Below are 57671 nucleotides of genomic sequence, written 5' to 3' on the forward strand. Positions count from 1 at the left end.
TGGTCGGTACTCATATAGTCGAGCAGGCTGGACACGGTCTTAAGGCCAATGGTCGTGATGGTCTTGGTAAAGGTCTCGTTGACCTGACTCTGGACGGCGCTCGAACCCTTTTCAGTCACGATCTGTGCGATGGCGTTGGCCTTCTGATTCTCATAGAACTCGATATCGGCGTGCTTCACCTCGGTCGAGAAAAGCGTCATCATGTCGGCGCTAAACGTTTTAGGGATAACGACGGCAGCGTAGTACGCGCCCGACTTAACGCCCTCAATCGCCTTATCACGGTCGTTGAGGACGACCCAGTCGAAGTTCTCGTTGCCGCGCAGGGTGGCGGTTACGTTTTCGCCCACGTTGACCTCGACGGGAATCAGATCGCTCTCGTAACCCTCATCGGTGTTGACCACTGCAATCTTAAGGTTGCCGGTATTGCCGTAGGGATCCCAGCTTCCGGCGATGTTAAACCATGCATAGAGACATGGCACGATGATCAGGCCCATCACGACGACCATGCCGATCACGGAGCGAGACACGTTTTGGACATCGCGCTTAAACAGGTGCAGGATGTTTTTCATTTATGCCTCACCTCCTTTAGAGTGCTTGCCAAGCGAGGTGGTGTCCCCGTCGTTTACGTTTACGTTGTCAGCGCCGTCGGCATCTTGAGCCTTACGATGCGCACCGATATGCGACAGACGGCTCGTAGGCTGTTCGCCTCCCTTGGCGCCACGCTCGCTGGCGTTGAGACCAAACATGCGACGGGCGGCAGGGATGGCAGCCGTGTGCTCGCGCATCTCGCGGCGAAGGTCCTCGTCCGAAAGCGCCGAGATACGCATCTGGGTATTGAGGCTCGCACGGATGTATTCGATGTTGATGAGCCAGCCGCAGATGGCGATAACCGAAATGATCCAGATAACGAGCAGGATGATCTTGCCGTTATTGTCGATATCGAGCACCGTCGAAAGCACAAAGAGCAGAACCTGCACGCCTACCACGGCGGCAAAACCGCCCTTGATGTAGTACGGGTAGCGATGCTCAAACGCCACGGCATGATCGAGCAGCTCGCGACGGTACGAATCCGAATCGAGCATGACGCGCATGGCCGTGCGCAGCGAATAGCGCTGGCGCGGCAGGTCGTTGGACTCGCAGATCATGAGGCCCGTCGTGGAAAGCTGCTTGTCAAAGAGCAGGTTGAGGTTGAGCAGCAGCGGACGCAGCTGCAAGCCAATAAAGAGTGCGATGGCAAGGAACACGCCCAGGATGCACAGGTTGAACAGGTAGTTGAACGAATACATGCCACCGACGGTCTCGCGCAGCAGGTTGATGCCATAGGTGAAGGGCAGCAGCGGATGCAGCCATTGGAAGAAGCCGGGCATCATCTCGATGGGATACATGCCCGACGAGCCGGGGATCTGCACAATGACGAGGATGACGCCAATGGCTTTACCGATATGCTTAAACGTGGTGGACAGCGCATAGATGATGTTGACGTAGGTGAACGAAATAGCGATGCCGCCCAGTACAAAGAGCAGCGGATTGACGCACTGAACGCCAATGACCAGATCTCCCACCGTAACGATGATGGCCTGCAACGCACCCAGGATCACCAGCAGCAGCCAGCGGCCAAAGTAGCCCTGACGCGCCGTAAAGCTACCGATGCCCTCGCGGTCGACCTCGAGTTTATAGATAGCGATGAGCACATAGCCGCCTACCCACAGCGCCAGATTGGTGTAGAAGGGCGCGATGCCCGAGCCAAAGCTCTTGACCGGATAGATTGACTTGGACGTCAGCTCAACCGGAGATGCCATGAAATCTGCCACGTCATTGACGTCGACGTCCATGAGGTCGGCTAACTCGCCCATAGACTCAGAGGTCTGCAGCGCCGCAATGTCATTGGCGGCGGTCACGAGCTTGTCCTGAACCTTGGCAAGGGAGGCGTCGGTTTGGGACAGCGTGGTCTTTGCCTGCTTGAGCGTGGCGTCGAGCTGCGCCAGCGTGCCGCGCGCGCTCGCTATCGTGGGGGTCATACCCGACACAATGCCGGTCAAATCGCCCGAAACGGCGGCAAAGGAGTCAAGCGCGCTCGAAGCCTTCGGAAGTGCGCTCTGACCCAGATCGGTCTGAGCCTGACCGAGGTTAGCCGTACCGGTCTGAATTGCCGCGTTGAGTGCGTTGCTCGCGTTCGAGATTGCCGTAGCGTCGTTTGCCATGGCGCTCGATTGTGCAGAAAGGCCATCCTTGATGCTCTGCAGCTTCTGGTTTTGCTCGCGAAGCGAATCGATGGTCGATACAATGCGCGCGTCAATTTCCTCGGAACCTGTCGACGTGTCATTAACGAGAATCTCCAAGTGCCCGATAACGGCCTTATTGTGATCGATCGTCGCCTGGAGAGACTCGAGCGAGTTGTCGATGCGGGTGGTCGTAGATGTGACCGTACCCGTTAGCTTGCCAATCGCAGCGTTCGCGGAGGCTGACGTCTTGGTGAGTGCAAGGCTACCTTCCGAGAGTGCCTTGGAGAGCGAGGTGATAGAGTTGCCCGCCGTGGCGCGAGCCTCGCCCAGCAGGTCGTTGCCCTGGGAGATTGCCTGCGTCAGCGACGGTGCCTGACCTTGCAAGCCGGCAAGCGCCGCATCAGCCGAGGCGATAGCGCCACTCGTCTTATCGATGGCGGCATTCATATCGCCAATCGAATCGCGCACCTCACCAAAGGTGTCGGATGCCTCGGACACCGAACTTGTCAGCGAGTCCTGAGTCTGGGTTGCCTTGTCCTTTAAATCGACACCGGCATCCTTGGCGATACTGGCAACAGTCTCGCCCACCGTGGAGACAAACTCCGAGTTGATCTGCTCCTCGATGGTGTTGGCACCGGTATCGGTGACCTTGGGCGCAATGGCGCTCTTCTTCTCATTGACGTAATAGGTGAGCTTCGGCTGATGGTAATTGCCATCGAGCATCGAGACAAGATTGTCGGAGAAGTTCTTGGGGATTACGATCGCCGCGTAGTATTCCCCGCTCTCGACGCCCTCTTTGGCATCGGCAGCCGAGTCGACGAAGGTCCAGCCCAGCTGATCGTTTTCCTTGAGCTGGTCGACCACCTTATCGCCTGCATTGAGCTCGCCCACCAAGTCATTCTGGGTGCCCTGATCGTTGTTGGCGATGGCGATTTTAATGCCCTGGGTATTTCCGTACGGATCCCAGTTGGCAACGATGTTGTACCAGGCATACAGCGAGGGAATGACGCACACGCCCAAGGTAACCACCAGGGCGACGGGGTTCATAAGCAGTCGCTTAATGTCGCGCTTAAATATCGCAAAGGAGACCTTTGCGTTGGATAGTTTGCTGCCGAGACTCACGCTTGGACCATCCATCCTGTCGTTGAATCAAATCGTACTATCAAAAACCATTGTACGTAGGCGCTTTAGCGTCTCGAAGCACAATGGTATTGAGTTTTGCGGGTAGCAATATACTACGAAGATTAGTTAACGTACAGTTGTACAGTATCTCAAATTTCAGCAGGTCACAAAACCACAACCCGCACAAATTAGCAATCCGAATAGTCATCGGGGGCGTTCTTAAACGACTACTCAAACAAGAACGTCCCCGATGACTACTTAGGGCCACGAAAGCGTCGCAGGTTGAGCATAAGTCAGCGAAAACGCCCCTAAGCGAGCAAGGTGACGTGAAAGAGGAGGGAAGCGTACTTTGGTACGCGGCCGACGATTGAACGTCAGATTGCCGCTTAGGGGCGTTTGCAGCGTCGAGTAGTTACGCGGTTCGTAGAACCGCGTAACTACCCAATTACATAAGCTCGCAGACAGCTGCTGCGAAGGCAACGGGGTCCTCAGGGAGGATGCCCTCGACCAGCAGGGCCTGATCGTAGAGCAGGCCGGAGTACTGCTTGATCTTGTCGGCGTCGCCGGCCTTCTGGGCAGCGACGAGCTTGGCGAAGACCGGGTGTTTGGCGTTGAGCTCGAGCACGCGCTGGCTCTTGGGCATACCGTCGGGCGCGCCCTCAGGACCCTTCTGAAGCACCTTCTCCATCTCGAGCGAAAGCGGACCCTCGGTGGTGATGCAAGCGGGGGCATCGGTCAGGCGCGCGGAGACGGCAACTTTCTCGACCTTGTCACCGAGCGCCTCCTTCATAGCGCTAAAGAGGTCCTCGTTCTCCTTGGTGGCGTCCTCGGCCTCCTTCTTCTCGTCCTCGGTCGCCAGATCAAGATCGCCAGTCGCGACGTTCTTGAGCTCCAGGTGACGATCCTCGACCTCGGGCTCGGCACCGTCGGCAACGGCCTTCTCGACAGCCTCGCGGGCGGCGTCGTCTTCGTAGATCTTAGGCATATCGGCGGCAACGTACTCACGCATAGCCTGGAACGTAAACTCATCCACATCCTGCGTCAGCAACAGCACGTCATAGCCGCGCTCGAGCACGCCCTTTACCACGGGCATCTTGGCCAAGCGCTCACGCGAGTCGCCGGCGGCGTAGTAGATGGCCTTCTGATCCTCGGGCATGCCCTTGGCATACTCGGCCAGGGTAATCATCTTCTGCTCCTTGGCAGACCAGAACAGTAGCAGGTCGGCGAGCTCATCGGCCTTCATGCCATAGCTCGAGTAGATGCCGTACTTAAGGCCGCGGCCAAAGTTCTCAAAGAACTTCTCGTAGGCCTCGCGGTCGTTGTCGCGCATGTCCTCAAGATCGGCAGTGATCTTCTTCTCGACACGCTTGGCAATGGCCTTGAGCTGACGGTTCTGTTGCAGCGTCTCACGCGAAATATTGAGCGTCACGTCGGCAGAGTCCACGACACCGCGCACAAAGTTGTAGTAGTCGGGCAGCAAGTCGTCGCACTTCTCCATAATCAGCACGTTGGAACTGTAGAGCGCCAGGCCCTTCTCGTAGTCCTTGCTGTACAGATCGAACGGGGCGCGACCCGGCACAAACAGCAGCGCATCGTACTCAAGCGTACCCTCGGCATGGAAGCTGATAGTGCGCGCGGGATCGTCAAAGTCGTGGAACGTGGACTTGTAGAACTCGTTGTAATCCTTCTGCTCAACGTCGGAGCTGCGCTTTTTCCAAATCGGCGTCATGGAGTTGATGGTCTCGAGCTCCTGGTAGTCCTCGTACTCGGGCTTGTAGTCGTCGCCGGCGTCCTCGGGCTTGGGTTTCTGGCGGCTCTTGCTCACCATCATCTGAATCGGGTAGCGCACATAGTTGCTGTACTGCTGAATCAGGCTCTTGAGGCCCCACTCGGTCAGGAAGCGATCGTAGGTCTCGGCCTCGCCGTCGGCGTCGAGCTTCTCGTTCTCGCGCAGCGTCAGGATGACATCGGTACCGTGCTCAGCACGCTCGCCATCCTCGATGGTGTAGCCCTCAAGACCGTCGGACTCCCAAACGTGGGCGGTGTCCTCGCCATAGGCGCGGCTGACAACCTTTACGTGGCTGGCAACCATAAAGGCAGAGTAGAAGCCCACGCCAAACTGACCGATGATGTCGACATCGGAACCCTGCTGCTCGGCGTTCTCAGTCTTAAACTCCTCGGAGCCGGAATGGGCGATGGTGCCCAGATTGCGCTCGAGCTCCTCGGCGGTCATGCCGATACCGTTATCCGAAATGGTGATGGTACGGGCATCTTTATCAAAGGAAACACGGATGGCCAGGTCGCCCTGGTCGAGCTTGACACTCGGATCCTGCAGGCTCTTAAAGTTGAGCTTGTCGACGGCATCGCTCGCGTTGGAGATAAGCTCGCGCAGGAAGATTTCCTTATTGGTGTAGATGGAGTTGATCATGAGGTCGAGCAGTTTTTTGCTCTCGGTCTTAAATTGACGCATGTGCAGTCCTTTCGCGCTACCCCCGTCCGCAAAAACGGCCCGGTTGCCCGAGCCGCATTGCAGACCTGCTATGTTCAGACTTAGATTTTATAACCCATTAGCGCGCATATATACATACGGAATCGAAAAACTGTATGTCCAAACGCTCTGATGCACCAATTGCCAAGGAGTGTCCCCGACTGCCGGCAGGAAAGGAACGTCCCTATCTGCCATCTACGCGCTTGGCCATCCAAACATGGGGCTGGCCCTCGTCTTCGTAGTCCACCGGGGCAATCTGCGTGTAACCCGCCTTGGCATAGAGTGGTAGCACGTATTCCTGCGCGTGCAGCTTAATGAGCTTGGAGCCGGCATCACGCGCGCACGTATCACTGGCCTCGACAATCTTGCTCGCCAGACCGCGGCGACGCATTGGGGATAGCACCGCAACGCGGCCCATAATATAGGTCTCCCCCGCCGCGACGCCTTCGTCCATATCGCACGCCGGCGAAACCGGGGCCTCTGCATCTGCCGCGCGCTCCAGTTCCTCGGGAAACACGCGCGAGCAGCCGGCAAGCTCGCCGTCTACATAGAGTGTCACATGAATGCAGTTCGGATCCTCGTCGATAGCGTCGAACTCATTCTCGTAGCCCTGCTCGTCCATAAAAACGACGCGGCGCACCAACGCCGCGTCGTCAAAGCATCCCGTCTTAAGTTGGATATCCATAGCTGCCCTTTCATTCAACGCGAACGTTAGGGACAGATTTTAGCGAAAATGAGCTCCGCGCACGCTAAACTTCGCGCGAGCCTTCGCCAGACAGTCGTAATGACCCACGTTATGGGCATCGCTCGCGATGAAGCTGTACAGGTTCTGATCGAACAGGCGCTGTGCCGGCTTTTTCTCGCGACCAAAGCGACCGCCGGCAATAAAGTCCGCCGAAGCCTGCAGCTTGCAGCCCATATCGACCAGGCGCTCCGCCACGCTTACATCCTTTTGAACCGCACGATAGCGCTCAGGATGAGCGATGATCACCTGATAGCCACGGCACTGCAAATCGTAAATCGTGTTCTCGTACTCTCTAAACGCATACGCATCGGCATGCGTCGAAAGCTCGAGCAGAAACTCGTTGGTCCCATCGAAATGCAAGTGATCCGCGGCATCGATACCAAGCTCAACGAGCTTTCGATGGTTGACCTCGAAGCCCATCTGGAGCGGAAAACCGTCAGCGTTATCGCGCAGCAGCTCAAAGGCATCCCACATCTTGTCGTAATCAAAATAGGGATCACGGCAGTGAGGAGTGCAAACGATTCTGGTTACACCGGCCCGCTTGGCAGCCTCGAGCATCGCCAAGCTCTCTTCGAGATCGGCGGCGCCGTCGTCTACACCCGGCAAGATATGGCAATGAATGTCACGCATAGGTCAGCCTTAATCAACTAAACGTTTGCTCGGTTGGTGAAGATGCCCTTTTTGGAAGTGCCCTGATCGTCGGAGCCCTTCTTAACCTTCTTACCGTCCTTGGTGTAGTAAGAATAGTAGTACTCGCTGGTCTCGGTCTCACAGTAATTCATGACGGTACCGATGAGCTTGACCTTCTCGGACTTCTTAAGCTGGGCGATAGCGTTGAGCGCCTCTTCGCGCTTGGTAAAGTCCTCGCGCACCACGAACAGCGCGCCGTCGGTCAAGCTGGCAATCTCGGCAGCATCGATGAAGGTGCCGACCGGAGGAGCATCGAAGATGACGTACTGGAACTTGGCGGACAGTGCCTTTACCAGCTTGGCAAAGCGATGGGAGACGATGATGTCGGCAGGATTGGGAATGTGCGGCTCGGCATCGAGGAAGTAGAAGTTCTTCTGACCCGTCTCGACAATTGCCTGGTCAATGGAGATCTGCTCGGAAAGGACCGCATAGAGTCCGCCGCGCGAACGAACGCCGAGCATATCGGAAAGGGACCTGCGGCGCATATCGGCCTCGACCAGGAGCACGGACTTGCCGCTCGTGGCGATTGCCTGAGCAAGGTTAACGGAAACCGTAGACTTGCCCTCGTTGGGAATCGAGGAGGTAACGGTGATGGTGCGAATGGGGTCATCCACGCTCGCAAAGCGGATGTTGGCCAGAAGGGTCTTGGCGGCATTCTGTACAACGAGCTTATCGGTGTTCTTTGCCTTAGCCATGCCTATTTACCACCTTTCATAGCCGGAATTCGGCCAACAACGGGAATACCCAGGAGCTCTTCTGCCTCTTCGGCACCGCGGATGCGGGTATTGAGCATGTCTGCCAAAACGACATAGGCAACTGCGATAAAGATACCGGCGAGGAACGCGACGGCAATATACAGCGTGCGCTTGGGGCCGCTGGGGGCTTCGGGGGTCTTAGCCTCGTCGATAACGTTGATGCTCTGGGCAGCGCCGACGTTCTGAGCGACCGTACTCACCGAGCTGGCAATGGCCTTTGCGACCTCAGCCGTCTCCTTGGCATCGGTGCCGGTAACCGAAAGCGTAATGACACGCGTGGTGGTCTCGGAGGAAACAGACACCTTGTAGTCATCCAAATCGGTGAGGCCCAGTTCTTTGGCGGCGCCGCTCTTAACGCTATCGCTATCCAGCAGCGTGGCGATATCGTTGGAAAGCATCTGGCTCGCCGAGAGATCGTTGTAGCTCATCTGACCGCTATCGTCGGTCTTGGCGAGAATGTACATGCTCGTCGTCGCGGTATAGGTGTTGTCCATCGCAACGAAGGACACGATGCCCATAGCGATCGCGCAGACCACCGGAAGGGTGATGACCAGCTTGAGGTGCTTCTTCAGCAGCTGGAACAGTTCGAGAAGGGTCATGCAGCTTGCCTTTCATTTCCCCAGTTCGGATTGACAAAACTGTCCGTATGTTATCGCATCTTTTTACCGAGACCAAACTCTATACATAAGAAACAGGCTCTCCTGTAAAAATGTCGGAAGCAATCGTAAAATTGCACAACAACGCCGCACCCGAAAGTCAAATGCGGCGTCTACATCAATATCTGTGTTGTATCGCTATGCGAATGGCTCGTCCTGCTGTATGGGAAACGTCACCGTAATGGTGGTTCCCACGCCCAACTCGCTCGACAGATCAAGCGTGGCGTGATGATACAGGGCCGCATGCTTGACAATGGCAAGCCCCAGGCCGGTTCCGCCGCGTGCCTTGGACCTACTCTTGTCCACGCGATAGAACCGCTCAAATACCTTGCCCTGTTCTTCAGGCGCGATACCGATTCCCGTGTCGGCGACAGCGAGGAACGGATGGCCTTCGTCGTTGGTGCCGCACTGCAGCGTAACCGTACCGCCGGGCCGATTGTAGCGGATGGCGTTGCTTGCCAGATTATAGATGAGCTCGTCGACCAAGCGCGACACGCCTTCGATGACCACAGGCTTGGTCTCATGACTTATCGTCACATTCGCTTGACGGGCGACCTGTTCAAGACGCTGCTCAACCGCGTAGATCGCACGCGAGAGCTCAATAGGCTCCGTGGACCCAATGGGCACTGCCTCGCCTTCAGTTGCACGTTCGGCCTCGTCCAAGTTAGACAGCGTAAGGATGTCGTTGACAAGCGCTGCCAAGCGGCCCGCCTCACGATAGATGCGACCGCCAAAGTTGCGCAGGTCGTCCTCGCCCTCGACCATGCCATTTGCGATGAGCTCGGCATAGCCCGAAATCGCCGTAAGCGGCGTCTTGAGCTCATGGGTGATATTCGCCGTGAACTCGCGGCGCATACGGTCGTTGTCCGCTAGCACCGCCATTTGGCGCTTGAGTTCCTGGCGCTGCGACTCGATGCGCTCAAGCATGGGGACCATCTCGGCATAGGCGTGCTCATAGCTACGGCGTGGGTGATCCAAATCCACCTCTTGCAACGGCGCGATGATGGCACGGGACTCACGGCGCGCCATAAAAAACGAGAGTACTGCACCCGCTGCTGCGATAAGTAGCATCGGCGCCAGCATCGACAGCAAAATCGCCGCAACGCCAGGCTGGGCCTGCGCCAAGCGAACGACCTGGCCGTTATCAAGGGTGACGGCGCGATACAGCATAATCTCGTCGAGTGTAGAGCTTGCGCGCTCCGCGGAACCCGAACCACTCTCAAAGGCCTCGATGACCTCGGGGCGATCGCCATGGTTGGGCAGTGTGGAAGGCGACGCCTCGTTGTCGTAGGCAACAGATCCGTCCTTATTGATCAGCGTGATACGAAGATCCTCGCGATCGAGGCTTCGCAAGAACGGAATGGGCTCCTGCTGCTCGTCGAGGGCGGCAGCAATGAGCTCGGTTTCCTGCGCCAGATTGGCACTCGTGGCATCCGCCAAAGTGTTTTGCACAAAGAACGCACCCAGCACCGTAAACGCCACGATAACCGCCATGGCGCAGACAAAGATCGTCACAAAAACGCGGTGCGACAGCGTATGTTTTCCCTGGGGGGCGAAGACCACGGGTTACTCCTCCGATGCGGTGGCCGCGGTGTCGTCGCCTTCGGCACCATCACCGGCAGAAGGCTCGGCCAGGCGATAACCCACGCCGCGCACGGTCTCGATGGCGCTGGCATGCTCGCCCAGTTTTTGGCGAAGCGTCTGCACGTGCACGTCAACGGTGCGCGAACCGCCGTCGAAGTCCCAGCCCCACACGCTCTGCAGCAACGACTCGCGGGTAAAGACCACGCCGGGCTTGCGCATGAGGTACTCGAGCAGGTCGAACTCGCGCAGGGTGAGCTTAAGCGGCTCGCCGGCAACGGTCACCTCGCGATGGCTAGGCGAAAGCACGATGTCGCCCACGCTGAGCACATCGCTCGCCTGCTTGACCATGCCGCCGCGACGCAGCAGTGCGCGGCAGCGGCTCGCAAGCTCCATGAGCGAAAACGGCTTAGTCAGGTAATCGTCGGCACCGCCATCGAGCGCCATCACCTTGTCGAGTTCGGTGTCCTTGGCGGTAAGCATCATGATGGGCACCGTCGCCGTCAGGTGATCGGCACGCAGGCGACGCATAATCGCCAAGCCATCGGTGTCGGGCAGCATGATATCGAGCAGCACAGCATCGGGCACCCGTCGCGCCACGGCAGCTTTAAACTCGCCATCACACGAAAAGCCCTCGGCCTCGATTCCCTGCTTGCGCAGCGCGTAGACTGTCAAATCCCTGATGTTGTCATTGTCCTCGACGTAATAGATCATGTTGAACCCCTTTGCGGCCGATATGACCGCATCTTAACCCTAAAGGCACCTGTAAAAGACAGCGTCAGCCAAAACGCCCCGTCAAATAATCCGCGGTGCGCGGATCGGACGGATTCTTGAAGAGTTGCGCGGTGGGCGCGTGCTCCACCAGCTCACCCAGCAAAAAGAACGCAACCGAATCGGAAATACGCGCGGCCTGCTGCATGTTGTGCGTCACGACCACCAGCGTGCAGATCTCCTTGAGCTCGCAGGCCAGCTGCTCCACCACCAACGTCGACACAGGGTCGAGTGCCGAGGTCGGCTCGTCCATCAGCAGAATGTCGGGCTGCACGGCAAGTGCGCGGGCGATGCACAGGCGCTGCTGCTGTCCACCCGAAAGACCCAGGCCCGACTCTTTGAGCTTGTCCTTGACCTCGTCCCACAGGGCAGCGCGACGCAGGGAGTCCTCGACCAGCTCATCGAGCACGGCGCGGTCGCGCACACCCATACCGCGAGGACCGTAGGCGACGTTGTCGTAGATGCTCATGGGAAATGGGTTGGGGCGTTGGAACACCATACCCACGCGCTGGCGCAAACGGCAGATGTCGCAATCGCCCAGGATATCTTGACCATCGAGCGCAATCTTGCCCTCGATGCGGCAATCCTTGATGCCGTCGTTCATGCGGTTAAAGCAGCGCAGCAACGTGGACTTTCCGCAGCCCGAAGGCCCGATGAACGAGGTGATCTGCTTGTCGCGGATCTTGATATTCACGTCCTTGAGCGCATGGTGGTCGCCATAGAACAGGTCGAGGCCCTCGACGTCGATGCGCGTCGGTGAGGCGGCAAGATCCTCTGCCGTGGGGCGAGTCGCATCCCCAACCTCGCGCTCATGCGCGGCCTCGGCCTGCGCTTCCATGAGTTCTTCAAGCTCCGTGGGCTCCACAGCCGCAGCAGCCGTCATACCGCACACCTCCATATCGATATCAATTCAGCAGTATCGATAGTAGGAATCGCGGCTCATACGCACGTGAGCACATTGTCAAGTGTTTGTAAGGGCACGCTGGCTATGCGGCGGACAGCTCGATGGTGAATATCGTGTGTTCGGGCGTCGATTCACATGCAACGGTACCGCCGTGTGCCGCGATGATCTCCTTGGCAATAGCAAGGCCCAGGCCGGCACCACCGCGATTGGTCGCACGCGCCGCATCCAGGCGATAGAACTTCTCAAAGATCACCTTGAGCTTAGCCGCAGGGATAGGATCGCCCTGATTGATAAAGCGCACGCGCACGCCGCCGTCGTCCCGGCGTCTGGCCTCAATCGTGATAGTCGAGCCCTCATAGCTATAGGCGACGGCGTTTTTCATGATGTTGTTGAACACGCGAGCCATCTTGTCGCCATCCACGAGCACCGTCAGGTCCTCGCGAATATCAACTTGGGCTTCCTTATGCTGCTCATTGAGGATGGGGTAGAACTCGTCAGCTACCTGAGCCAGCAGCAACCCCAGATCAACATAGCCGCGCGTGAGCACGATATCGTGGAAGTCAAAGCGCGTGATATCGAAGAACTCTTCGATGAGCGCATCGAGCCGGTGCGCCTTGTCGAGCGCCACGCCCGTAAAGTGCGCACGTTGCTCAACCGGCAGCTCAGGAGCCTCTTGCAGCAGCGAAAGATAGCCCACCACACTGGCAAGCGGGGTGCGTAGGTCATGTGCCAAGTACGTGACCAGATCGTCCTTGCGATGCGACTCGTCACGCAGAGATTGCCGCACCTTGCGCTCACGGTCACGCACGCGGTTAAGGGCGCCCTCGACCTCCAAGAAGTCGCCGTCAATGTTGTCCCAGGTGTTGGGGTGATCGATCAGGCGATCTTGAATACGAGCGGCCAGCACACAATCGGCATGCTGCTCGCCCCGCTCGTAGCCCTGGTAGTACAGAGCACGGCCGCAAAAGAACAGCACGCACACGGCAAGCGCCAGCACAAAGCCAAGCATGTTGAATACAAAGCCGGCATCGAACAGCACCGGCCCTTCGATGCCGCCGAGCGCCATGGCGCCAATCGCCAACGTCATGGCCCACGCGGCACCGCCAATCACCACGCAACGGCGCACGATTTCGAATCGATCGATCAGCAAAAAGCCGACAAGCAGCACCGCTAAGATTCCGGCGATGTTGTCGATGCCAATCAGCAGCAGGCTCAGCAAAAAGAGCAGCACCGTCGCAAGCGCGCGGTTGTCGACGACTGCCCGTACGTATTCAAAGAGTCGATCGGGCACCTCGAATGCCTGCCTATCGTCTTTTGTCATATCCACTTCCCCACCATCAAAGGCGCTATTCGATTATGTAGCCGACGCCCCAGACGTTTTTGATAAAGCGCGGCTTTTGAGCGTCGTCGCCAATCTTTTCGCGCAGGTGGCGAATGTGCACCATCACCGTATTGTTGGAGCCGGGCATAAAATCCTCGTTCCACACCGCGCGGAACAGATCCTCCACGGCTACCACGCTGCCGCGATGCTCAACCAGATACAGCAAGATGGAATACTCGATGGGCGTGAGGCGCACCGGTGCACCGTCTACCGTTACGGAACGAGCATCGCGGTTGATCTCCAGGCCGTCGAGCTGGATGGTCGGCGACTCGGCCGCCTGCGAGCGGCTACCGTAGCTGGTGTAGCGGCGAAGCTGAGCGTGCACACGCGCGATGAGCTCCAGCGGACGGAACGGCTTAACCACGTAATCGTCCGCGCCAAGCGAAAGGCCCTCGATCTTGTCTTGCTGGGCATCGCGCGCCGTCAGCATGATCACGGGATAGGTATGGCTGGAACGGATCGTACGCAGTAGCTCAAAGCCATCGATATCGGGCAGCATGACATCCAACAGTGCCAGATCGAACTCCTGCTCCAGGATTGCCTTGGCAGCATCGGCCCCGCTATAGGCAATCTGGACATCAAAGCCCTCTTTTGTAAGGTAGATACCAACCAAGTCGGCGATGGCCTTCTCGTCATCAACTACCAAAATGCGCTCGTTCATGCGTGCTCCTCTCGCGCTCCATTATGCCCGAGGCGACGCACGCCACACACAACAAGCGTGGGTGATTAAGTCGGCCTTAAGCACCCTTGTGCCCGTTCGGGCGCGGATGTGGGCCACGCACGCACGCGATGATCGCCGACGCCGGCAAACGATATACTCTAGTTCCAGAAGAGACCATCCCGTCGAAAGCGAAATCCGTGAAGTCCCTCACCTCTTTTGCAAAGCGCTCAGCCCAGCTTGCCGCCGGCTTTGTCTGCGCTATCGCCCTTGCCGCTGGCGTGCCCACCGTCGCCGGCGCCCAAGTACTCACGACCGACAATGTTTGCGGCAAAACCGCCGATGCGCGCGGCATCACGGCCGAAAACCTGCCCGATATCGATGCGACCAATGCCCTCGTCATGGGCAAAGACGGCACCGTCTACTATGCCCGCGGCGCCGATGAGCAGGTCAAGATTGCCTCGATCACCAAGGTCATGACCGCAATCCTAACCGTCGAGAATTGCAAGATGGACGAGAAGGTCACGGTGAGCAACGCCGCAGCCACCGTGGGCAATTCAACAGCCGGCCTACTCGAAGGCGACGAGCTCACCGTGAAGCAGGCACTGCGCGGCCTGATGATTCCCTCGGGCAACGACGCCGCCATCGTGCTCGCCGAATATGTGGGCAAGAAGATCGACCCTAAGACCAAAGACGCCGAGGCAACCTTTGTGAAGGCCATGAACGAGCGCGCTAAGAAGCTCGGCTGCACCGGTACGCTTTTTGAAAACCCGCATGGTCTGGACTTTGATGAGTGGGCTGGCGATATGCACTCAACCGCACACGACGTAGCGCTGATGATGCAGGAGGCCATGAAAAACGACACGATCCGCGAGGTCGTAGCGAGCGAAGATTCCTGGATCGAGGTCACGGGCGCCGACGGCACCGACCATTCGCATTCCATGGACACGCATAACTATTTGCTGGGCCAAGATGGCAACATCGGTGGCAAGACCGGCACTACCGATGATGCAGGCTATTGCTTTACGGGTGCCTACAACCGCGATGGCGACGAGATCTACACCGTCGTTTTGAACTCCACCACCACCGACCAGCGCTTTACCGATACCGCAACCCTTGCCAATTGGTACTACGGTCACAAGGTGACGGTCGCAATCGCCAACACGCAGGAAAAGACCGCCAACGGCAACCCGCTTATGGCGCGCATCGGTCAAACCGACTGGACTGATAAGACGATCGACGCCACACTCGCCGATCCTACGGCGCAAGCGACCGTGTTTTCCCTTGCCGGCGAGGTGACCGAAAAGGTTAGCTACGACGATCTTTCGGGCACGGTGCATGTGGGCGACAAGGTGGGTAGCGTCACGCTCAAGCAGGACGGCACCAAGATCGCCGTCATGGACCTGGTTGCCGACGAGGAAGGCGCAGGGCCGAATCCCATTGAATGGCTGCTCGTGAAGCTCGATCGCTTGGGCCGTCGCATCGACAACCGCCCGCTCACGGCAGAAAGCGAGACCGTCGCCAAGGCTCCTGAGGTGTAGGGCGCAAGAATAATAAGCCCACTGAAAGGAGGCGTCCGAAAGGATGCCTCCTTTTTTGAGGTTCGAATCCCCAGCTAACGTGGTTCAACTAAAAAAGGGTCCCTTTCGGAACCCTTCTTTAAAGTCTTACTGGCGGAGAGCTGGGGATGTCCGGGCATGCTGCGCATGCCCTCCGGCTTCAAAACCTGGCGGCTTTTCGCCCACGGGCTACAAACGCTTTCGCGTTTGCTTAACGCCCGTGCCCTCTCGGGTTCGAACCCCCAGCCTCCTTTCTCCGCACAAAAAAGGGCCCCAAATGGGACCCTTCTTTCAATTCATACTGGCGGAGAGCTGGGGATTCGAACCCCAGATGCCCTTTTGGGGCATACTCGCTTAGCAGGCGAGCACCTTCGGCCTCTCGGTCAGCTCTCCGTAACAGCCGTTCTATAGTAACCAAACAGCCAAGGATGAGCAAGAGGAAATTTTCTAATTGCCCAGCAGCCTTTCCTTCTTGAAAGCTTCGCCTACCCCAGCGAGCGGTTGAGGGAGCCGAGCTCGTCGTTGCCCATGGTGCGCCACATTTGGAAGATACAACCGCGCGCCAGGAAAAAGAAACCGTTGTCGACCAGTTGCACAGCGGCATCTGCCAGCTGATTCGTCACGGCGGACACTGGCGGCAGCTCTAGTCCAGCCTTGTGGATGGTCTCGACCGCTTCCTCGAACGTCGGAGGCTCGCTGACGCCCATCTCGTTCATAAGGCCCTGCATTTCTTCCAGCGCGCTGCTGCCCGACTCCTCGCCGCGCGGCACCAGACGGTAACAAGCCAGCGCCAGATTGAGCTGATCGCAATTCCAATAGGCAAACGCCAAGCGATAGAACAGGTAGCCGATTGCAGAACGATCGCTGGCAATACGTAGGCCGTGGCGCGCCACCTCGATAATCTCGTCAAAGCGCTCCAGACGCGCAAGCACGTTGATGAGCGCAAAGTGCGACTGCATGGACGAGCGCGCCAGATCGTAAAGATGGCGCACCTCGGGCAGTGCTCGTTCAAAGTCCTCTTGCTCGGCGTAAAAGCTGCAGATCTCGTGCTGGGCAAAGTACAGCGCATCGGGCGCACGAAGGATTCGCACAGAGCGGTCTTCTTCCAACACCGGTAGCACCATGCGCACCAGCTGGTTATCGCAAAACTGCGTTTGAACCGGACCTGTCGCCAAAAGCTCGGCGACGGCGCACTTAGCCTCCAACTCCTCAACAAGACGGGAAAAGCCTTCAAAAGCACCTGTACGGTCGACTTTTGCCTGCTCGCGCAATTCAACAACACGGGCCACGTATGGGTCGTCGTCCTCTTCCATGACCTCCAGCTCGTCAGCCGTATCGGCAAGCAGCAGATCGCGCAGCGCCGGCGGCAGCATGCGATGGTCATCACGCGGACGAGCATGAACCTCCGCAGGTTCAATCGTCTCCGGAGCGGTTGACTCATATGCCTCAAGCACACGCTTGCACGGCATATCGTCCATGTCCATGCTCTCAAGATCCTTGGCGACAGGCACGCAATCGGCCAGATAGGCCGCGCGCCCAAAGAAATACGTTGCGACAACGCACTCGCCCTGCTCACTGTCGGGAGCAGCAATCTGCACATAGCAGCGCGTGATGCAGGTGCCCGCGGCAAAACACGCTGCTGCAAGCGTGAGCGACACGCGCGCATCGTGCTCCGCAGCCCAGATCGCGCGCGTGTCCTCGTCCAACTCGCGCCAGGCGTCATCTTGAGCGTCGTATTCACGTTGTGGCATAGCATCAACGACAGACTGCCCAAACCGAACGAGCATGATCCCCTCGGCAACGTTTGCCCGATAGGTATAGTCGAGCCGCGTGACCACGTTAAGTGCCTCGACAATACGCGCGAAGCGGGTACGCACATCCCACTCACCGCCCGGCTGGCAAGCCACCGTACCCGGTTTGCCCCACGGGTTATCGCTCGAGGCCGTATCGAGCAGTCGGGGAACATCGTTGGTCGTCTTGGCGATATGCCACGCATCAAAGAGCGCGCAGCCCTCAAGGCTCGGCGAGGATGCCGCAGGGACCAATCCGGCCCCGATGTGCTCAAGGATGGCGGAGAGACGGTTAAGACGGCACTCGATGGCAAGCAGCATGTCAATCTCGTCCTGGTCCAGCAGGCTGCGATCAAAATTGAGATAGAAAAGCTTTGAGCGATCGATGCGAGCCAGGCTCATCTCGGACTTAGCGGCGATGGTGCGCAAGCGGGGCAAGTCAATTTCACTCATAAGGGCGGCGGCATAGCGCTCGATACCGCTCGGATTCTCGGCATGGTCAACGCGGTAAAGCAGCGTCTCGATAGCATCAGGGAGCGGTGCCGTGTTAAAGCCCAAAAACACCTCGACCGGCTCGGGCAACTTTACGAGCTTGATCTTGTCGATAACATTTTGCATACCCTCGTCGAGTCCGCCGGCGTCCGCCGTGCTCGCAATGGCATTTTCGGAGTCAGCGAATATCACGTAGCGCAGGAACATCGATGCCATGAACTCGCCGTAAGGAAGGGAGCGGGTCGAATTCCATGTCTCGTGGTCGGACTGCTCGCGCATGGGGCCTTCGGGAGAGCCGACGGTTCGCGCGCACGCGCGCATTGTGCCGTTGGCTCCCCGAACCACAATCTCACCAATACCGGAGTCCGACTCGTCAAGGACCAGTTCCATGTCGGGATCGTTGGGCAGCGGAGTCTCGCTAACGGGGCGGTCCACCTTGTACACCTCGCCCGAAACGCTTACGTAGCCCAAAAGCGACACATGACTTTTGCCAACGAATTCGACGACATAGCAAGATTCATGCTGATCCTCACCAAAGAGTTTCCAGACCACGCCATATGAGCGTCCCGCAGGCTGCTCGGGCATCGCCGGAAAGCGCTTTTTGGGATCGAGAAACCTGAGCTTGTATGTCGGACGCTCTGCCACGAAGTATCACCCTGATCGGTCGCTTGAAGAAGGAGTGGTCGCGAATAAGTCGCGACATCTACTCGGAATCTTACACGAGTCGACAGGAAATCGTCCGCTTTACGCCCGCGCCTCGACCGAGGTTCGAATCCATGCGGTGTTTACGTAAAAGAAAAGCCCCCGTTGCCGGGAGCTTTAATCTCAAATGGTGCGGCGTATAGGATTCCGCGCATCCGCTGCGCGGATCCGCACCGGCTTCGCCCGCCTGCCGGCGTGCTCGCCCGCGGGCTAAAAACGCTCCGCGTTTTCTTTACGCCCGCGCCTCGACCGAGGTTCGAATCAATGCGGTGTTTACGTAAAAGAAAAGCCCCCGTTGCCGGGAGCTTTAATCTCAAATGGTGCGGCGTATAGGATTCGAACCTATGACGTTCTGATTCGTAGTCAGACCCTCTATCCAGCTGAGGTAACGCCGCGACTTGTTGATTATTATGCACAGAGACTGAATAATGGTCAAGCATTTTTTCAAATAAAGTTATCGTATTTGATTTTTAATCATTTGGAGGGCTTGGCGCGATCTTCGATGCATCGCGATATAAGAAAAGCCCCCGTCGCCGGGAGCTTTAAAGTCAATTGGTGCGGCGTATAGGATTCCGCGCATCCGCTGCGCGGATCCGCACCGGCTTCGCCCGCCTGCCGGCGGACTCGCCCGCTCGCTAAAAACGCTTCGCGTTTTCTTAACGCTCGCGCCTCGAACGAGGATCGAATCTCCGCAATGCCCCCGTAAAGGAAAAGCCCCCGTTGCCGGGAGCTTTAATCTCAAATGGTGCGGCGTATAGGATTCGAACCTATGACGTTCTGATTCGTAGTCAGACCCTCTATCCAGCTGAGGTAACGCCGCAACGCACGGATTATTATGCACGCGAGCCCCCGATGGGTCAAGCGACAATTAGAAAAAAATTTTACGGAGTGATAATTAAGTTGTTCGTGCCTCGACCGAGGTTCGAATCCATGCGGTGCTGCCATAAAAGAAAAGCCCCCGTTGCCGGAGGCTTTCAATTTCAATTGGTGCGGCGTATAGGATTCCGCGCATCCGCTCCGCGGATCCGCGCCGGCTTCGCCCGCCTGCCGGCGCGCTCGCCCGCTCGCTACGGACGCTCCGCGTCCGCTTCACGCTCGCGCCTCGACCGAGGTTCGAATCCATGGGGTGCCGGCGTAAAAGAAAAGCCCCCGTTGCCGGAGGCTTTCAATTTCAATTGGTGCGGCGTATAGGATTCGAACCTATGACGTTCTGATTCGTAGTCAGACCCTCTATCCAGCTGAGGTAACGCCGCAGCGCAAAACATATAAAACCACTTTAGCTTATTGGAGTCAAGCACAATCTCAAACTTTTTTTGTGGAACGCAGTTTTGTCATGCTGCTCCGCATATACCGTCGTTCCCCGTACGATCGATTGGCTTTTCGATCACGTCAAACTTAGCATCAAGTTCCCTCAGGAGCGATCTCACCCGCTGGGCACAATCATAATCGGCAAACGAGATACTCAACATGCGAGCAACCTGGTTAGATGTCCGGACCCCATAGAAATGCTCCAGGGCCACAAGCCCCTCGTGCGCCACAAACGTCTCAACCACATGCGGCGACTCCTCGTAGCACCATTGGGTCAACGGACCCTCGCTCGTCTGTCGAACCACCAGGCCACCCATGCCAGACGGCTCACACGTCACAAGCAGGTACTCCCCGCCCTCGTCGCTCTCAAACAAAACTACCCGCTCATCAAACAGCTCCATCGCATCCCCTTCCTCTCGCTTCTATCTAAGAAAAGCATAGCAGGTGGATGGCTGAATACAGAACATTTGTTCGTGTGTATTCTATTGAGCTGTCCGCACGATATGGTAAGGCCCTGCGCACAAAAAAGGCGCCCCGGAAAGGAGCGCCCTTGCAAATCGCCTATGCAGCAAACCTACGCGACCGGCTCGATCTTCTCGAGGCCGCCCATGTAGGGACGAAGAACCTCGGGGATCGTGATGGTGCCGTCGGCGTTCTGGTAGTTCTCCAGGATGGCGGCCATGGTGCGGCCAGCCGGCAGACCGGAACCGTTGAGGGTGTGCAGATAGCGCGAACCCTTGAAGTTCTCGGGGTCGCGATACTTGATGTTGGCGCGACGGGCCTGGAAGTCACCGCAGTTGGAGCAGGAGCTGATCTCCTTGTAGGCGTTGTAGCTCGGCAGCCAGACCTCGACGTCGTAGGTCTGACGGGCAGAGAAGCCCAGGTCGCCGGTGCACAGGCTAATCACGCGATACGGAAGACCCAGCTGCTGCAGCAGGAACTCGGCCTCGGCGGTCATGTTCTCGAGCTCCTTGTCGGACTCCTCCGGCTTGGCAAACTTGACCATCTCGACCTTGTCGAACTCGTGCTGGCGAATGATGCCGCGGGTATCGCGACCAGCGGAGCCGGCCTCCTCGCGGAAGCAGGGGGTGAAGGCGGTGTAGCGGCGCGGCAGGGTATCGGCGTCGAGGACCTCACCGGCGTGCAGGTTGGTGAGCACGACCTCGGCGGTGGGGATCAGGAAGTTGTCGCCCGAGACGTGATAGGCGTCGTCCTCGAACTTGGGCAGCTGGCCCGTGCCGAACATGGTCTGACGCTTGACGACGATGGGCGGCCACCACTCCTTAAAACCACGGCTGGTGTGCGTATCGAGGAAGAAGTTGATGAGGGCGCGCTCAAGACGGGCGCCGGCGCCACCGAGAACGGTGAAGCGGCTGCCGGAGAGCTTGTTGCCGCGCTCGAAGTCAAGGATGTCGAGGTCGGTGCCCAGATCCCAGTGCGGCTTAAAGTCGAAGTCGAACTCGCGCGGGGTGCCCCAACGACGGCGTTCGATGTTCTCGTCCTCGTCCTTGCCGTACGGCGTGGCCTCGCAAGGAATGTTGGGCAGGTGAGCCATGAAGTCGTACTGCTCCTGCTCGAGGGCGGTGCGGCGCTCGGCCAGACCGTCAATTTTCTCGTTGACGGCGCGCACGGCCTCTTTGGCGGCCTCGGCCTCGTCCTTCTTGCCCTCCTTCATCAGGGCGCCGATCTTCTTGGACTCGGCATTGCGCGTGGCTTGAAGTTCCTCGACCTCGGTGATGACGGCACGACGCTCGTCGTCGAGCTCAAAGAACTTCTCGCGATCCCAAGACGTCTGGCGGTTAGCCATGGCGACATCGATGGCATCGGGGTTCTCGCGAACAAACTTGATATCAAGCATTAGATCCTCCGGCGATATACATTCCATTTAGGTTGCAACCTTGTACATGTATGGGCAAGTATATACTTATGAGCGTTTACGACCCAACTCAACTACGCAAGAAGGCACCCAATGGACGCAGTTTTTTCCTTTTTGTTTGGCACCCGCACCGGTTTTGCCATCCTTTTCGCCGGCGGTATCCTGCTATTTGCGATTCTTGCCTTTGTAATGGAGAAGCGCACCCATAAGATGTATGTCGACCGCGGCCCCAAGTCCGAGGACGAAGAAGACAGCTTCTGGGACTAACCTGCCAAAAAGGGACAGGTTTATTTTGGTCGGTTTTATCTGGGCAAACGCAAGTGCCCCGCAACTGGAATTGAGCCAGTTGCGGGGCACTTTTCGCTAAAAGGACAAAACCGCAGTCCCACCTGCCAACATAAACCTGTCCCTTTTTTGGTCGGTTTTACTGGAGGGTTGCGTCGATTGCCTTGACCAGGGCGCTGCGCATGCCGGCGTCCTCGAGCGCAACGACGCCCTTGATGGTGGCACCACCGGGCGAGCATACGGCATCCTTCATCGCCGCAGGATGCTGGCCAGTTGCAAGCTGCAGCTTTGCCGTACCCAGCACCATCTGGCTCACAATGCGATAAGCATCCGCACGCGGGATACCGTGCTTGACCGCCGCATCGCCCAGGGCCTCGATTGCCATGGCGACAAACGCCGGAGCGCAACCACCCACCGTGCCGCCCACAAACAGCAGGCTTGTGTCGAGCTCGACGACAGCGCCAAGCTTACCGAGCAGGTCGAGCACCACAGCACGCTGCTCGTCGTTAAGCGTCGAAGCCTTCTCGCAGGCGATGACGCCCTCGCCCACCGAAACCGGCGTGTTGGGCACCGTCGAGATATGCGCGACGCCCGGCAGGACCTGCTCCCACTTGGCACTGTCCCAGGTCCAGGCAACCGACAGAACGACCTTTTTGGCAAGAGCATCCTTGAGCGGGGCGAATACCTTCTCGATCATGTACGGTTTGACCGCAGCGACCACGATATCGGATGCGGCGACAACCTCGGCGGCATCGTGGCAGGCGACCATGCCGCGCGCCTCGCAGCGCTCAACCAGTGCGTCGTAGCGACCCGCGCAGGCGCACATGTCGCTCGCAGCTACACCGGCAGCGATCCAGCCATCGGCCATAGCGCTCGCCATATTGCCAAAACCGACAAATCCAATCTTCATATCGCATAGTCCTTTCAGACACATTCCTCAAAACGAAAGGTATTGTCCCACGCCATTGTTTCGTATTGCCGACCTATTTGTGATACGGCTCGCCACGACTGATCTTGCAGGCACGGTAAATCTGCTCCAGCAGCACCACACGCGCCAGGTTATGCGGCAAGGTAATGCGTCCAAAGCTGAGCATCTCGTCGGCTCGTGCGCGCACGTCATCGCTCACGCCGTCCGAACCGCCGATTACAAAGGCAATGTCGCTGCTGCCTCGCAGCATAAGATCGTCGAGCCTCGCCGAAAACTCCTCGCTCGAGCGCTCCTTGCCCTCGATAGCCAGCAGGATCACATGCGCTCGAGATGGCAAGGCGGCAAGAATCGCCGCCCCCTCCTTGTCGCGCGCGGCATCCACGCCGCCCGCCTTAGCCGGGTCGATATCGGCCACCTCGCGGATATCCACCTTGGCATAGGCACCTAGGCGCTTGGTGTACTCAGCGCACGCGTCCTTCCAAAAGCGCTCCTTGAGCTTACCGACGCAAACGACGGTGTATTTCACGCGCGTCTACTCCTTCGAATCGTTTTGAACTTTGCCGGCGGCCAGCATCTGCTCGAACATCGAGGCCGACTGCGAAAAGTCGCTCGGCAGCACGACCGTCGAGGTTTTACCCGTGCGAGCGAACTCCGTCATCATCTCGGACCACTGCGTAAACATGAACAGTTGGTTGGCCTCGTCATTGCCGACACCCGTCTCCTGGATGATCTCGAGCGAATCTTTGATACCCAGCGCGATGGCCTTGCGCTGGTTGGCGATGCCCTCGCCCGCCTTTTCCATAGCCTCGGCCTCGGCGGTCGCCTCGGTGACGCGCTTGATGCGGTCGGCCTCGGCGAGCTCCTGCGCGGCAGCGCGCTTGCGCTGGGCGGCGTTGATGTCGTTCATGGAGTTCTCAACCTCGGTCGGCAGTGCGATTTTGGTGATGAGCGTCGACACGAGGGTGAAGCCGTAGGCGGCCATCTGCTCGGAAACGGTAGCGTTGACATCCTTGGCGATGTCGTCCTTCTTGGCAAAGACCTCATCGAGTGTGTAGACGGGGATTGAAGAGCGCAGGGCGTCGGTGATGAAGTCGCGCATCTGGTCGACGGGCTCCTGCAGCATGTAGTAGCTCTTGTAGATACCCGAATCTGCCGGGCCGGCGCCCATGTCATAGCTCACGTGGTACTGAGCAGAGACCTCAAGGCCGATGGTCACATTGTCCTGGGTCTTAACGTCGATGCCAAAACCGTTTTTCATGGTGCGCAGACTCACCGTGGCGGCCTTGCGGTCGATCACGGGTACCTTCATGTGGAAGCCCGCATTGACGATGCGATTGAACTTGCCCAGGCGCTCGATGATCACGGCATGCTGCTGTTCAACGACATAGCAGGCGTTGGGAAGCAGCAGCAACAGGATGATGATGGGAAGTAGAAGGCTCGTAAGGGCAGCGATGATACCGGACAACAGCATGGTTTCTCCTCTGATAGGCACACGTTGGGACTAGGATACCCGTCCAAGGAGATCGTGCATAACAAAAAGCTCCCATTGCTGGGAGCTCTTTCAATCAATGGTGCGGGCGAAAGGACGTCCGCGTATCCGCTTCGCGGATCCGCACCGGCTTCGCCCGCCTGCCGGCGGACTCGCCAGCTCGCTAAAAACGCTCTGCGTTTTCTTTACGCTCGCTCCTTCGCAGGTTCAAGTCCCAGCGATGGGCCCGTAACAAAAAAGCTCCCATTGCTGGGAGCTCTTTCATTTAATGGTGCGGGCGAAAGGACTTGAACCTTCATGGGGTTGCCCCCATACGGACCTGAACCGTACGCGTCTGCCAATTCCGCCACGCCCGCGTGCAGGAATTAGAATAACGGAGCGCCACCACGAACGCAAGAACTATTTTTGAAAAAGTTTGCAGGCATTCTCCCAAGCGGCTTGCGCGATTGTTTCGGCGTCCTCACCAGTGCGATCGACACGGTCGTTAACCAGCGCGTTTGCCGTAATGGAGATCATTGCGGGCTCGCATTCAAGACCGCGAATGGGCTCCGGAGCCATATACGGGCAATCCGTCTCGAACAAAATTCGATCGAGTGGGGTTGCCGCGAATGCCTCGCGCGCGTCGTCGTTGCGCTTAAAGGTGGCCGCACCACCATAGGCGATATAGCAGCCCAGCTCCACAAAGCGCTCCATCGTAGCGCGGTCCTCGCCAAAGCAGTGCAGCACACAACCGGCCTGGGGCACGCCCACCTCACGAAGCACGTTGTAGGCGTCCACGTGCGAGGTGCGCTCCTGGTCCGTGTCCTCGTGACGCAGATGCAGCTCCACCGGCACGTTACGGCACACGGCAAGCTCGAGCTGGCGCGCCATGCAGTCAATCTGCACGTTATGGGGTGCCGGCGCGATATCGTCGTCATAGTCCATGTGGTAGTCCAGGCCAATTTCGCCGATACCGGCGCACAAAGGGTCATCGAGCGCGGCAACGACCTGCGCGTGAATGTCGTCGGTATAATCCGGCGCGCCATAGGGGTGAACGCCAGCGAGATACTTGATCTGCGGAATATCCCGCATCGGCAAAATCTCGCGCACGAGCCAGTCACTATAGTCCGTCACGCTGCGCTTGTCGGCGATGGGGTCGAACATCGTCACCAGCAGGTCGACGCCCGCGGCTTTGGCGCGCACAAGCGTCTCGGGCACTTCTTTGCCCCAGAACGAAAGCAGATGCGCATGCGTGTCGGCAAGCGGTGCCAAGGGCACGGGACAAGCAACCGTCTTCTTTTTCTTAGTAAACGTCACGCGCTCGGCATCAGGCATCATGGATTAGCTCCTGGGCCAGACGGATAAAGTCGGCAACGTCAAGCGTCTCGGCGCGCGTGGTGGGCGCGATATCGCAAGCCACAAAGGCGGCATCGAGCACGTCCTTGGCAAAACCGTTGGCGCTCATGGAATTGCGGATGGTCTTGCGACGCTGAGCAAATGCAGCGTCGATCACGCGGGCCACAAATTCGCGATCGAGTTCTTCGGGCATCACACCGTCAACACGGTCGATACGCACGACGGTCGAGTCCACGTGCGGCGCCGGCATAAAGCAACGCGGCGGCACCTCAAAGCGACCCGTCACCTGCGCATACAGGCCGAGCTTTGCCGTATAGCCGCCATAGGTCTTGTTGCCCGGCACTGCGGCAATGCGATCGGCAACCTCCTTTTGCACCATGACGACAGCGCGCTTAAGCGCGGGCATCGTCTGGAAGAACTGAAGAATGATCGTCGCCGCCACGTTATAGGGCAGATTCGCGACAAACACCGTGGGTTCACCACCGGCGGCCTGCTCAATCTGCTCCGGCGTCACCTTGAGCGCATCGCCCATGATAAAGCGGAAGTTGGCATAGTCGGCGGCGTGGGCATCGAGCACCGGCTCAAGCTCGGGATCGGCCTCAATGGACGTAACGCACGCCGCTTCCTGCAGTAACGCAAGTGTCAACGTTCCACAACCCGGACCCACCTCGAGTACGCGCTCGTCACCTGCAAGCTCGGCAAGCTCGCAGATACGCTCGATCACATGATTGTCGATTAGAAAGTTCTGGCCCAGGCGATGCTTGGTCGCAAGGCCAAACTCCTCCAGCAGCTCCCTGGTGGCCGTGGGGTTTGCCAAAGGCGAAGTTGTCATGGTTGCCTCCTTAGCATGATGGCGGCGTCTTGAAACAAAAGGGCATGGACCGTGGCGGCCATGCCCTTACAGCTAAACAGCAAATTGCCGATATGGCGCTCGCGCGGTCTCTACGCCAGACGCGGGAACAGCGGATCGCCCTTCTCGACGGGCTGACCACCAGCAAGCAGGCCCCAAGCGCAAATGCCCTTGAGGTCGTCGCTCGCGGCCTCGCCCTCACAGGACAGGCGGCGCAGAGCCTCGACAGAAGTCTGGGGCATGAGCGGCATCAGCAGGTGGGCGGCGATGCGGATGGCCTCGAGCAGGCTGTAAATCACAAATGCCAGCTCGTCAGCCTTGGCCTCGTCCTTGGCAAGCGCCCAGGGCTCGGAGTCCTCGATGTAGTGGTTGGCGGCATGGATGAGCTCCATGACCTCATCCTTGGCTCCGCCGTAATCGAGCATGTCCATCTTGGCCATGTAGCGCTCGACCAAACCGTCGGCAATCTTTGCCAGCGGGTTATCGAACGCGTCGGCAGACGCCGGTTTAGCCGGGGCGCAGCCGTCAAAGTACTTTGCGCTCATGTTGAGCGAGCGCGAAATGAGGTTGCCCCAGCTGTTGGCCAGATCGGCGTTGTAGACCTGCTCCATGCGATCGAAGCTGATGGCGCCGTCGGTGCCGGGGACCACGTCGGTCATAAAGTAATAGCGATAGCCCTCAACGCCCAGCATGTCGATAACGTCCTGCGGAGCGATGGCGTTACCGCGGCTCTTGGACATCTTCTCGGCCTTGCCTGTCTCGGCATTGCGCACGGTCAGGAAGCCGTGGGCAAAGACGTGCTCGGGCAGGGCCTCGCCGATGGCCATGAGCATGGCGGGCCAAATGACGCAGTGGAAGCGGATGATGTCCTTACCCACGATGTGGAACTGCGCGGGCCAGCGATAGGCCAGCTCGGCACGCGCCTCGTCGGTGTCGACACCGTAGCCGACGGCCGTCATATAGTTGAGCAGCGCATCGAACCACACGTAGGTCACGTGACCCTCGTCAAACGGGACCTGAATGCCCCAGTCAAAGCTCGTGCGGCTCACGGAAAGGTCGTTAAGGCCGCCCTCGACAAAGCTACGTACCTCGTTCATGCGGAACGCAGGCTCGACAAAGTCGGGGTGCTCGTCATAGAGCTTGAGAAGCTTGTCCTGGAAGGCGGAAAGCTTAAAGAAGTAGGACTCCTCCTGCACGCGCTCAAGCGGACGGTGGCAGTCGGGGCATAGATGCTGGCCGACGCTGCCGTACTCCTCGTCGCCCTTCTGGACCTGCGTATCAGTGAAGTAGGTCTCGTCAGGCACGCAATACCAACCGTCGTAGCTGCCCTTATACAGGTAACCGGACTCCTTCATGCGCTCCCACAGATACTGCACGGCATGATGCTGGCGCGGCTCGGTGGTGCGGATGAAGTCGTCGTTGGAAATCTCGAGCTTGCTCCAAAGCTCCTTGAAGTGCGGGGCCTGGCTATCGGTCCACTCCTGCGGCGTCATGCCATGCTTGGCTGCGGCCTCGGCGACCTTCTCGCCGTGCTCGTCCATGCCGGTCAGGAACTTGACGTTATAGCCGGCGGAACGGCGATAGCGAGCCTGAACGTCGGCGATGATGGTGGAATAAGCCGTGCCCAGGTGCGGATCGGCGTTGACGTAGTAGATGGGCGTCGTGATAAAGAACGAAGGCTTGCTTTGATCCATGGGGTTTGTCCTCCAGAAAAACGTTGCATACAGAGGATGATTCTAGCGCAAGGGCTGGATATCCTCCATCTATTGCATATCGAGCACCATGGCATAGACATCGCGCTTGCGGCGCGAATACTTCTGAGACAGGCGCTTGGCCACCGCAGACGCGGGCTCCCCCTCCTCGAGCGCGGCGCGGATATCCTCGCGCAGGGCCTCGTCGGGATCCGCTACCGCAGCGCCAACCGGCGCGATGCCGGCCTCCTCATCCTCGCTCGGCGGCGCGATGACCAGCGCAATCTCGCCCTTTACCTCGCCGCGAGCACGCAGCTCCTCGGCAAGCTGGTCAGCGGGCCCGCGCAAGACCTCCTCGTGCAGCTTGGTGAGTTCGCGGCAGACGGCAACCTCACGCTGGGGAAAGACCTCCGCCACGGCCTCGAGCGTCGCCACGATGCGATGTGGAGACTCGTAGAAGATGAGTGCGCCGGGCACCACGGCAAGGCGCTGCAAACGGCGCACACGGTCGCCGTGCTTTCGGCCCAAAAAGCCCTCGAAGAAAAAATGCTCGCAGGGAATGCCGGACGAAACAAGCGCCGTGACGCAAGCAGAGGGCCCGGGAATAACTTCGACGGGCAAATCGGCCTCACGCGCCGCCTCGACCAGCGCCTGGCCGGGATCGGACACGCTCGGCATGCCGGCGTCCGAGGCAAAGGCGAGGGTCTCCCCCGCCAGCAGACGGTCGACCAGGCCGGCAGCGCGGCTAGCGATCACATTCTCGTCGCAACGGACAAGCGGCTTGGAAATGCCCAGGTGCATCAGCAGCTTTGACGTCACACGCGTGTCTTCGCAGCAGATGACATCGGCAGCGGCAAAGGCCTCGCCAACGCGCGGGGACAGGTCACCCAGGTTGCCGATGGGCGTGCCGACCACATAGAGTTTGCCCGTATGGGCGCTGTTTTGCGTCATATCAACCTATTCAATCATGCCGCGCTCGAGCGTACCGAGCGCCGCGCGGGCGTCCCATGCTGCAATGCGCTTCTCGGTCTTCCACGTTTGGAAGAACCAACCGGCAGCCGGCGCAAACGAAGCCAGCTGGTTGGCGATAAACACGCGCTCGTAGGCATTGCGGCCCTCGGGCGTAACCGACGAGTTGGCAAAGATCGCCGCGCCCGACCATTCGCCCACCAGCACGGGGAACCCAGTCGAAATCGCTTCTTTAAGCTCGCGCTTGTTACGCGAAATCGCCGTCGTCAGCCCGCGAGGGCTCGTGATGTCGAGCGCATACTCGTCGCGGTAATGGTACAGGTGAAGGTCCATGTAGACGTTCTTGTACTTGGCGCCGCGCATAAAATGCTTCCACTCGCTGGGATGCCCCGACGACGAGAAGACGACGATCTTATCCTCGGGCATATACGAACGGACGAGCTCGTAGGCATCGCGATAGAAATTGCGCAGGTAGTGAGCGGGAATGCCATCCGTCATGGTGAAGAGGCTCTTGCGAACGCTCATCTGCGGCGTGTCCAGCAGCTCAATGCCCAGCAGGCTCTCGGCCTCGCCATAGCGATCGGCCAAGCGCTCGAGCACGTCGAGTGCGACATGACGGCCGTTGGTGGACGAATGCCACTCGGCAACAGCCTCCGGCGTGGTGGGCGAATCGTTGGAATCGCCCTGGCCACCGGGCACGGTTGCCAGATCGAGCAGCACGCGGATGTCGTACTTGGCAGCCCACTCAATTGCGCGGTCGATGTAATCGACAACCGATATGTAGGAGGCATCGGACTCCTGTGAGCCAAAGGCATACCAGGGCACCGGCAGACGCACGGCATTGAGACCGATCTGCGCCATGCGGCGAAAATCGTCCTCGCTCACAAACGTCTCGTAATGGCGGCGCATGCGCTCGTTATAGGCGGCGGTACCCATGGCCTCCTGTAGCTCAGCCGCGTTGGATGCACCGGTCGCCGCGTACAGCGACGGGGTCACCCAAGGCTCGGGAATAAACCAGCCAGAGAGATTAACGCCGAGGATCCTCTCCATCACTGCCCCCTTCGGATCATGCAGGTCGAACCCGCATCGTATTGCGTAGGATAAGTATCGTTTTGAGTATACCCGCGTGTGCGGACAGGCGACCGAACGGTCTGCAAAGTGACGCGAAAGTGGGAGGAATGTCTGGGAGCAGACGGACTCGGAATGGTGCGACGAGGTGTGTACGCGCGCCGGAGGCAGGCACCGGAAAGCATGTCCCGTTCTATCGCTCAATAATGGGGCGCATTTTCCGTTAGCAGGCCCAACCGGAAAATGCATCCCGTTCTGAGCGCGGGATCTGGGACGCAGTTTCCGCCAAAGGCCGCAAAAGGAAAGCACGTCCCATTCTGACGCCGGATTCCGGGTCGCGCTTTCCCAAGCGGCCTCAAAGCGGAAAACGCATCCCACTCTGAAGCCAAATTCCGGGACGCAGTTTCCGCAGAACCCTACATAAAAGAAAAGGACCCCTTTGCAGAGGTCCTAGTCAATTCAAGGTGGCGGGGAAGGGAATCGCGTCCGCGCGCTGCGCGGACGGACCGCTGCGGCGCTTACGCGCCTTGCGAGCTGCGCTGGCAAACGCTTACGCGTTTACTCAGCTCCGCGCCCTCACGGGGTTCGATTCCGTGCGAGGGCTACATAAAAGAAAAGGACCCCTTTGCAGAGGTCCTAGTCAATTCAAGGTGGCGGGGAAGGGAATCGAACCCCTGACACGAGGATTTTCAGTCCTCTGCTCTACCAACTGAGCTACCCAGCCATTTGAGGTGTGCCTTGTTTCAAGGCTTGATTAGTATAACCAAGGACGCGTTCCGGTCAACCGAGAATTTCAAAAAAGTTTTTGAGCACAGCCTCGGTTCTATAAATCGGCACGTCAGAGGCATCAGCCGGCAGCAAGAAGTTTTTCGCTCAGAGCCGCACGGGCAAACTCACTTGGCGTCATCCCCTCGGCAGCCGCCCGTCGACGAATGGCCTCCTTCATTCCCAGAGGAATCTTGACCGACAGCGTTGCCGTCCCCTCACCTGAGAGTGGGGGCCGTCCATGCACGATCCCACCAACGGTGTGTTCGCCATCCGGAAACTCTCCGCGCTCGTACGACTCGCACCACGCGTCAATCATTTCATCCGTTACAACCTGACCATTAGCGGCCGTATACGTCTTGCCCATCATCGACCCCTTTGCCGAGCCTGTTCAATCTCCTGCCAAAATTTCTTCTGGACTGGAGACAAGGCATGAATGATAAGCCACCCACGGACAAGCTAGACCGCGACAAGCTCCACGCTTCGTCCGTCTGGGAGCCATCCAATCGCAAGCCATCTCGACGGCTCGTCCTTCGACTCGCGACGAATGCACTCAGTAACCGCAAGCCAAGCGCTAAGCACCTGCTTTTCCGTCAGGTGCTTTTTAGCGTTGGGATGGATCTCAACATCCATGCATCTTCTCCTCCATCTTACCCAATTTCGTATGACGAAAGTCCGCTGTCGCCAATTCTTAAGCCGGCACGCGTTGGAGAGCAGGGATCGAAACAATGATTGAAGGACGCTCTAGTGCGGCCCAGGCGCCGGGGCAGGAGCACGTGCGCCAAGGACGAACGCTTTCGTAGCGCGCGAGGATATTGCCGTCGCGATCGATGAAGGCGATGTCGATGGGATAGGCCATAAAACACGTATGGACCGAAGAGCAGCGTGGAAACGCCATGACGAGCGGCAGACCGTTGGCGGCAACCGGACACCGTCCCAGCATGCCGCGCAGGCGCACGGCAAACGACTCCGCCACCACAAACTCGGCCGGCGTCCAACCCAGCCTGTTGAGCGCCCGCGCGTACGCGATGTAGGACGAGACCGCGGTCACATGACCACCCCCGGACGCCATGGATCGACCGTCACCGCGCGCTCGTGCGACAACGTTGTCGGCGCCCCCAGCGTAACGCCAGCGATGCTGAGAGAAGTCGGCCACGGCTCATAGTGCATGGTGCAGGTGTAGGTCCTAAACGTACCGGATAGGGAGAGCAGGCCACCATCCGATGCCTCCGCGCCTTGCTCGCTCGACACTTCGATCTGCAAGCCATAGCCTTCCATGGCATTCAGAATTTGAGTCTGAACCGTCGCCGAGGCATCGGCAGAGCTTTCGTCGCCCTCCCCCTCCGACGCCACGGCGTGCGCCAACACGATGTCGGGCACCACGCGGTCGAAGCGCGCGACAGCGCTGGCAAAGATCATGACGTTGTACACGATGAGTGCCAGCACCAGCAAAACGGGCGTAACCACTGCCATCTCCACCGTCGCTTGGGCGCGCTCCTCGCGCAGACGCATGCGGATACTCATTACGACCCACCGCCCAGAGCGCCAAACAGCGTGGCGACATCGACGGTGAGCGGGATGGAGCCGCCGCCGGGCAGAGGAATCTCCGCAAGCGTGAACACCGTGCCGCTAATGGTGCGTTCGACTTGATATTCCAACGCCTCGCAAAGCGCCTTGGGATCGGTCACGCCCAACGGAATACTTCGCAGCTTGTCTTGCGCATTAGAAAGAGCCGTGATGTCAGACCCCGGGCTCTTGATGACATTGGCGGTGTCGGTCAGCACCGGCTTTCGCAGGCGCAAGTCGCACGGCTCCAGACCCAACGCCGCCACGGACGCCGAAACGGTATCGCCGAGCCACGATGCGATGGAGCCCAACGCGCCGCTGCCCCCTCCTAGGCCTTTAATCATCTCGTCCATAAGTTCGTCGGCCGAACCTTGGATGTCTCCGTATCCCACAAGCAGCCGTCCCCAGACATCCATGACGCCATCGAGTACGCCGGCAACGCCACCCGAGCGTTCCTTCAATGTCGAGAAAAATCGCGAAAGCACGTTGTTTTGCGCCGTCGCCCCATCGGGCGCCAGCACCGCGGCAGAGATGGCACCGCGATCGCCAAGCCTGACTGCCGTGTTAAACGAAGAGTTGAGCTCATCGGGGCTCGAGATGGCGCCCGAAACCGCAAAGGCAACCACGCCGTTGCGACCGGGCGGAGCGATACGCGGACGCTCACCGGAAAGTTCTTTGATGGCGGTATCGAACGCATTGCCCGCACGGTCGGCTTCGTCCTCGGTCTGACGCTCGAGCTCGAGCTCCTTGTTGCGACAGTCGACGTAGTCCTCCAGGGCGTCTTTAAACTTGTCAAAGTGATACTCGAAGCCGTTTTCGATAGAGGTTGAAGGCGCCGCAACAGCACCAAGCGACAAAACGCCAAAATGGCATTTGCTGCATTTATCCTGTCCATCGTAATCGGCAACCGAAGCAAATCCGCTCGGCGTCCCTTTCTTATAGTTGGGGCAGGTCGTCCCGTAATGCAGATACGCCTTGTCATCGTTTACGCTAGTCGGCCACACCGCATCGGTATAGAGTTCCGTCGCCCGAACCTCATCAGAGTTGCGCGGCAGCAGCGGAATATAGGAGGAAACCCTGTCTCCGTTCTCGGTTATATATGCCCGATCGACCTCCGCGTTCGCATAGGTATAAAACGCCTTACGCGCCGCAGACTCTGCCTTCATCTCGACACTCGAGCCCTGGGGCTTCTCATTTGTCAGACGCCAATGGTAGTAGTCCTTCGCGCGATCAAGGGCAACTTGAGGCTCCCACGTAACGCTCGATGAGTAATGCGGATTTTGAACACCGGAAAGATCCGTTAGGCTTTTTGCGCGCTCCCACATACAAGAACAGCTGCCGACCGAGCCCTTGTCAGACCCACCACAATCCGCCAGCCAAGCGCGCTCCTTTGCCTTCGCCGTCTCCTCCGAGGCCTTCCGCAGCTCCTCGGCCGCACGCTCTAAATCATCTGATGTGTCTTTAATGGTATCGGTCGAGATCTCTGACCCTTTGAGCGCAGCAAAGTCCGACTCGGATGTCCTGGGCACGGCAAGCGCCGTACCGGTATAGGTCACACTATCGGTATCCTGCGCCGACACCGCCTGCGTGGCACGCGCGGCGATCAGATACGGCAGAGCCGTCTCGATTTTCTGTAAGCCTTCCGATGCGCTTTTGGCAAACTTGTTGCGCGTTTTAATGATCTCGATCCCGGTGTCGACTATATTGCCGGCAACCGGCTCGGCACCCGGGATGAGGATGGCGACCAGGCCCGTCCCGATCGTGGCAAACCCCGCCAGCCCCAGACTCAAGATACTCGCATCAACCACCGTGGCAGCCGTGTGATAGGACGACACTACGTTGGCACCCGCCAGCGCGCCGCTATCGGCCGCCACCTGGGTGTCCCCGGCACGCGACATGCTCCATATCGCCGCGGTCGACGAAAACAACAATGTGAGCACCACTAGGATGACCACGGCAGAAGAAAGCGTGGTATAGGCGCCGTCTTCGATAAACAGATCGACACCGGCTCGACCCATAAAGCCGCCTCGCTTGCAATGGCAGCTCGGACGGCGCGTCAAAACGCGTCTAGACCAGAAACGCTTAATCCCATGTAGCAATCCACGAATCATAATCTCCCTCCAGCCATTCGGGACGCGATTGATACGAGACATCGACCTTGAGCTCAACGTAGCCGCCCTCGGCGGTACCACCCATAGCCTGCGCAAACGCACCGATCACAGGCAACGGCTTGACCTCGCCGGAAACGGACACGGACGAGACGCCACCCGCACCGGCCCGGCCAAGCTCGATATCCCACGACAACGGCCCGCCGGCATGAAAGATCGAAACGTTGGGCACTGCGGCAAGTCGGCGGCGGGTGAACTCCTTAAGATCGTCGTCCTCCGCCGTCGTCGTGGTCATGAGCCGCGCGGTCTCGGCGGCGGCAGACTCCATGACCGCGCGCGTATAGAGCAGGCACACCGGTTGCAGCGCGAGAAGGATGAGCGTCAGAAACGTCGGCAGCAAAAAAGCGGCCTCGACCGTAGACTGCGCCCGGTCCTCGCGCGCGGCATCAATACAACGCGATGTCCTTAGCGGCCGCAGCGGCGTCGATAACCGACGTCGAGGCAACGCCATGGGATGCCGCCCGCTCAACCAGCGCCGCCAAGCGCCCATCGGTGCCGGCACGCCAAAGTCCCGCGATCGCCAGCACGATCGATAACAGCGCCACCGTGACGATGGCGTATTCGACCGTCGCCTGGGCAGATTCCTCACGCAGGACATCATGCATTTCACGATCCCTCCTTTGAGTCCGTTGCCTGCGGGCTCAGGCGCACGGCGCGCAGACGACACGAAGCATCGCCAGCATCCGCGGCAATTGTCACCATATCGACCCAGCCGCGTTCGTCGCGCACGATGGCGCCCCACACGTTTCCCTTGATGTCGAGATAGCCGCTCAGAGCAAGTTGCGCCGTGGGTACCTCGCGATAGGCACGCAGCATATCCGCCGCCGCTTCGGTCATCGGTCGGTCCTCGGACCATGCAAGCCGGACCGCAATCGCGTTGCCCTCAGGCGAATCCGTCGCAGTGCCAGACCGCTTGTCGAGCGTCCGCAGAAAGGTTTGCGCCGTGACAGCGACATCCGAATCGTCCGCATCTCGCATCTCATCTTTTTGAGACGCCACCGCCGAATCTGAGCCCAAATCGGAGGCGGTCCCAGGACGCTGCTGCCGCGCGGCGTTAAGCCCCCAAAGCACCGCCGCTATCGCCACGGTCAGGCAAGCAAACACCAGCAGCACCCCGATGAGGCGCTCGCCCTCTACAGGCTGTTGATGCCCTCGCTGATAGCGTTCCATAGATCTTGGACCTTGCCCTTAAATGCGACGATGGCGATAATCGCGATCACCACGAGCACGCCGACCAAGATGGCATACTCGGTGGTACCCTGTGCACTCTCCTCCTGCAATAGTTCCTTGGCGCGCTGACGAACATGTGCCGCCCGGCAAAACGCCCAGCCCTGGACCTTGCCAGCAGCGTCAGTCATCGTGTTCATGTATTCCTCCCTACATCATCCCGCCTGCTCCCAGCAGCGGGCCCAATATGGACAGAAGCAACGCCGGCAAGATGAGCGTGCCGGTGGGAATCAGCAGCTTGACGGGTGCACGCTCGATCTCGCGCTCGACCGCGGCGCGATGAGCCGCACGGATCTCGCGACTTTGAGCGGCCAGCGTCTCGGCAAGTGGGGCACCCAGGGCGAGCGCCTGCCCCACCGTGATGGCAAAGGTCTCGAGCGCTCGCACGCCCAGGTCGCGCGCGGCGGCCAACAACTCGTCCTCACGCGTGCCCACGCCCACCTGCCACGCCATGCAGGCGCGCTCAAGGCGAAGAGCCAGCACTGACCGGCGGTTGGCGCAGAAAATCTCAAGCGCCGCATCAAACGAAAGACCGGCCGAAAGACCCAAGCGCACAACATCGATCATCTCGGACACTTCGCCGAGCGACACTCGCGCCGGGCCGCCCGCTCCAACCGCGCCCTTCACTCGCGCGGTCAGAGCATCGACCACCGAGCGACCCGCGGCAGTGACCAGCACCGCCTCGCGCTTGCAGGCCCCTGCGATCTTGCGTGCATCCGCCCGATCCAAACCCGTCGCGACAAATACACTCAGGGCGCACAGGCAAGCCGCAACTGCAACCGGGGCGCTCATAGCTCCACCCGCATAATGCGCCGGATAACCACCAGGGCAACGGCGTTGAGGGCAAGACCCAGCACCACAGCGCCCGCGCCGGCAGGCGTCGCAAGACCGCGACGAAAATCTGCCGAAAGCAGCGCCAACACCGCGCACATGCCCGCCGGCATCGCCGCGACCATATGCGCAGACATGCGAGCCTGCGACGTCTTAACATCCAGGCGGCGCTTGAGCTCAATGCGCTCCCCCACCATGCTCGACGCCTCGGACAGTAAGTCGGCAAGCGGAGCGCCGGTGCGCTGAGACACCTTAAGCGCCAAGGTCACAAGCGAAAGACCGGGGGCGTCGATACGCACGAGCAAGTCATCGAGCGCGTCGGTCGCCGAGATGCCGCAATCGATCGCCGCCGCCACCCGCAAAAACTCGGTATGCACTGGCTCTTGCGCATGAGCGCCCACAAAGCGCATGCCCTGGGCCAGCGAATGTCCCGAGGCAAGCGACATGGAAAGTGCGGTAAACGCCTCGGGCATTGCCTCTTCTGCATCGTGTTGCTCGCGCCGGCTCTCAAAGCCATCCCGAGCGGCACCAACGGCAAACGGAGCAACAAGTCCCAAGGCAAATCCGAGGGGCGATAACGACACCATCGTTAGTAAAACGCAGCAGACACCGCTCGATAGCAGCAGAAACGCCAAACGTCCCGAAGCATCTTCGATCACGAGGCCAAGGCGATGCGCCGGAGCCAGCGATGCCCACGAACGGGCGATCTTTTTCAGCAGATCGTTTTCCACCAGCTCACGCGGCAGCTTCTCTGCCACCGTTTCGAGCGCCTGACGTGCCAGCTCCGCCGGCGGTACCTGCGGCACACGAGGTTCCGCCCCGCACGCCGTCGCGACAGAAAGCCCTGCCAAGCCCCCTACGACGAGGGGCACAGCGATCTCCATTCGTCCACCTCCTCTTGTGTGAGCGTCCCCGACCGCAGGCCTTCTGCGATAAACGGCGGCTCGCGGTCAAGCGTCCAGGTGCGCTCGGCGGCATCGAACGTCACATAGCGCTCGAGCTCTACGCCGCCCGATGCGGCGCGTCGCACCCCCGAATACGAGGAGACGAAGCGCCTGCCATCGGCGTGGCGCTCGGACATCACGATACCGTCGAGTGCCATGGCAATCTGCTCCTCGATGAGCTCGCTCGGCAGATCGATGCCATAACGTGCAAGCAACGTCAGACGCACCACGGTCTCCTGTTCTGAACCCGCATGAAGCGTGGTGAGCGACCCGTCGTGGCCCGTGTTCATGGCCTGCAACATGTCGCAGCACTCGGCACCGCGCACCTCGCCCACCACGATGCGGTCGGGGCGCATGCGCAGGGCATTAGTCACCAGGTCGCGGATCGTCACCGCGCCCTCGCCTTCAATTGAAGCCTCGCGCGCCTCTAGGCGCACCACGTGCGGATGATGCGCAAACTTGAGCTCGGCAGAGTCCTCGATCGTCACGATGCGCTCGCCGGTGGAAATCTCACATGACAACGCGTTGAGCAGGGTGGTCTTACCAGATCCCGTGCCTCCCGCAACCGCCAGGTCCTGTCGCAGCGACACCGCACACGACAGCAGCTGCGCATACCAAAGCGGCAGCGATCCCAACCCCACGAGCTCGTCCAGCGAGCAGATACGGTCCGAGAACTTTCGGATGGTGAGAATCGGTCCGTCAATCGCCACAGGCGGAATCACCGCGTTGACGCGATAGCCCGTTTTGAGGCGGGCGTTGACGATGGGGCTGCGCTCGTCGATACGGCGGCCAAGTGGCGAGATAATGCGGTCGATAAGCACACGGATCTGCTCATCATCCTCAAACGCATGCTCGATGGGGTACAAGACGCCGCCGCGTTCAAAGAAAGCCGAGCGGCAGCCGTTGATCATGATCTCGGTAACGGTGTCGTCCTCGATGAGCGGCTGCAACGGCCCCAAGCCCACCACGTCATCCAAAATCTCGTCGATGATGGTTTCGCGCTCGGGCGTCGCGAGATCGGTCGGCTCCTCAACATTGAGCGCCGCCTCCACCGCAGGACGCAATTCCGAGCGGGCAAGTGCCGGGTCGATATAGGCGCTGATACGCGCCACTTCGTCGTAACCCATGCGGTCCATCACGGCGCGCTTGGTGCGTCGTTTCACCGCGCGGCGACGCCCCGCATCTACAGGCGCTGCCGCCGCTGCAGCGCCGGCAGCCTTAATCCTCGTTTGCAGGCTCATCGCTGATCACCCTCGCGCAACCAGGGAAGGCGGATACGCGGGCGTTCGGTACGCGTTGCACGGTCGGCGACCATATCGCTCCAAGGGCCGACGGCGCACCCCAGTTCCACGAGCATCTCGCGCGTGGCCTCGCGCACGCTAGTCGCAAAAGCGCTGGTCTGCCCCACTGCCTCGTCAGCGCGCCCAAACGCCATGAGCGCGGCGAGATCCTGCCCGCCATCGGCGATACGAATCTTGGAGCTTAACGCACAGGCAATCTCAAAGCGCATGGCGACGTCCTCGTCTGCCCCGCGCGCACCGAACCGGTTGAACACGGCGCTCATGCGCGTGCGCGGCACACCTACTCGACCTGCCAGTTCAATGACGCGCGATGCCGATGCCGCGGACGACACCGCCGCATCGCCAACGACCAGGCAACGGTCGCTCGCCGCCACCGCAGCCGCCACGGCGTCGCCCCAAAAGACCGAGGTATCGATAAAGACCACGTCGGATTCGCGACGCAGAACATCAAGCAGTAGCTCCACCGGACGTGCCATGAGCTCGGCTTGCTCGGGCGCCGCGACGGGACCCCAGAGCGTAACGCCCGGCGCCACGCGCATCGAAGCGGCTACGATATCCGGCTCGGTGAGCATGCCCGCCGCCGACGGCTCGATAAGTGCCGCCATATCGCGCGGAGCATCGACGCCTAACAAGTCGTAAAGGTTTCCAAACATCAGGTCCAGGTCGAGCACGGCGGCACGCAAGCCCAACAGCGACGATGTGTGTGCCATGGTGGCAACGATCGTCGACTTGCCGCAACCGCCCGAACCCGAAATAGCGCAGACGACCGGTGCCCGACGCGACGGAATCGAAGCGTCCGCCGACAGCGCGGGGGCTGACGGCGCAGGAACCGGCGACACGGACGCGGGCGATAACATCCCCGTCTCCCCCGCCGCGGTCACGTGCTGAGTCCAAGCCGGCATGGCAGGCTGCCCGGTCTGCGGTTCCGAAGCTAAAGACGCAGCGGCACACGGCTCGCCAGCCCCGGCAAAACCCTCGACCTCGTCGAGCTCATCGGCCAGATTTACGCCGTGCACGTATCCCATATCTTCAGCCAGAACGTCATCGCCATCCGGCACCGGCCCTCCAGCGTCATCGTATACAAGGGGGTTCCGGGGGCGCCGACCATGCTCGGCTTCCGCTTTTCCATAATCATCAACACGCGGGCCTCTTGTAGCGCGAGGCGCCCCGGGTTCCCTATCAACAAAAGCATCGGGCTCAATCGTCATGCGCCGATCGGAATCAACCGCTCCCTCGCCCGCGCGCCCGTTGCCGCATATACTGTGCGCAGCGATGACCTCGGTCGCCCCCGCGCGAAACAGCCCCTCGATATCCGACGGATCGAGCGCTTCTATCAACACGACCACGCGACTCACGCGGCCTTCGGCCGTCAGGCGCGCAACAGTCTTGCGCACATCTTCGGTATCAAACAGAGACGCCGCGATGATGGCAGCCCCGCGGCGCGACGGAAACGCCCGCGCCATGGAAACCAGCCCGTCCAGGTCACCCACGCGAAGCACCTGTGCACCCGCGTCACGGCCCTCGACTTCCCGCTGCAACAGCCCGTAATCGCCGCACGCGCAGCACGCAAGCCAGATCGCCTTCATCACTCGTCGCCTCCGCTCTTTTTGCCGCGCGCCGTGGCGGGAATCGTCAAGCTGACCGTTCCCTTGCCCGAGGCGCCCAGCAGTTCCTTGACGTCTTCGGGGTCAGCCGCCAGCGTCACCCATTCGATCTTGCCCTCGCGCGTGGCACCGGAATCCTCACTGGTATCGATCACGTACGCGCCGCACAGCCGATCGGTTACGCCGTCTTTTTGCACATACACATCCACGTAGCTGCCCACGCCCGTAGCACCGCCGACCGAGTGCTCGGCATCGACCGCCACCGAAACGGCGACCTTGCCCTTAGGCACCTCGAGCTTGTGGCTCTCGGCCTTGGTGTAGACATTGCAGATCACGGCGTTTTTGGGAATACGCGAAGTCGTCACGTCGCCGCGCACCTGGCGCAGCTCGGTCGCCGCGTCACGCGGCAGCAGGCTCGTCAGCCATTCCTGGGTTATGACATTGGTCTCATCGAGGGTCTCGCCCACATCGATATCGCGCGCCGCGACGCATACCTCGACGCGATCGCCACCGTACTTGGCCAAGGTCTCAGCCTGGACCTGTTCGGCTTGCGAGCGGATCGATGAGCCGTAAACCATGCAGAGCAGAGCAGCGAGCACGCCCGCGACCAGACTGATGGCGATGCGCTTGCTCTTGTTCACGGCCGCTCCTCTCATGGCAGTGCCGGGCGAATGCCCGTACCACCATTGTCTGGGCGGTCAGAGTGCAAAGCGGCGCAATCGCAATCTTGGTTTTCGATGTCAAACCAATCGCTGACCAAAAGCTGACCAGCCCGTCAAGCTCGTGGCAAGGTTTTGGTCAGCACGTCAGCAAACTGCATGTTTCGAGGCTTTTCCGCAGCAAAAAGCCGTCTCCCGAACAGTTGGGAAACGGCTGTCATAGGAAAAATCAATTACAGATGGACATCGGGATCGAGCATTTGAGCACTCACGCGCATGGATAACGCCAGGTTTTGGAACGTTTCCAGACGCAGGCTATCGATCTGCCCGGCGTCCTCGGCCTCGCGAACGGCGCAACCCGGCTCATGGGTATGCGTGCAATCGCCAAACCGGCACGCGCGCGATGCCTCGACAATCTCGGGGAAGGCGCGGGCCAGTCCCCGCTCGTGACCCACGAGCGGTAGGCTGCGCAGGCCCGGGGCATCGGCGATCACGCCGGCGTCGCCCGGCAGCGTCACCATCACGCGCGCGACGGTAGTGTGACGGCCCTGGTCGTCGCGTTCGCGCACACCGCCGGTCGCCAACGTATCGTGGCCCAGCAGCGCATTGAGCAGCGTCGACTTGCCGGCACCCGACTCGCCCAGAATCATGGCGCAGCTCCCGGCAGGCACGCAGGCACGGACCTCGTCCAGGCCGCGGCCCTCGGCAGAGGACGTCACGATCACGCGCACGTCCGGACCCACCAGGCGGCGCACGCGGTCCAGATCGCGCTCGAGTTCCTCGGCATCGCAGCGGTCAGCTTTGGTGAGTACCACCACCGGCTCGGCATCGCAGTCGAGCGCCAATACCAGCGAACGCGCCACACGGTCGAGCAGCACCTCGCCGGCACCGAGCGCCTGCACGATTAGCACGCTATCCACGTTGGAGCAGAGCACCTGGCGCTCTCCGCGGGCACGGCCGCGCCAACGCTCAAAGCTCGTACGGCGCGGCAGCACGCATTCAATCACGCCCATATCGTGCCCGGGAGCGCGGCGCACCGCCACACGATCGCCCACGGCAGGCAGCAGGACCTCGTCCCCACCGCGCGACTTGGCAAATCCCACGGCATGCTCGGCGCGGAAGGTATCGTCGGCAGTCGCCACCAGCGGAAACCCACGATCCAAGCGCACCACGGCGCCAAGCTGCATCTGCTCGGGCTCCTCGGCATGTGCGCAGAAATCATCAAAGGCAGCCTGCTGAGCTTCATCGACCGGCAGGTCATCAAACGCCGGAACGTCCTGCAGCGCGTCGAGTCCCGGCACGCTCGCCAGCAGCTCCTCGGCAGACGCGGGAGCCTCGGTCGCGAGCTTCCGACGACGATCGCGCTTAGCCCGCGCTCCCGTCGTCTTTTTCTTCGCTTTAGCCTTAGCCTTGCCCACAAGCGCCTCCCAGCACAAAACCACACAACTGAGCAGGTATTTTACCCACAAAAAAGAGTCGGTCGAGCAAGTGCTCGACCGACTCACATACTTTCCCTCAGCTAATGGTCCCGAGAGGTTATCCGAAGGCCCGCCCGCCGGGAGGGGTTTCTTCTGAGCGATCCCGCAGCGCGAAGCGCGAGGACCAGCGAGGAAGAAACCCCGCAGGCGGTCGGGCCGGTGGGAAGGATGGCCTTTCGACCTACTCCTTCTCGACCGCGCGCATGATCGCCTTGTAGATCTCCATCAGCGGAATGATCAGGAAGGCAAGACCCAGGGCAGCGACAACGCCCTTGAGCTCGAGCGTCACGGGGCCAAAGAACATCTCGGCAAGCGTCGGCTGCACGGTTACGATCACCGTCAGCACCAGCGCCAGCGCGGCAGAGGCCCACAGCCACTTGTTCTGCTTCTTCATCTTAAACAGCGACGTGCGACGGCTGCGCATATTGAAGCAGTGGAAAATTTCGACCATGTTGAGCGTGATGAACGCCATCATCACGCCTTCCTCGTCGGCGGCGCCGGCGATCATATCGGCGATGTGGATGTAGCCCATGTCAAAGTACACGCCCACAAAGAAGCTCGCCAGCACCAGCACGGTGATGATTAGGCCCTGGACCACGCAGTCCAGACCCATATGTCCGGCAAAGACACCGTCCTTGGCGTTGCGCGGCTTGCGCTTCATGATGTTGCCCTCGGCATCCTCCATGCCCAACGCGAGCGCGGGGAAGCAGTCGGTAACCAGGTTCACCCACAGCAGCTGCACCGGCTGGAAGATGGTAAAGCCGATGAGCGTGGCGATAAACACCGAGAACACCTCGGCAAGGTTGGCCGAAAGCAGGAACTGGATGACCTTGCGGATGTTGTCGTAGATGCGGCGACCCTCTTCGCAGGCGCCGATGATAGTGGCGAAGTTGTCGTCGGCGAGCACCATGTCGGCGACGTTCTTGGTGACGTCGGTGCCGGTGATGCCCATGCCCACGCCAATGTCGGCGCGCTTGATGGACGGGGCGTCGTTGACGCCGTCGCCCGTCATGGCGACAATCTGGTCGCGCGACTTCCACGCCTCGACGATGCGGGTCTTGTGCTCGGGCTGGACGCGGGCGTACACGCCAAAGTCCTCGATGTGCGCGTCGAGCTCCTCGTCGCTCATGCGGTCGAGATCGGCGCCTGTGATGGCCTGGCTGCGATCGGTGACGATGCCCAGCTGCTTGGCGATGGCCACGGCGGTGTCGATGTGGTCGCCCGTGATCATGACGGTGCGGATACCGGCGTCGTGGGCCTCGCGGATGGCGTCAGCGACCTCGGGACGGACCGGGTCGATCATGCCGGACAGCCCGCAGAAGACCAGGTCATGCTCGAGCGCGGCGGGGCTGCAGTCGGCCGGGACCTCGGTGTAGGTGCGGCTTGCCAGCGCCAGCACGCGCAGGGCCTCGTCGGCCATGGCCTTGTTGGCGGCCACGAGCTCGGCACGACGCTCCTCGGTCAGGGGGACGACCTTGTCGCCGTCGTAGATATGGGTGCACAGGCCGATCACCACATCGGGCGCGCCCTTGGTGTACTGCTCATACTCGCCGTCCAGGGTCTCGACGACCACGGACATCATCTTACGGCCGGAGTCGAACGGGGCCTCGCCCACACGCGGATGCTCGGCGGTCAGGCCGGTGAGCCCCGCCTTGCCGGCATCGTTGACGAGCGCGCACTCAGTCGGCTCGCCCACGGCCTCGCCCAGCTCCTCGTCCCACTGGGCATCGGAGCACAGGGCCATACCGGCCAGGAACTTTTCCTGGGGCGCGGCGAGCTCGTGCTTGACGACGGTCATCTTGTTCTGGGTAAGCGTGCCGGTCTTGTCCGAGCAGATGGTCTGCGTGCAGCCGAGTGTCTCGACAGCAGAAAGCTTGCGGATAATCGCCTGGCGCTTGGCCATCTTGGTCACGCCGAGCGAAAGGACGATAGTCACGACGGCGACCAGGCCCTCGGGGATGGCGGCGACGGCGAGCGAGACGGCGACCATAAAGGTGTCGAGCAGGGCAGTTGGGTCGGTAAGGACGTTGCCCACGCCGTGGCGGACGATGTCGACACCAAAGATCACGACGCAGATGACGATAACCATGATGGTGAGGATGCGGCTGAGCTCGGCGAGCTTCACCTGCAGCGGCGTGAGCTCTTCCTTGGCCTCGGCCAGGGCGCCGGCAATCTTGCCCATCTCGGTGTTCATGCCGGTGCCGACCACGACGGCGCGACCGCGGCCGTACACCACGGTGGAGCCCATATAGCACATGTTCTTGCGGTCGCCGAGCGGCACGTCATCGGTGCCCGCGGCAAGCTCGATCACGTTGGCGTGCTTCTCTACGGGCACGGACTCGCCGGTGAGTGCGGCCTCCTCGATCTTCATCGTGGCGCTCTCGAGCACGCGGCAGTCGGCCGGGACGGAGTCGCCCGCCTCGAGCATGATTACATCGCCGGGAACGAGCTCGGCGCTCGGCAGGTGCACGAGTTTGCCGTCGCGCAGCACCTTGGACTGCGCCGCGCTCATCTCCTGCAGGGCCTCGAGGGCCTCCTCGCTCTTGGCTTCCTGGACCACGCCCAGCACCGAGTTGATGATAACGACGAACATGATAATGGCGACGTCGGCAAAGTCGGGCTCGCCCTTGACCATGCCCGTGAGCGCGCTGATAACGGCGGCAACGATCAGCATGATGACCATGGGGTCGGCCATCTGCTCAAAGAAACGCTTCCACAGCGGCGTCTTCTCGGCTTCCTCGAGCTTGTTAGGGCCTGTCTTGGCGAGGCGCGATGACGCCTCGTCGCTGCTCAGGCCGAGGTTCTCATCGACACCTTGGTCGCTGAGCACCTCCGCCGCGGCGGACAGGTATTCCTTTTGCATATAGAGTCCCCTCCTGGGATTCGGGCCACTCAGCAGATTGATGCCCGATCATAATTCCCAGGAGAAGGGCAAGGGCTCATCAAGGCTGCCGTGCTGAGCGGCAGTTGATAGTGGAGCTATGGTACCCCAAAGCGGCGCGTCTAGCCAAAACATTCCAATTGGAAACACGGCTCGAGTGCAACGGTGCAGACCGTGTGATGCTCAATGTTGGTAAAACGTTTTTTCTTCGGCACTTCGTCAAACTGAAATATCGCCCAGATAACAGCGGTTAGAGCGGTTGGTAAAGATTTTTCATATACCGTTTTTCCCGCAAAAAATGAACTTCTTAATCGGCATACGGTCGTTTTTTTGGGGTATTCGGTCGGTATTTCGTTATAATCAACTCGATTTTATTTCTTATGGTTTATCTATCAGCGCAAGACGATGTCAGATGGAGGTCTGAATGTACAAGCGCACTAAGATTGTATGCACCATGGGTCCCGCCTGCGATAGCGACGAGACCATCCGCGAGATGATCAAGGCGGGCATGAACGTCGCCCGTTTTAACTTCTCGCACGGCTCCTACGACGAGCACCACGGTCGCATCGAGCGCGTCCGTCGTATTTCCAAGGAGCTCGGTCTGCCCGTCGGCATCCTGCTCGACACCAAGGGCCCCGAGGTCCGCACCGGCCTTCTGGTCGACGGCAAGAAGGTTGCCGTCAAGACCGGCGACAAGATCGTCGTCACCGCTCAGCCCACGTCCGAGGATTTCCACGGCACCGCTGAGCACATCTCCCTCGACTACCTGGCTCTGCCCTCCGAGGTCGAGAAGGGCTCCCTCATCCTGATCGATGACGGCCTGGTTGCCCTCGAGGTCGAGTCCGTCAGTGGCCAGGACATGACCTGCGTCGTTAAGAACGACGGCCTGATCGGCGAGCGCAAGGGCGTCAACATGCCCAACGTCAACATCTCGCTGCCCGCTATCACCGAGCGCGATCGTCAGGACATCCTCTTTGGCCTGACCGAGAACATCGACTACATCGCCGCTTCCTTCATCCGTGACGGCGAGTCCGTCCGCGGCATCCGCGAGCTTTGCCGCGAGAACGGCGGCGAGCACGTGACGATCTTCCCGAAGATCGAGTGCGCCTTGGGCGTCGAGAACTTCGACGAGATTCTCGAGGCTTCTGACGGCATCATGGTCGCCCGTGGCGACCTGGGCATCGAGATCAAGCCCGAGCTCGTTCCGCACATCCAGAAGGAGATCATCGCCAAGTGCAACGCGGCCTACAAGCCCGTCATCACCGCTACGCAGATGCTCGACTCCATGCAGCAGAACCCGCGCCCGACGCGCGCCGAGGTTGCCGACGTTGCTAACGCCATTTATGACGGCACCGACGCCGTCATGCTGTCCGGCGAGTCCGCTGCCGGTAAGTACCCGGTCGAGGCCGTCAAGATGCAGGCCAGCATTGCTCTCGAGGCCGAGAAGTACCTCCCGGCCCACGCTCCGCTCGAGGTTCCGGCCGATGCTCACGGCACCCGCGTCGTCAACAACGTTGTGGGTATGTCCGCTGTGAACATGGCCACCACCGTTGGCGCCAAGTGCATCACCGTGCCGACGACCACCGGTCGTACCGCTCGCCTGATCTCGCACTTCCGCCCCAACATGCCGATCTGCGCGTTCTCCCGCCACGAGTGGGCCGTCCAGCAGATGATCATGTACTGGGGCGTTATCCCGCACCAGGCCGAGATTACCCAGGGCACCGTCAACGGCACGATCGTCAAGGCGATCGAGACCGCTAAGGAGCTCGGCTACGTCGAGGCTGGCGATTTGACCGTCGCTACCGCCGGCGATCCCCGCATGAGCGTCCAGCTCGAGGACAAGGTCTCCTCGACCAACGTCGCTTACGTCGCTCAGGTGCGTTAAGTCGTACTTGCAAGCATGTTTGCATTGCAAAGGGCCCGGAAGGCTTCGCCTTCCGGGCCCTTTTTCTGTGTCAATGCCGGCACACGGCAAAACACGCACCCATTTCTTTACCAAAAGCGCGAAATCCACCTTTCGAGGCCCAAAAATAAAGTCCCAAGCGCTAAAAGTGTTCGCCCGATGGCGAAACCACACCTTACCCGACGCTGCTAAATCGTTTTAGCAAGAGCCAGATCGACCGCGTTTTCGGAAGTATGCGGCAAATTCTGAGACCTCCGAGCACACCCCGTTTTTTCGCAACAAAATGCCTGATAAACTGGCCTCAAAAGCCAGGTCTGCTCACAGGGTTCAGATTTTGCCGCATACTTCCGAATTGACGCTGGCATCGCACGGTCCAAAAGCACATTTCGACCAGGAGGATATCATGGACCTGACGCTATGCGGTCAATCCGCTTTTTACTATCACTGTATCCCGCCGCAGGTATTAGGGCTTTACCCCGCCATTAGCCTTGGCAATATGGATCGCAGATGTTGCGGCCTCGGAAGTCATGCAGTTGTAAAAGACCTACTTCACGCACCGCTTCACAGGTTTGTATTCACTCGAGCACAATCCGGGTCGCGAAGCCTGTTTAAATCGCACCTCCTGACCCAAGAGCCGCCTCCCGGGTCGTTTAGGCAAACTGAACATGGATTTGATGTCACGTCGCCCGAGTTTACGCTGCTCAGCCTTGCTACGCAGGTCTCACGCAACCAGCTACTCATGGCTTGCTACGAGATGTGCGGCTCCTTTGCAGTGTTTAAGCCCTGCGAGCGAACGCAACAACATCTTGATGAAGCTATTTCGCTTAAGCTCATTCCACCCAACTGCTGCTGGGAGCGTGTTGTCGACACCAAGGGCAATGACACCAATTTGTGGAAGCGCCCGCCGCTCCTCAGCGCGGCGGATATCGCCGCGTTCGCCAAGCAGGCTGCAGGCCTGCGCGGCGTTAAACAACTGCGCTGGGCGGCCGAGCACATGACGGGGCAGACCGCCTCGCCCTTCGAAGTACAGGCCTCTATGCTTGTCTCGCTCCCCCGCAACGAGGGCGGCATGGGCATCAACATCGCAAACAACGTGCGCATCCCACTCAGCGACGCCGCGCGCTCACTGTATGACAAAACCTGCTGCTACGCCGATATCCTCATAGAGAGCAACACCGACAGCATGGGCGTCATCTTGGAATGCCAAGGCCGCTCCGCCCACGATGGCGAAGCCGCAAGTCTCTCCGATGCCGAGCGCACCACCGCCCTCACAAGCATGGGCTATGACGTTATCCAGATAACCTATGAGCAAATCAAAGACACGAAGAGCTTTAACAACATCGCCGAACTCATCCATAAAAAGGCAGGGCTCCCCTACATCCCAAAGACCGATCAGAAACGCACCACCGAAGATGCCCTGCGGCGGGAGCTATTGGTCGATTGGGATGAGCTGTTCGCCGTCAAGCCGGCCGGCTAGCAGCTAGCGATCAGGGGGACTGCGGGAACGTCAGAAGCAGCAACGCGAGCCGCAAATCCCGCCTCGGTCAGCTCGATGACCTCGGTAAACGTTGCATCGAAAAACTCCTCGGTTAGCAGGCGATACGGCGGATGATCGGGCTCGCCGGGGTTTTCGCGTACAATCTCGTGCATGACGCCGATAGTCTTGAGCACATATTCTTTATGGATGGGATACTGCCCAAAACGTGTCGCAGCGGTATAGAGGCGATCGGTCGCACGCGGAATGGAAACGATGCCCAGCGTCTTGCCAAACCAGTCAAAATCGCCCTGCTTTTTAATGCGGAATTCCTCGCACGGCTTGCCGCCGTGTGCTTCCAGATACTGGTTCACACGCGTGTTCCATACCGTGTCGGCCACCAGATGCGACCAGACGCCCAGCGTTAAATCGAGCAGCGACTGCGCCACATCTTCGGACGCAAGCGAGAACTCACAGGCGCCGGGACCGACAACCGGCTCGGCATCCCTGTAGCGCTGAGGATAGTGCACGCGGTTCAGTCGCTCGCGCTCCTCGACAATCGAGGTAGCCTCAGCAGGTTCGCCCGCGGGTGCGCCTTTAAGCAGCGGCGTCACATAGGTATCCCAGAACTCGTGCTCGCGTGGTTTGGGGATAGGCTCGGGCTTAGCAAAGTGCGTGATGCGGTACGGGATGGGATCGGCAATGCCGGGAACCATGTAGCCCACAAAGATGTCCGGAACCACGCAGCCAAACAAAAAGGCATTGCGGTCGCGCACGCTATCGGCAAGCACGCTAGCACGTGTCAGCAAGCGCTCCGTTTGAGCGATATGAATGTTCCAGCTTGGCATAGCAACCCCCATAAAAAACCTGGATAACTATACCATCACGGCAAAGCCGCGCGGGCGGCTACGCATCCTCTACGCAGCAACTATTCCGCAGCACCGCTCTCGGTTCCATACGACGGCGAAGGCGCCTCGACCACATGGTGATATCGATCGATATAGATGGCACGGGCCCCCAAGCGGCGCACCAAATCTTGATGGTGCGTACTCATCAAAACCGTCTTACCGGCAGCAACGTAGGCCAGCAAAAAGTTGACTACGATGTCGCACGAGTCCTCATCGAGCCCGTTGGTGGGCTCATCGAGCACTAGGATATCGGGGTTCATCGATACGACTGCCGCCAGCGCAACGCGCTTCTTTTGCCCGCCCGAAAGCTGATAGGGCGAGGCATCGACCAGATCGGCAACCTGGAACAGCTCCATGGCATCGCGGACGCGGCGCTCGAGCTCGTCTGTCGGCAGCCCCATCTGCGCGGGGCCAAAAGCAACTTCCTCGCCCACCGTAGCGCAGAACAGCTGGGCGTCGGCATTCTGGAACACAAAGCCCACGCGCTGATGGAACCGCTGAGCGGCTGCGGAATCCTTGAGATATGCCGCATCGATCACGTGCCCGTCAAACAGGCACGCACCCGCGTCCGCTAGTTCAAGACCGTTGATAAGGCGCATAATCGTCGTCTTACCGCAGCCGTTGGGACCGAGTAGGGCAACGAGTTCACCACGATCGACCTGCAGCGACACACCATCGACAACCGTATGCCCCGCATAGGAGAACACCACGTCGCGAAACTCGATGAGCGGCACGCTCTTGGCGCCAGTAGCACCGCTCGCGCCCATCACGCCATTCGTATCGTTTGCCAAAACGTCGCCCTTCCCTATCCACATCGACGGCTCGGCCGCCCGCGCTACAGCACCACGCACAACACGGCGAGCAGCACCACGACGGCCGCATAAACCGCATCGCGCCAGCCAAAGCCGCTCCGCCCGGGCGCCGGGTACGCACCGGCAAAGCCGCGGCAGAGCATAGCCTCGTCCATCGTGTGGCTGCACTCCATCGCCTTGATAAAGGTCATGCCCATGATACCCGCCAGCGAGTCGGTGCGCGAAAATCCCTCAGGCGCACGGCCAACGCTGCGCAGCATGACCGATTCGCACAGATCGTGCGCCGTGCGTCCCAGCACCTCGATATGCTTGAGTGCCATATCAAAGGTAAAGATGACCTCGTCGGGCAGGCGCAGCATCTTAAGCGCCGCCGACATGCGGCTCCAGGTGAGCGTCCACGAAACGCCCAGCACGAACGACACGTTAATGAACGTCTTGAGCGCGATCTTGAGCATGGCGCCCGCGGCAGAAGCGCCCAGCAGCAGGGCAGGCAGTGCCAGAACCACCGCAAGCCCCGTGGCGCCGAGCGCCGGTACAAAGGTCGCACGCAGCCCGCGTACGGGGCGCACGGCAACGAGCACCAGCGCGATGGCCGCCATCAACATGAGGTACAGCGGGCTCTGCGTCAGACACACGCACAGGACGCAAACGAACATCCCCACCAGGCGCACCGGAGCCGAAACGCAAGAAAGGGCGCGGTCGACCATCGACCCGCCCTCGTGCGCGCCTCCACCCAGGCGAACCCGCTCAAGCAGGCTCGCCAGGTGCAGGACATTCTTTTGCATCACACGATGCCGAGCCCCCGCGGGCTCGTAACGCTCCTCGGCCGCAAGCCAACTAGGCAGCTCGGCTATTGCCATGAGCACCGCTTTCCTTGACCGTCAGCGAGACCAGGCGGAATGTGATGGTGAGCACCGCCACGCCAATCACGCCCGAAAGAATATACATCGCAGCCTGGCCGGCAAAGCCAAGGCCCTGCTCCTCGGAATAGGCCTGCAGATAATCGCCCGTGGGCAGGGCGTCGGCAAAGGTCGGGGTGTCGAGGCCGACCGAAGCCTGCAGGCTGTCGTCGCCAGCCTCCTGAACGGCGGTCGCGGCGCCCTCGGCGTCCCACTCACCCCAGGCGTCACCGGTGGCGAGCAAGCCGAGCGGCGTAGCCACGACAAGCACGGCGACCAGAATGAGCGTGGGAATCAGGGAAGTCTTCTTGGCGGTTGTACCCTCGGCAGCAAGCTGGCCATCGACGGCCTCGGGCCCGACGATAACGCTCGGCGCCGTCTTCTTGATAAAGCCGTAGATCGCGGCAGTCGCCACGCCCTCGACCACGCCGGCAACCAACATATGCGGAATCATCATGGCCGGAATGGCAATGGACAGCGGGAAGGGGCAGTACAGCGGCGCGCCCGAAGCGTTAGTAAAGAGCATGGGCTGAATACCAAACTCGACCGCCGCGCACAGGGCCGCCAGGCACAGGCCGACCCAGCCGCTTACGATGGCCGAAACCGAGGTGCCCCAGCTCTTGTCGTGCAAACGGCTGTTGAGCGCACGGAACACGATAGCAGCGGCAAACGGCAGCACGAAAGCCATGTTAAAGCAGTTGGCGCCAAAGGACAGGATGCCGCCGTCGCCAAACAGCAGCGCCTGCAGCGCCAGCGCGACCGAAACCGCGATGGCAGCGGCCTCGGGACCCAACAGCAGTGCGATGAGCGCACCACCAACGGCGTGACCCGTGGTGCCACCGGGCAGCGGAACGTTAAACATCATGAGCAAGAAGGAGAATGCGGCGCAAATACCCAGAAAGGCCATATGCTCGCGATCGAGCGTGACGCGCACTTTCTTGATGCAGTGAACCCATACGGGCACCATCGCCACCGCCATAACGGCATCGGTCTGCGGGGACAGATAGTTGTCTGGAATGTGCATATACGCCTCCCGGTTGTCGGCGCACAGAATTGCAACGCCGCTTGAATCACCTTGCCAGTGTTACGCATTGCCAGATTCGTAACACGCCGCGGGCTATCATAGCAAAACGGCGCGCTGCCGACAAAGCAGCACGCCGTTATGTAATGCGTGTGTCATATATGCAGGCTCAGCGATGCCTTTTCCGAACACCGCGGTCACGCGGAGCCCACAGCAACCGCCATCAGGCCCTACGCTCCCAGCGCAAGTCCTAGCCGCGGACCTCGCCGTTCACACCCTTGCACACCTTGGTGACGATCTTCTGGTGCGCCTTCTCGACCTCTTCGCTGGTGAGCGTGTGGTCGTCGGAGCGATACGTAAGCGCGAAGGCCATGGACTTCTTGCCCGCACCGATGCGGATGGGATCGCGGTAGACGTCGAACAGGCGCACGCCCTCGAGCAGCTTGCCTCCGGCACTCGTAATACGACGCTCAAGATCCTCGCAGGTCACAGTGTTGTCGACCACGATAGCGAGGTCGTGCTCAACGGCCGGGTACTGCGAGAACTCACGGTAGTTCTCCTGGTTGCGGGCGCCCTTGATCAGCTTGTCCAGATCGAGCTCAAAGGCAACGACGACCTCGTCAATGCCCATAGCCTCGCGTGCCTCGGGGTGGATCTCGCCAACCCAGCCCAGCACGGTACCGCCCGAGAGCACCTCGGCAGCACGACCCGGCTGCAGGAAGGCATAGCTCTCGCCCTCGACGGGACGGAAGCGAACCTTCTCGATGCGCAGCTGGGCGAGCAGCTCCTCGACAATACCCTTGCCAAAGAAGAAGCGCAGCTTGCGGTACTTCATGTTCCAGGACTGCTCGCTCCACTGGCCCGAGAGCACACCCGCCACGGACTTGGTCTCCTTGGGCAGGCTGGCGTTCTCGCGACCGTGGAACAGGCTGCCGACCTCGTACAGGTGCACGTTGGGCGTGCCGTGGGCCTCGTTATAGGCCACGGATTGCAACAGGCCCGGCAGCAGCGAACGACGCATCTCGGTCTGCTCGGCTACCAGCGGGTTCATGAGCACCACGGGGCAGCCGCGGCCCTCGGTGGACATGCCGATCTTCTCCAGGTCGCCCGGGGCGGCAAAGCCAAAAGTCGTGGTCTCGTTGAGGCCGCAGGCGCGCAGGATTTCGCCGACCTTGCGGGTGAGCTTCTGCTCGCGGGTCAGGCCGCCGATGTGGTTCTTGGCAGCCGGGATGGTCGCCGTCACACGGCCCATGCCCCATAGGCGCAGGACCTCCTCGATCAGGTCAATCTCGCGCGGCAGGTCGGGGCGGAAGCTCGGCGGAGTGACCATAAAGTCGTCGCCGTCGCGCTCGACGGTGCAGCCCAGGCGGGTGAGCGAGCGCTCGATAAAGTCGGGCTCGATGTCGGCGCCGCAGATGGCGTGCACGCGGGCCAAGCGCAGCTTGATGCTATCGATGGTCTTGGGCGCGGGGAACACGTCGACATAGCCGGGAGCAACCTCGCCGCCGGCGATCTCTTCGATGAGCGCGCAGGCCACGTTGGCCACATCCACGCAGCCGGTCTCGTCGACCTGACGCTCAAAGCGGATGGAGGCGTCGGAGATCAGCGACAGGTCGCGGCTGGTGTGCGAGGTGCGACCGGCATTGAAGCAGGCACTCTCGACCATCACGTCGACGGTGTCGTCCTCAATCTCGGAATCCATGCCGCCCATAACGCCGGCCAGCGCCACGGGACGCTCGCCGTCGGTGATGAGACCCATGCCGGCGTCGAGCGTGCGCTCCTCGCCGTCGAGGGTCGTGAACTTCTCGTCCTGCTGGGCGGCGCGAACCACCACGCGGCGATGGCCCTCGCGCTCGGCAAAGGTGTCCAGGTCAAAGGCGTGCAGCGGCTGACCGGTGAGCATCATCACGTAGTTGGTGATGTCGACGATGTTGTTGTGCGGACGCACGCCCAGGGCGTTGAGGCGCTTGACCATCCAGTCGGGCGACGGGCCGACCTTCACGTTGCGCACGATGCGGGCGACATAGCGGTCGCACAGCCCCTCGTCGGCAATCTCGACCGAAAGCTCGTCGTCCGTCGCGCGGCCGGTCTCGGCCTTGATGGCGGGCAGCTCAACGTGGAAATCGCGGTCGAAGATGGCGCCGGTCTCGCGAGCCATGCCGATCATGGACAGGCAGTCGGGGCGGTTGGGCGTGATCTCGCAGTCGAGCACGGTGTCGCTCGAGCCCACGTACTCGGCAAACGGCATGCCGCAGGGCGTATCCTCGGGCAGGATCATGATGCCGGAGTGGTCGCCGCCCAAGCCGAGCTCGCGCGCGGAGCAGTTCATGCCCATGGACACGACGCCGCGAAGCTTGCTCTTCTTGATCTTGATGTCGCCGGGCAGCTCGGCGCCGATCATGGCCGTGACGATGTGGTCGCCGGCCTCAAAGTTCTGCGCGCCGCAGACAATCTGCAGCGGGGCGGGGTTGCCGTCGGCGTCGAGGTTCTTGTCACCCACGTCGACCGAGCACACATACATGTGGTCGCTATCGGGGTGCGGGGTCTTGGTGAGCACCTGGGCGGTCACCACGTGGTCGAAGGACTCGCCCACGGTATCGATCGCCTCGACCTCGGTGCCGGTACGGATATATTCGTCCGAAAGGGTCTTGGGATCCTCCGGAATATCGATCATGGTCTTGAGCCAGTCGTAAGAAACACGCATCTAGCTCTCCTTTCATACTGAAAGCCTGCGAAGAGATGCAGGTGGAAACTTCAACTTTGTGAACATTCCTTACAAAGCGAGGGTTGTCCAAGTGCGGCAGATCGGCCCGAAAGAGGAGTGCCGCGTACTTTGGTACGCAAGCGACGAATGAGCGCCGAGGTGCCGTGCTTGGGCAAGCCGCAGCCTAGAACTGATTCAAGAAACGCATATCGCCTGTCATGAGCGTTCTGAGGTCGGGCAGGTCGTAGCGCAGGGCCGCGACGCGCTCGGCGCCAATGCCAAAGGCGAAGCCGGTGTACTTCTCGGGGTCGATGCCGCAGTTGATGAGGACGTTGGGGTCGACCATGCCGCAGCCCAGGATCTCGATCCAGCCGCTGTGCTTGCAGAAGTTGCAGCCCTTACCGCCGCACACGTGGCAGCTCACGTCCACCTCGCAGGAAGGCTCGGTGAAGGGGAAGAAGTGCGGGCGGTAGCGCGTCTTGCGGTCCTCGCCAAACATGCACTTAACAAAGTAGTCGAGCGTGCCCTTCAGGTCGCCGAAGGTGATGCCCTCGTCGACGACCAGGCCCTCGATCTGGTTGAACTGCGGCAGGTGGCAGGCATCGGCCGTGTCGGGACGGTAGACGGTGCCCGGGCAGATCATGTAGATGGGCGGCTTCTGCGACTCCATAGTGTGGATCTGCACGCCCGAAGTCTGGGTGCGCAGCAGCACGTCGGACTCGCCGTGGGCGTGAGCCTCGGGGTGCGCGACGCTGCCGGGGTTGTTGTCGACCACGTAGAAGGTATCGCGGGCCGAGCGGCTCGGGTGATCCATGGGAGCGTTGAGCGCGGTGAAGTTGTAGTAAGAGGTGTCGACCATGGGGCCGGACTCGACGGTGTAGCCGATGCCGCAGAAGATGTCCTCGGCCTCCTCGATGATTTGCTTGATCAGGTGCTGGTGGCCGATCTGCGGACGGATGCCCGGCAGCGTGATGTCGACGGCGTCGTGCTCGAGTGCGCGCTTGAGGGCGGCGGCCTTCATCTCGGTGTTTCGCTCGTCGAGCATGCCCTCGATCAGCTGGCGCATCTCGTTGGCGCGCTTGCCCATCACGGGACGATCCTCGGGGGCGAGCTTGCCCATCATGCGCATCAAGCCGGTGATACGACCCTTGCGACCGAGCAGCTCAACACGCGCAGCCTCGAGCTTGGCGGCGTCATCGGCGCCTGCGACGAGCTCCTTGGCCTCTTCCTCGAGTTTGACCAGATCATCAATCAGACTCATGTCTTCCCTTTCGTCTCTCGCGCATCCACTTGCCGCGGCGGCTGGAGCCACCCGGAGCTGCGGATGTGCGGCCCGGTTCGGTAACAAAAAAACCGCCCTCGGGCATGTGCATTGCCCAAGGACGGTTGAATTCCGCGGTACCACCTTGTTTGACCCGGCGGATGTCTGGCCCGCCGCGCCCACTCTGTGCCCCTTGTCGCGAGGCTCACGGCTTCCCTACTGGGGCTTCGCCGCCGCTGGCCGCGTGCCCGTTGAGGTCGCTGCTCGGGAGTGAACGCTTGGCCCTTGTCACCGCAGGAAGGCTCGCAGCCCATGACCTTCCCTCTCTTGCCGGCGACGCGGCGGGCAAAACCCTCTCCGTCAACGCATTGGGCTATAGGATAACACATTCTGCGTGTGCATCGCCGCGTTCCGTTTTGTTCGCACTGGGTACAAGGCAGGTAGCTGTGCAAACTGGCCGCGCGCCCACCCGAAGCGCTCGGCTCACGAGATCAAGGATATGGTATGGGAAAGAAACTCGATAAGAAGGCCGAGCCTGCAGCGGGCAAGACATCCAAAGGCATGAAGGTCGATAAGGCCGTCAAAAAATTCCGCAAGCTCGAAGGCAAGCTGTGGACTCGTGAGTACCTGCTCAAGATTGCCGAGTTTGACGGCGCGACCATTGCCCCCGCCAACGGCGCAGCAGCGCGTGCCGACGCCATGGGCACGCTTGCCGGCGAGCATCACAAGCTGCTGACCAGCGAGAAGTCCGTTGAGCTCGTACGCTCGTTAGCGCGCGAGACCGTCGCCGGCGGCAAAATCGACGACCCTCAGCTGCTCGACGAGATCCGTGTGCTCGGCCGCGATCAACGTGAGGCCAGTGCCATCCCCACCGAAGAAGCCGAGGCCTGGACCAGGCTCACCTGCGAGGCGGACGCCGTGTGGCGCAAGGCCAAGGCAGCCAACGACTG

The 57671-nt window shown here is 60.3% G+C and carries 50 protein-coding genes and 6 tRNA genes (2 of these 56 only partly in view); 5 read left to right on the forward strand and 51 right to left on the reverse strand.

Annotated elements, in window-relative coordinates; all coding sequences use genetic code 11:
* The 12 genes from DW892_RS02475 to DW892_RS02530 form a co-directional block, all read right to left on the reverse strand.
* Window positions 1-569 carry the 5' end (the start) of a YhgE/Pip domain-containing protein gene (locus DW892_RS02475; protein WP_117765435.1) on the reverse strand. 1621 nt of this gene lie to the left of the window's left edge, so the window shows 569 of its 2190 coding nt (coding positions 1-569); the start codon lies at window positions 567-569; the stop codon falls past the left edge of the window.
* Entirely contained in the window at window positions 570-3344 is a 2775-nt protein-coding gene (locus tag DW892_RS02480; RefSeq protein WP_233546773.1) for a YhgE/Pip domain-containing protein, read from the reverse strand. It lies immediately after the preceding gene.
* 445 nt (window positions 3345-3789) lie between these two features.
* Window positions 3790-5814, reverse strand: coding sequence for a molecular chaperone HtpG (htpG, locus tag DW892_RS02485; protein WP_117765438.1), 2025 nt, complete (start codon window positions 5812-5814; stop codon window positions 3790-3792).
* 202 nt (window positions 5815-6016) lie between these two features.
* Window positions 6017-6517 carry a GNAT family N-acetyltransferase gene (locus DW892_RS02490; protein WP_117765440.1) on the reverse strand — a complete coding sequence of 167 codons (501 nt, stop codon included), beginning with the start codon at window positions 6515-6517 and terminating at the stop codon, window positions 6017-6019.
* 39 nt (window positions 6518-6556) lie between these two features.
* The gene (locus DW892_RS02495; RefSeq protein ID WP_055250497.1) at window positions 6557-7207 is read right to left on the reverse strand and encodes a tyrosine-protein phosphatase; all 651 of its coding nucleotides are present in this window, start codon (window positions 7205-7207) and stop codon (window positions 6557-6559) included.
* 17 nt (window positions 7208-7224) lie between these two features.
* The gene (locus tag DW892_RS02500) at window positions 7225-7962 is read right to left on the reverse strand and encodes a CpsD/CapB family tyrosine-protein kinase (RefSeq protein ID WP_117765442.1); all 738 of its coding nucleotides are present in this window, start codon (window positions 7960-7962) and stop codon (window positions 7225-7227) included.
* 2 nt (window positions 7963-7964) lie between these two features.
* Complete coding sequence (locus DW892_RS02505) at window positions 7965-8621, reverse strand: YveK family protein (protein ID WP_055250503.1); 657 nt, start codon at window positions 8619-8621, stop codon at window positions 7965-7967.
* Between the two features lie 195 nt (window positions 8622-8816).
* The gene (locus DW892_RS02510; RefSeq protein WP_117634258.1) at window positions 8817-10241 is read right to left on the reverse strand and encodes a cell wall metabolism sensor histidine kinase WalK; all 1425 of its coding nucleotides are present in this window, start codon (window positions 10239-10241) and stop codon (window positions 8817-8819) included.
* A gap of 3 nt (window positions 10242-10244) precedes the next feature.
* Complete coding sequence (locus DW892_RS02515; protein WP_117765444.1) at window positions 10245-10973, reverse strand: response regulator transcription factor; 729 nt, start codon at window positions 10971-10973, stop codon at window positions 10245-10247.
* Between the two features lie 64 nt (window positions 10974-11037).
* Window positions 11038-11913 carry a phosphate ABC transporter ATP-binding protein PstB gene (gene pstB / locus DW892_RS02520; protein WP_199577658.1) on the reverse strand — a complete coding sequence of 292 codons (876 nt, stop codon included), beginning with the start codon at window positions 11911-11913 and terminating at the stop codon, window positions 11038-11040.
* 103 nt (window positions 11914-12016) lie between these two features.
* Window positions 12017-13255 carry a sensor histidine kinase KdpD gene (locus DW892_RS02525; RefSeq protein ID WP_117765446.1) on the reverse strand — a complete coding sequence of 413 codons (1239 nt, stop codon included), beginning with the start codon at window positions 13253-13255 and terminating at the stop codon, window positions 12017-12019.
* Between the two features lie 25 nt (window positions 13256-13280).
* A complete protein-coding gene (locus tag DW892_RS02530) occupies window positions 13281-13976 on the reverse strand; it encodes a response regulator transcription factor (RefSeq protein ID WP_117655503.1) in 696 nt (231 codons plus the stop codon).
* Between the two features lie 197 nt (window positions 13977-14173).
* On the opposite strand from DW892_RS02530, the gene DW892_RS02535 reads away from it, so the two are divergent.
* On the forward strand, window positions 14174-15514 hold the full coding sequence (locus DW892_RS02535; RefSeq protein WP_158567008.1) for a D-alanyl-D-alanine carboxypeptidase family protein: 1341 nt from the start codon (window positions 14174-14176) through the stop codon (window positions 15512-15514).
* Window positions 15515-15834: 320 nt separating this feature from the next.
* On the opposite strand, the gene DW892_RS02540 is transcribed toward DW892_RS02535, so the two are convergent.
* The 7 genes from DW892_RS02540 to serS all read right to left on the reverse strand — a co-directional run bounded on the left by DW892_RS02540 (window position 15835) and on the right by serS (window position 21682).
* Window positions 15835-15925, reverse strand: a tRNA-Ser gene (locus DW892_RS02540).
* A gap of 92 nt (window positions 15926-16017) precedes the next feature.
* Window positions 16018-18459: a lipopolysaccharide assembly protein LapB gene (locus DW892_RS02545; protein ID WP_117765450.1), complete on the reverse strand. Its 2442-nt coding sequence runs from the start codon at window positions 18457-18459 to the stop codon at window positions 16018-16020.
* 375 nt (window positions 18460-18834) lie between these two features.
* Window positions 18835-18911, reverse strand: a tRNA-Arg gene (locus DW892_RS02550).
* A 348-nt stretch (window positions 18912-19259) separates the two neighbouring features.
* Window positions 19260-19336: transfer RNA gene (locus DW892_RS02555), tRNA-Arg, on the reverse strand.
* Window positions 19337-19692: 356 nt separating this feature from the next.
* Window positions 19693-19769, reverse strand: a tRNA-Arg gene (locus DW892_RS02560).
* A 78-nt stretch (window positions 19770-19847) separates the two neighbouring features.
* The gene (locus DW892_RS02565) at window positions 19848-20225 is read right to left on the reverse strand and encodes a hypothetical protein (protein ID WP_117765452.1); all 378 of its coding nucleotides are present in this window, start codon (window positions 20223-20225) and stop codon (window positions 19848-19850) included.
* Between the two features lie 173 nt (window positions 20226-20398).
* The gene (gene serS, locus DW892_RS02570) at window positions 20399-21682 is read right to left on the reverse strand and encodes a serine--tRNA ligase (protein WP_117765454.1); all 1284 of its coding nucleotides are present in this window, start codon (window positions 21680-21682) and stop codon (window positions 20399-20401) included.
* 111 nt (window positions 21683-21793) lie between these two features.
* Here serS and DW892_RS10460 point away from each other — a divergent pair, with 111 nt between their 5' ends.
* The gene (locus tag DW892_RS10460) at window positions 21794-21967 is read left to right on the forward strand and encodes a DUF6724 family protein (RefSeq protein ID WP_006235069.1); all 174 of its coding nucleotides are present in this window, start codon (window positions 21794-21796) and stop codon (window positions 21965-21967) included.
* 157 nt (window positions 21968-22124) lie between these two features.
* Here the strand turns inward: DW892_RS10460 and proC are convergent, their stop codons facing one another.
* The 26 genes from proC to DW892_RS02695 form a co-directional block, all read right to left on the reverse strand.
* Window positions 22125-22895: a pyrroline-5-carboxylate reductase gene (gene proC, locus DW892_RS02575; RefSeq protein ID WP_089572672.1), complete on the reverse strand. Its 771-nt coding sequence runs from the start codon at window positions 22893-22895 to the stop codon at window positions 22125-22127.
* A gap of 73 nt (window positions 22896-22968) precedes the next feature.
* Window positions 22969-23439: a 23S rRNA (pseudouridine(1915)-N(3))-methyltransferase RlmH gene (gene rlmH, locus DW892_RS02580; protein ID WP_117563694.1), complete on the reverse strand. Its 471-nt coding sequence runs from the start codon at window positions 23437-23439 to the stop codon at window positions 22969-22971.
* 6 nt (window positions 23440-23445) lie between these two features.
* Window positions 23446-24384: an SPFH domain-containing protein gene (locus DW892_RS02585; protein ID WP_117765456.1), complete on the reverse strand. Its 939-nt coding sequence runs from the start codon at window positions 24382-24384 to the stop codon at window positions 23446-23448.
* A 287-nt stretch (window positions 24385-24671) separates the two neighbouring features.
* Window positions 24672-24758 (reverse strand) — tRNA-Leu (locus DW892_RS02590).
* Between the two features lie 43 nt (window positions 24759-24801).
* Window positions 24802-25719: a TatD family hydrolase gene (locus DW892_RS02595; protein WP_117765458.1), complete on the reverse strand. Its 918-nt coding sequence runs from the start codon at window positions 25717-25719 to the stop codon at window positions 24802-24804.
* The gene (rsmA, locus tag DW892_RS02600; RefSeq protein WP_117765460.1) at window positions 25709-26569 is read right to left on the reverse strand and encodes a 16S rRNA (adenine(1518)-N(6)/adenine(1519)-N(6))-dimethyltransferase RsmA; all 861 of its coding nucleotides are present in this window, start codon (window positions 26567-26569) and stop codon (window positions 25709-25711) included. Before rsmA ends, DW892_RS02595 begins: the two co-directional genes overlap by 11 nt.
* 110 nt (window positions 26570-26679) lie before the next feature.
* The gene (metG, locus tag DW892_RS02605) at window positions 26680-28281 is read right to left on the reverse strand and encodes a methionine--tRNA ligase (protein ID WP_117765462.1); all 1602 of its coding nucleotides are present in this window, start codon (window positions 28279-28281) and stop codon (window positions 26680-26682) included.
* Between the two features lie 69 nt (window positions 28282-28350).
* Window positions 28351-29229 carry a 16S rRNA (cytidine(1402)-2'-O)-methyltransferase gene (gene rsmI / locus DW892_RS02610; protein WP_055250527.1) on the reverse strand — a complete coding sequence of 293 codons (879 nt, stop codon included), beginning with the start codon at window positions 29227-29229 and terminating at the stop codon, window positions 28351-28353.
* Window positions 29230-29235: 6 nt separating this feature from the next.
* On the reverse strand, window positions 29236-30297 hold the full coding sequence (locus tag DW892_RS02615) for a glycoside hydrolase family 5 protein (protein WP_055309641.1): 1062 nt from the start codon (window positions 30295-30297) through the stop codon (window positions 29236-29238).
* A 669-nt stretch (window positions 30298-30966) separates the two neighbouring features.
* Window positions 30967-31039, reverse strand: a tRNA-Phe gene (locus DW892_RS02620).
* A gap of 123 nt (window positions 31040-31162) precedes the next feature.
* A complete protein-coding gene (locus tag DW892_RS02625) occupies window positions 31163-31450 on the reverse strand; it encodes a ribbon-helix-helix domain-containing protein (protein WP_199575474.1) in 288 nt (95 codons plus the stop codon).
* A gap of 89 nt (window positions 31451-31539) precedes the next feature.
* Window positions 31540-31713, reverse strand: coding sequence for a hypothetical protein (locus DW892_RS10380; protein ID WP_158567009.1), 174 nt, complete (start codon window positions 31711-31713; stop codon window positions 31540-31542).
* 58 nt (window positions 31714-31771) lie between these two features.
* A complete protein-coding gene (locus DW892_RS02630) occupies window positions 31772-32152 on the reverse strand; it encodes a DUF192 domain-containing protein (RefSeq protein WP_117765464.1) in 381 nt (126 codons plus the stop codon).
* Window positions 32128-32604 carry a TadE/TadG family type IV pilus assembly protein gene (locus tag DW892_RS02635; RefSeq protein WP_117759589.1) on the reverse strand — a complete coding sequence of 159 codons (477 nt, stop codon included), beginning with the start codon at window positions 32602-32604 and terminating at the stop codon, window positions 32128-32130. The genes DW892_RS02630 and DW892_RS02635 overlap by 25 nt, the downstream gene beginning before the upstream one ends.
* Window positions 32604-34664, reverse strand: coding sequence for a hypothetical protein (locus DW892_RS02640; protein WP_117765466.1), 2061 nt, complete (start codon window positions 34662-34664; stop codon window positions 32604-32606). The genes DW892_RS02635 and DW892_RS02640 overlap by 1 nt, the downstream gene beginning before the upstream one ends.
* A 64-nt stretch (window positions 34665-34728) precedes the next feature.
* On the reverse strand, window positions 34729-35265 hold the full coding sequence (locus DW892_RS02645; protein WP_117765468.1) for a TadE/TadG family type IV pilus assembly protein: 537 nt from the start codon (window positions 35263-35265) through the stop codon (window positions 34729-34731).
* Complete coding sequence (locus DW892_RS02650) at window positions 35201-35419, reverse strand: hypothetical protein (protein ID WP_117563704.1); 219 nt, start codon at window positions 35417-35419, stop codon at window positions 35201-35203. The genes DW892_RS02645 and DW892_RS02650 overlap by 65 nt, the downstream gene beginning before the upstream one ends.
* A gap of 1 nt (window position 35420) precedes the next feature.
* A complete protein-coding gene (locus tag DW892_RS02655) occupies window positions 35421-35984 on the reverse strand; it encodes a hypothetical protein (RefSeq protein ID WP_147349834.1) in 564 nt (187 codons plus the stop codon).
* Window positions 35948-36181, reverse strand: coding sequence for a hypothetical protein (locus DW892_RS02660; protein WP_089572694.1), 234 nt, complete (start codon window positions 36179-36181; stop codon window positions 35948-35950). The genes DW892_RS02655 and DW892_RS02660 overlap by 37 nt, the downstream gene beginning before the upstream one ends.
* Before the next feature lie 10 nt (window positions 36182-36191).
* Window positions 36192-36833, reverse strand: a complete 642-nt coding sequence (locus tag DW892_RS02665) for a type II secretion system F family protein (RefSeq protein ID WP_117765470.1) — start codon at window positions 36831-36833, stop codon at window positions 36192-36194.
* On the reverse strand, window positions 36830-37756 hold the full coding sequence (locus DW892_RS02670) for a type II secretion system F family protein (RefSeq protein WP_117736231.1): 927 nt from the start codon (window positions 37754-37756) through the stop codon (window positions 36830-36832). Before DW892_RS02670 ends, DW892_RS02665 begins: the two co-directional genes overlap by 4 nt.
* Window positions 37729-39057, reverse strand: a complete 1329-nt coding sequence (locus DW892_RS02675; RefSeq protein ID WP_006235095.1) for a CpaF family protein — start codon at window positions 39055-39057, stop codon at window positions 37729-37731. Before DW892_RS02675 ends, DW892_RS02670 begins: the two co-directional genes overlap by 28 nt.
* Window positions 39054-40703 (reverse strand): hypothetical protein, encoded by a 1650-nt coding sequence (locus tag DW892_RS02680; protein ID WP_117765472.1) that lies wholly within the window; start codon window positions 40701-40703, stop codon window positions 39054-39056. The genes DW892_RS02675 and DW892_RS02680 overlap by 4 nt, the downstream gene beginning before the upstream one ends.
* Window positions 40703-41362: a Flp pilus assembly protein CpaB gene (cpaB, locus tag DW892_RS02685; RefSeq protein ID WP_022094089.1), complete on the reverse strand. Its 660-nt coding sequence runs from the start codon at window positions 41360-41362 to the stop codon at window positions 40703-40705. Before cpaB ends, DW892_RS02680 begins: the two co-directional genes overlap by 1 nt.
* A gap of 251 nt (window positions 41363-41613) precedes the next feature.
* Complete coding sequence (gene rsgA, locus DW892_RS02690) at window positions 41614-42567, reverse strand: ribosome small subunit-dependent GTPase A (protein WP_187361889.1); 954 nt, start codon at window positions 42565-42567, stop codon at window positions 41614-41616.
* A 472-nt stretch (window positions 42568-43039) separates the two neighbouring features.
* Window positions 43040-45721: a cation-translocating P-type ATPase gene (locus DW892_RS02695; protein ID WP_117765474.1), complete on the reverse strand. Its 2682-nt coding sequence runs from the start codon at window positions 45719-45721 to the stop codon at window positions 43040-43042.
* Between the two features lie 442 nt (window positions 45722-46163).
* Between DW892_RS02695 and pyk the strand changes: the two genes are divergently transcribed.
* A complete protein-coding gene (gene pyk / locus DW892_RS02700; RefSeq protein ID WP_117765476.1) occupies window positions 46164-47624 on the forward strand; it encodes a pyruvate kinase in 1461 nt (486 codons plus the stop codon).
* A gap of 421 nt (window positions 47625-48045) precedes the next feature.
* Window positions 48046-49119: a hypothetical protein gene (locus DW892_RS02705; protein ID WP_147325191.1), complete on the forward strand. Its 1074-nt coding sequence runs from the start codon at window positions 48046-48048 to the stop codon at window positions 49117-49119.
* On the opposite strand, the gene DW892_RS02710 is transcribed toward DW892_RS02705, so the two are convergent.
* The 6 genes from DW892_RS02710 to pheS all read right to left on the reverse strand — a co-directional run bounded on the left by DW892_RS02710 (window position 49116) and on the right by pheS (window position 56721).
* Window positions 49116-49925, reverse strand: coding sequence for a hypothetical protein (locus tag DW892_RS02710; protein WP_233546777.1), 810 nt, complete (start codon window positions 49923-49925; stop codon window positions 49116-49118). The genes DW892_RS02705 and DW892_RS02710 overlap by 4 nt on opposite strands.
* A 119-nt stretch (window positions 49926-50044) precedes the next feature.
* Window positions 50045-50815 carry an energy-coupling factor ABC transporter ATP-binding protein gene (locus DW892_RS02715; RefSeq protein ID WP_233546779.1) on the reverse strand — a complete coding sequence of 257 codons (771 nt, stop codon included), beginning with the start codon at window positions 50813-50815 and terminating at the stop codon, window positions 50045-50047.
* 44 nt (window positions 50816-50859) lie between these two features.
* The gene (locus DW892_RS02720; protein WP_117765480.1) at window positions 50860-51696 is read right to left on the reverse strand and encodes an energy-coupling factor transporter transmembrane protein EcfT; all 837 of its coding nucleotides are present in this window, start codon (window positions 51694-51696) and stop codon (window positions 50860-50862) included.
* On the reverse strand, window positions 51674-52759 hold the full coding sequence (cbiM, locus tag DW892_RS02725) for a cobalt transporter CbiM (RefSeq protein ID WP_117765482.1): 1086 nt from the start codon (window positions 52757-52759) through the stop codon (window positions 51674-51676). The genes DW892_RS02720 and cbiM overlap by 23 nt, the downstream gene beginning before the upstream one ends.
* Window positions 52760-53006: 247 nt before the next feature.
* Window positions 53007-55460: a phenylalanine--tRNA ligase subunit beta gene (pheT, locus tag DW892_RS02730; RefSeq protein ID WP_117765484.1), complete on the reverse strand. Its 2454-nt coding sequence runs from the start codon at window positions 55458-55460 to the stop codon at window positions 53007-53009.
* 184 nt (window positions 55461-55644) lie between these two features.
* Window positions 55645-56721 (reverse strand): phenylalanine--tRNA ligase subunit alpha, encoded by a 1077-nt coding sequence (gene pheS, locus DW892_RS02735; protein ID WP_055250566.1) that lies wholly within the window; start codon window positions 56719-56721, stop codon window positions 55645-55647.
* Window positions 56722-57225: 504 nt separating this feature from the next.
* Between pheS and DW892_RS02740 the strand changes: the two genes are divergently transcribed.
* On the forward strand, window positions 57226-57671 hold the 5' portion of the coding sequence (locus tag DW892_RS02740; protein ID WP_117583829.1) for a carboxypeptidase M32. 1129 nt of this gene lie beyond the right edge of the window; only the first 446 of its 1575 coding nucleotides appear in the window; its start codon is at window positions 57226-57228; its stop codon lies beyond the right edge, outside the window.

It is taken from the genome of Collinsella sp. AM40-7AC (assembly GCF_003468125.1).
GTDB lineage: Bacteria > Actinomycetota > Coriobacteriia > Coriobacteriales > Coriobacteriaceae > Collinsella > Collinsella aerofaciens_O.

What these genes read in the sequence shown, in the direction of transcription:
- DW892_RS02630 (WP_117765464.1), bottom strand. Translation starts at nt 32,152, where the DNA reads ATGGCGTCCGGGGGTGGTCATGTGACCGCGGTCTCGTCCTACATCGCG.
- rsgA (WP_187361889.1), bottom strand. Translation starts at nt 42,567, where the DNA reads ATGCAGCTTGGCGCCGTGGTGCGCTTGGATCGTGGGTTTCCGCTGGTG.
- rsmI (WP_055250527.1), bottom strand. Translation starts at nt 29,229, where the DNA reads ATGACGCAAAACAGCGCCCATACGGGCAAACTCTATGTGGTCGGCACG.
- DW892_RS02675 (WP_006235095.1), bottom strand. Translation starts at nt 39,057, where the DNA reads ATGAGCCTGCAAACGAGGATTAAGGCTGCCGGCGCTGCAGCGGCGGCA.
- DW892_RS02640 (WP_117765466.1), bottom strand. Translation starts at nt 34,664, where the DNA reads ATGGGTCGAGCCGGTGTCGATCTGTTTATCGAAGACGGCGCCTATACC.
- DW892_RS02530 (WP_117655503.1), bottom strand. Translation starts at nt 13,976, where the DNA reads ATGAACGAGCGCATTTTGGTAGTTGATGACGAGAAGGCCATCGCCGAC.
- htpG (WP_117765438.1), bottom strand. Translation starts at nt 5,814, where the DNA reads ATGCGTCAATTTAAGACCGAGAGCAAAAAACTGCTCGACCTCATGATC.
- DW892_RS02585 (WP_117765456.1), bottom strand. Translation starts at nt 24,384, where the DNA reads ATGCTGTTGTCCGGTATCATCGCTGCCCTTACGAGCCTTCTACTTCCC.
- DW892_RS02505 (WP_055250503.1), bottom strand. Translation starts at nt 8,621, where the DNA reads ATGACCCTTCTCGAACTGTTCCAGCTGCTGAAGAAGCACCTCAAGCTG.
- pyk (WP_117765476.1), top strand. Translation starts at nt 46,164, where the DNA reads ATGTACAAGCGCACTAAGATTGTATGCACCATGGGTCCCGCCTGCGAT.
- DW892_RS02635 (WP_117759589.1), bottom strand. Translation starts at nt 32,604, where the DNA reads ATGAGTATCCGCATGCGTCTGCGCGAGGAGCGCGCCCAAGCGACGGTG.
- DW892_RS10460 (WP_006235069.1), top strand. Translation starts at nt 21,794, where the DNA reads ATGGACGCAGTTTTTTCCTTTTTGTTTGGCACCCGCACCGGTTTTGCC.
- DW892_RS02645 (WP_117765468.1), bottom strand. Translation starts at nt 35,265, where the DNA reads ATGGCGTTGCCTCGACGTCGGTTATCGACGCCGCTGCGGCCGCTAAGG.
- DW892_RS10380 (WP_158567009.1), bottom strand. Translation starts at nt 31,713, where the DNA reads ATGGATGTTGAGATCCATCCCAACGCTAAAAAGCACCTGACGGAAAAG.
- DW892_RS02655 (WP_147349834.1), bottom strand. Translation starts at nt 35,984, where the DNA reads ATGGAACGCTATCAGCGAGGGCATCAACAGCCTGTAGAGGGCGAGCGC.
- DW892_RS02625 (WP_199575474.1), bottom strand. Translation starts at nt 31,450, where the DNA reads ATGATGGGCAAGACGTATACGGCCGCTAATGGTCAGGTTGTAACGGAT.
- DW892_RS02525 (WP_117765446.1), bottom strand. Translation starts at nt 13,255, where the DNA reads ATGACAAAAGACGATAGGCAGGCATTCGAGGTGCCCGATCGACTCTTT.
- DW892_RS02565 (WP_117765452.1), bottom strand. Translation starts at nt 20,225, where the DNA reads ATGGAGCTGTTTGATGAGCGGGTAGTTTTGTTTGAGAGCGACGAGGGC.
- cbiM (WP_117765482.1), bottom strand. Translation starts at nt 52,759, where the DNA reads ATGCACATTCCAGACAACTATCTGTCCCCGCAGACCGATGCCGTTATG.
- DW892_RS02615 (WP_055309641.1), bottom strand. Translation starts at nt 30,297, where the DNA reads ATGGAGAGGATCCTCGGCGTTAATCTCTCTGGCTGGTTTATTCCCGAG.
- DW892_RS02720 (WP_117765480.1), bottom strand. Translation starts at nt 51,696, where the DNA reads ATGGCAATAGCCGAGCTGCCTAGTTGGCTTGCGGCCGAGGAGCGTTAC.
- DW892_RS02650 (WP_117563704.1), bottom strand. Translation starts at nt 35,419, where the DNA reads ATGCATGATGTCCTGCGTGAGGAATCTGCCCAGGCGACGGTCGAATAC.
- serS (WP_117765454.1), bottom strand. Translation starts at nt 21,682, where the DNA reads ATGCTTGATATCAAGTTTGTTCGCGAGAACCCCGATGCCATCGATGTC.
- metG (WP_117765462.1), bottom strand. Translation starts at nt 28,281, where the DNA reads ATGGATCAAAGCAAGCCTTCGTTCTTTATCACGACGCCCATCTACTAC.
- DW892_RS02705 (WP_147325191.1), top strand. Translation starts at nt 48,046, where the DNA reads ATGGACCTGACGCTATGCGGTCAATCCGCTTTTTACTATCACTGTATC.
- DW892_RS02670 (WP_117736231.1), bottom strand. Translation starts at nt 37,756, where the DNA reads ATGGAGATCGCTGTGCCCCTCGTCGTAGGGGGCTTGGCAGGGCTTTCT.
- rsmA (WP_117765460.1), bottom strand. Translation starts at nt 26,569, where the DNA reads ATGACAACTTCGCCTTTGGCAAACCCCACGGCCACCAGGGAGCTGCTG.
- DW892_RS02595 (WP_117765458.1), bottom strand. Translation starts at nt 25,719, where the DNA reads ATGATGCCTGATGCCGAGCGCGTGACGTTTACTAAGAAAAAGAAGACG.
- DW892_RS02515 (WP_117765444.1), bottom strand. Translation starts at nt 10,973, where the DNA reads ATGATCTATTACGTCGAGGACAATGACAACATCAGGGATTTGACAGTC.
- DW892_RS02660 (WP_089572694.1), bottom strand. Translation starts at nt 36,181, where the DNA reads ATGAACACGATGACTGACGCTGCTGGCAAGGTCCAGGGCTGGGCGTTT.
- pstB (WP_199577658.1), bottom strand. Translation starts at nt 11,913, where the DNA reads ATGACGGCTGCTGCGGCTGTGGAGCCCACGGAGCTTGAAGAACTCATG.
- pheS (WP_055250566.1), bottom strand. Translation starts at nt 56,721, where the DNA reads ATGAGTCTGATTGATGATCTGGTCAAACTCGAGGAAGAGGCCAAGGAG.
- DW892_RS02495 (WP_055250497.1), bottom strand. Translation starts at nt 7,207, where the DNA reads ATGCGTGACATTCATTGCCATATCTTGCCGGGTGTAGACGACGGCGCC.
- DW892_RS02665 (WP_117765470.1), bottom strand. Translation starts at nt 36,833, where the DNA reads ATGAGCGCCCCGGTTGCAGTTGCGGCTTGCCTGTGCGCCCTGAGTGTA.
- DW892_RS02680 (WP_117765472.1), bottom strand. Translation starts at nt 40,703, where the DNA reads ATGAAGGCGATCTGGCTTGCGTGCTGCGCGTGCGGCGATTACGGGCTG.
- DW892_RS02695 (WP_117765474.1), bottom strand. Translation starts at nt 45,721, where the DNA reads ATGCAAAAGGAATACCTGTCCGCCGCGGCGGAGGTGCTCAGCGACCAA.
- DW892_RS02500 (WP_117765442.1), bottom strand. Translation starts at nt 7,962, where the DNA reads ATGGCTAAGGCAAAGAACACCGATAAGCTCGTTGTACAGAATGCCGCC.
- proC (WP_089572672.1), bottom strand. Translation starts at nt 22,895, where the DNA reads ATGAAGATTGGATTTGTCGGTTTTGGCAATATGGCGAGCGCTATGGCC.
- DW892_RS02490 (WP_117765440.1), bottom strand. Translation starts at nt 6,517, where the DNA reads ATGGATATCCAACTTAAGACGGGATGCTTTGACGACGCGGCGTTGGTG.
- pheT (WP_117765484.1), bottom strand. Translation starts at nt 55,460, where the DNA reads ATGCGTGTTTCTTACGACTGGCTCAAGACCATGATCGATATTCCGGAG.